Genomic DNA, 57671 nt, shown 5'->3' with positions numbered 1-57671 from the left:
GAGGCCGCCGAGCAGCAGCGGCAAATTATGCACATCCGCTTAACAAAATGGTTGGAGCTATGAGCACAATTACTACGCATGTACTCGACACAGCGCTCGGCAAGCCTGCAATCGGCATCCCTGTCACGCTCGAATCGCTGGCGGACGGCGCATGGACTGCCATTGCGCAATCGGCAACCGACACCGACGGCCGTGTGCGTGACCTTGTTACAGATGCAAAGCCCGGCCACTACCGCCTCACCTTTCATCTGCGCGACTACTTTGCGAAGCAGGGCCGCACGAGCCTCTATCCTGAAGTCATTCTCGCCTTTCATGCCGGCGGCGATGCGCACTACCATCTGCCGCTGCTGCTCAGCGACAACAGCTATACAACCTATCGAGGGAGCTAATGGCCAAACTGGGAACAAACCGCTACGGCAAGTCGCGTGTCCGGTTATCACGCATTACGCGCAAGGGCGATGTGCACGAGTTTGTTGAATGGAACGTGCAGGTTCTGCTGGAAGGCGAGTTTAAGACCGCCTTCACCGAGGCCGACAACAGCAACATTCTGCCTACCGACACGATGAAGAACACCGTGTACTCCGTTGCGCGAGCCTCCAAGGCAGAAAGCATGGAAGAGTTCGCAATCGAGCTTGGCGACTACCTTCTGGCAAACAACGCGCACGTGTCTTCCGTCAGCATTGAAGTCTCGGATAGAGCCTGGGAACGTGTGCTGCTGGACGGTAACGCCGAGCCAACAACCTTCAAGCTTGGCGGGCCGGAGCTTTACACCGCGCACGTTACGCGCATGCAGAACGGGCCGTGGCAGATAACCTCTGGCGTCTCAGGCCTCACCATCCTCAAGACCACCAACTCCGCATTTACCGGTTACATCGTAGACAAGCTGACAACGCTGAAGCCCGCGACAGACCGCATCTTTGGCACCAGTGCTACGGCGACATGGGAATACTCCGCTACCGGCACGCAATTCAACGAAGTGCGCAATCACATCATCAGCGCACTGCTCAAAACCTTTGCCGCGCATGACAGCCAGTCCGTTCAACACACGCTCTATGACATGGCACAAGCCGCGCTCGATGCCGCGCCGGAGATTGCGCGCATCAAGCTCACCATGCCGAACCTTCACCACCTGCTGGCGAATCTTGAACCCTTCGGACAGGACAATCCCAATCACATCTTTGTTCCGATTGACGAGCCGCATGGTTATATTGAAGCGACCGTGGAGCGCTGAGGCTTAGCCCAGCTTTGCAAGGTCTTCCGGGGTGTCCACATCCACTTCCCCACCCGGAAAATCAACCGTAACCAGCGCGCATGTGGGATTCTTCAAGAGAGCACGAGCGCCCTTGTCGCCGCTCAGCTCATATAACTCCGCAAAGACACTGCGCGGAAAAATCGCAGGCACACCGAGGACTCCTGCATATTCCGAAGCGACGATTCCTTCGCGCCGCTCCGCAATAAACACCTCCATCAGCGCATGCAGATGTTCCGTTGTCAGCTTAGGCTGGTCGCAGGTCAAAATCAGCACTCCATCCACGTCGGGAGCACTCTCTTCCACTGCACGTAGCCCCACATGAATCGAGCTTGCAATCCCTTGCGCCCAATCCGCATTCCGCACGGCATGCACGCTGCTGAGATCAATAGAGGCGGCAATCGCATCGGCCTGCGCACCGAGCACTGCCGCTACCGGCGCGGCTCCTGCTTCACGCGCTACGCGGATTGCACGCGCAAGCAGCTTCTCTCCGTGATACTCCACAAGTTGCTTAGCGTGGCCGAGTCTTCGGCTTGCTCCGGCAGCCAATATAATCGCCGCAATCGTCATCGCATTCAGTGTAGAAGATGCGTCTTCATGGCATCCTCATGCGCTGTTGCGTCTAAGCCTTGACCATCCCCGCGCAACGCGCAACACTTGATACAACCGCATCAACGCTGAAGCCTTATTTCCGTTTCCTCAAGGACGATTCGTGCCCGATCCTAATACAGCCGCAAGCAACGCCGCCGTGTATCCCGAACATTCTCCCGCAAAAAACTACGGCCTGCACACCGGCGTTCTCGGCCCTGTGGAAACGCTTGCGCAATCGGTCTCCGCGGTTGCGCCCAGCGCCACTCCCGCGCTCACTATCCCTATCGTCTTTGCGCTTGCTGGAAACGCCACATGGCTCGTCTACGCGCTAGCGACTTCGGCCATTCTGCTTGTGGGCTTTTGTGTAAGCCGCTTTGCGCGCATGTCGGCCTCACCCGGCTCACTCTACACTTACACCTCCGCCACGCTGCGGCCTGTTTATGCAGCCATCTCCGCATGGGCACTGCTGCTTGCATACACAGCAACGGGAGCATCGGTTGCAGGCGGAGCGCTCTACTACGCCGTGCTGCTCTCGCAGCAGTTCTTCCACTTCGCGCCGCCGGCACTGCTGGTTCTTGCGCTCACATGCGGCGTTGCGGGATTCATTGCATGGTGTGATGTAAAGCTCTCTGCGGAAGTGATGCTCTGGATTGAAGCTCTGAGCGTGGCCACCATTCTCATTGTGCTCGGCGCGCTGGCCTTTCACTTCGGCTTGCATATTGACTGGGACCAGTTCCGGCTCAAGGATGTGAAGTTCCCCTCGCTTGGACCTGCGCTCGTGCTCGCCATCTTCAGCTTTGTCGGGTTTGAAAGCGCTACATCACTCGGCACAGAGGCTCGCGACCCGCTGCGCACCATTCCACGTGCTGTAATTCTCTGCGCTCTTTGCATCGGCACGTTTTTCATTCTCAGCTCCTACTCTGAGGTGCTTGGCTTTCACTCCATCAGCGGCAAGTCTAATGACTCAACCAGCCCGCTGCATCTGCTTGCGGGGGTTGCAGGAGTCGGGCCGCTGGGTATTGCGATTGATTTCTTCGCCATGGTCAGCATGTTTGCCTGTGTGCTCGCATGCACCAATGCCGCATCGCGCCTGATGATGAAGATGGCGCATGAAGGCTTGGTACCGCGACTCTTTGAGCACACCAGCAAGCGCCACGGCACGCCCGGCGCATCGGTCGTGCTGGTCGTGGGAGCCATGCTGGTCTCCACTGCAATCCTCAGCATGCTCTCAGTAAGCGCGCTGGATATTTATGACCTGGCCGGGTCGCTCTCCGTCTTCGGCTTCCTTACGGCATACGGCTTGATGGCTGTAGCACTTCCCTTCGCACGGCGCGCCGCCGGGCAGCACTCCACAGGCATTGCAGCGGTGAGCATTGTTACAGTGATTGTGATGTTGCTGATTGCGATTTTCGATTTGCAATCAGCCAGCGATGCCGTGCATGGCCGTGTGATTCCAGAAATCTATCTTGGATACATCGTGGCTGGGCTTGTTGTTTACCTGCTGGGGCACAGGCGGCAAGCTGCTTAAGGCTGGACTTCGCTTTCGGGAATCAGCAGCAAAATCAGTACGATTCCAACTACGGCAAACATACGGAAAGCTGCTTCCTGGCCGTTCCATGTTCTGGATTGCCACATCAAAAACCACTCCGCGCCAACGGAAAGAAACGCGACCAGCCACATCAGCATGGAGAGCGTGAGCCCCGCAATTGCCGTGCGCTTTGCAACATGAAATTCTGTCACAGTCCGCTTCAGCGCATGCAGCAACTTCCATACACCAAGCCACAGCAGCACCATCGTTACAATCTCCCACGCAATGATGCTGAAGTAAAACGCAAGATGCACGGCGGCCAGCGGAATTGCGCGCCACATTCCATGATTGCCGGGAAAGGTAGAGTCCATCATCAGCACGTGGCGCACGAACTGGTAGTTGGAGTCGAAGTCCGTAAGGTTATTGAAGACCACCAGCGTGTAAAAGAGCGCGATTCCACAGAGCAGCAGCAGTTTTGCAATGCGCGTTGTCGCAATGTTTGTAATCACGGATGTGATTTTTCCTTCGCAGCGGATTGTGCTTCCGGCTTTGTGGGGGCGAATGTACGAAAGTATGCCACAAGCGCGTCGAGCGTAGCGCGATCATAGGTTGGCTGCGCGGGCATGCGCGCTCCGAGCCGCAGCGTCTCCGGACTGTGAATGATAGTGCGAAAACGTTCCGGGTCTTTTAGCGCATCTGTACCAAGCAGAGACCACGAACTCTTTCCCATGGTGCCGCCTTCCGGGCCCGAGTTGTGGCAGCGGAAGCAATCCTCGCGGGCAATCCGGTAGCCGTCCATGATCTGCTGATTGCCGCGCCACTGTGCTGCCGGAAGAATCGGCGCATAGATATGCGCGCCGTTGCGAAACTCCAGCCGCGTAATTCCATAGGGAATTTGTTCCTCATCGTCATGCGCCAGCACCTTGAAGCCCGGCTTGAAATTCGGATTCGCAATCATGTAAGGCTGCATATCGTCGCCGGTCGGAGCCTTGGGCCAACCTTCACGCGTCTTGCCGTTGATACGCATGACAAGAAACGGATGATGCGCGGCAAGGTACTCCGGCGAGTAGTTGGCGCGATAGCTGTCATAGCAAATGGCGACAATCATGTTCGCGTGCTCGCCAATGAGCTTTGCCAGCTCTTCCAGCGGAATGCCGCTCACTTCCGCGGGCGCGTGGAAATTGTCATCGTGAATCGTGTAGGTCTGTTCAGGAAGTTTCAGCAGGTCATCGTACCGCAAATAACGGGTTGTGCCGGCAGGCAAACCCGCAAGCTCGCCGCCAATCTCCAGATCACCGGGAGAAGAGCGTTCCGTATGAAGCGCAATGGGGGAAGTTGGCGTAACCGCCGGCACCAGAAGCACCAGCAGCAACGCGAAAAACAAGCGCATGGCTCATCCTAACTTGCATGGGCATAAAAACCCAATAACGATTTCCTGCAACCTGATATTGTCTGAAGACAAGATGACCACATTCTCCCAAGCAGAAGACAAGCTGAAAGAACTGGGGCTGGAACTTCCCTCTTTGCCCGCGCCGGGCGGCAATTACGTCTCCGCCAAACGCGTGAACGATGTTATCTATCTCTCGGGTGTTATCTCCGTTGACCCGAACGGTGTTATCACCGGCCAGGTGGCCGTGGACCGTACCGTGGACGAGGCCTACGCCGCCGCCCGCGTCTGCGTACTTACCCAGCTTGCCGTGCTGAAGCGCGAGCTTGGCTCGCTCGACTCCATTGCAGAGATTCTTACCGTCAACGGATACGTCAATGCGCCGTCCGGGTTTGCGGATTCTCCCGCCGTCATCAATGGAGCTTCTGACTTGCTGGTCGCCGTCTTTGGCGAAGCGGGACGCCATGTTCGCGCTGCCGTTGGCGTCAGCGCCCTGCCCCGCAACGCGCTCGTCGAGCTGCAGATGACTGTCCGCGCAAAATACTGAGGCGACCATGAGCGAACACACACTCAGCGCTGAACCGACACACTCCGTTTGGGACCGCACACTGCCACCGCGCCTGCGCATCGCCTCCGGCGACGAGGTTGGCATTCAATGCGTGGATGCGAGCGGCGCGCAGGTGCATCCCGGCATGACGACAGAGGAGTACCTGCAGATTGACCGCACGCGTATTCACGCGCTCACCGGTCCCATCTGGGTAGAGGATGCAGAGCCCGGCGACGTTCTGCAAATCGATATTCTCAATACGCGCCACCACGGTTGGGGATGGTCCAGCGTGATTGAAGGCCTTGGCTTTTTGAAGGAACGCTTTCGCACGCCATACCTCTTTCACTGGCAGTTGGATGGCGGCCACAGCACATCGCTTTTCCCCGCCACGGTTCCTGTTCGCCCGTTTCTTGGTGTGATGGGAGTAGCCCGCGCCGATGACGGCAGCTTCCGCACACGTCCGCCCGGCCCGTTTGGTGGCAATCTGGACGTGCGCGAACTCTGTGCCGGCTCGACGCTCTATCTCCCAGTCTTTGTTCCCGGCGCGCTCTTCAGTTGCGGAGACGGCCACGCGGCACAGGGCGATGGCGAGGTCTGCATCAACGGCATCGAGTGCCCGCTCGACGTGACGCTCCGCTTCCATCTGCACAAGCAGCAGCCGCTTTCTGCGCCTATTGTGGAATCAAGCACGAAGGCCGCGCCAGACGCCATTGCCGACTCGTGGATAGTTCTCGAAACAGGCTCAGACCTTGCCGAAACTGCCCGCAACGCCACCAGCCGCATGGTGGATTTGCTCGTCTCGCGCTGGGGGTTCTCCGAGATTCACGCCTACATTCTCTGCAGTGTCGCCATGCACCTGCGGCTGAGCCAGGTTGTCAACGAGCCCATCCACACCATCAGCGCCGCAATCAGCAAACAGATTCTTCCGCCGCGACAACTCTTTCCCATAACGTGACACCCATGACCATCCACAATCCTGAAATCAACATTCCGGAAGTTGTTGCCGAGCTGGAAGCGCTCTATCCGCAGTACGAGCAGGCGCTTGTCACTAACGATGTAGACACGCTGCTCGCCATGTTCTGGGACGGCGAGCAGGTCATGCGTTTTGGCGCGACGGAGAACCTGCACGGACGCGAGGAAATCGAGTCCTTCCGCAAATCCCGCCCTGCGGCCAACCTTGCCCGCACCATTGACCGCCTCGACATTGTTTCCTTTGGCCGCGACTTCGGCAGCATCACGCTTGAGTTCACTCGCGGAACAATTCGCGGACGCCAATCGCAGACATGGGTGCGTTTTCCACAGGGCTGGCGGATCGTTGCGGCACACGTTTCTTTATTGCCATAAAGAAACACGTAAGGAATCCATGTAAACCCGAAACATCCCTGCCTTCTACCTAGTTTGCAGTTGAATCTTTACGGCGCTCACGTCATCCTATTTCTATTCCACGGTGCAATTCATCGAACCGAACTGATCTAAAAACACACAGCGATTCATTCGCGGCAGTTCAGCATTTCTCTCTTCCTTTGGGAAACGAACAATTGAATTGAGCAGCACGACGCCTTCAGAGACGCATGGCAACCAAGCCGGCGCCTGGAGCGATTTCCATTTCGAGGCTTGTGACTTTGAGAAATTCCATACGGCTTGCTACCTTCCTGCTTCCCCGGCTGCTCTTGCTTCTGGCAGCCATTGCGCTCTCCTGCACCTTTGCATCCGCACAGCAGACACTCGGCGGCATCACCGGCAGCGTATCGGACGCATCCGGCGGAGTGATTCCCGGCGCCAATGTCACGGCTGTTAATGAGCAGACCTCGCTCACCCGCTCCGCCAGGACCAATGCCAGCGGCGAGTACAGCTTCGTCAACCTGCCCATCGGCACCTACACGCTGACCTTTGAAGCAAACGGCTTCGACGTGCAGAAGACGGCGCACATCACCGTGCAGGCCGACCGCACCATGTCCCTCAGCGCCGCGCTCAAGGTTGCCGCGGCCAAGGCTGAGACGGTGGAAGTCGATGCCTCGCCGCTCATGAACTCCGTAGACACAACCGTCGGCTACGTGATGGATTCCGCGCAGATCAGCGCCATACCGCTGCCAACAGGCTCTTTCACCGGCGCAGCCATCCTTTCGCCCGGCGTCAACGCCGAGCTCTCCGGCGGAACCGGCGTCAACAGTGGCCTCGGCAACGCGCCCATCTGGTCCAACGGCCAGCGCGACACCTCGAACAGCTTCTCGCTCAACGGCGTGGACATCTCGAACCTCTTTAACGGCAAGTCCACCAGCCAGGTTCCTTCCGCCCGCGTCATCAACTCCACCGGCGTCTCTTCCAGCAGCGGAGCCGGCGGCGTGATTCCGAGCGTCGCTTCCGTTTACCTCTCCATCGGCAACGCCATCCCAACGCCCGCTCCGGAAACCCTCGAAGAGCTCCGCGTAAATGCCTCCATGTATGACGCGCAGCAGGGTTCTACTTCCGGCGCGCACGTGGATATGAACACCAAGTCGGGCACGAACGACCTCCACGGAAGCGCCTACTTCCGCCGCGCCACCGACTGGCTCAACGCCGCTCCCTTCTTCTTTAACCAGGACCCCGACATTGACCCCGGCGTCAACGTCCGTTCCAAAGTTCCTGAGCTTCACCGCTGGCAGGTTGGCGGAGAAGCCGGCGGCCCCATCATCAAGAACAAGCTCTTCGGCTACCTCGCCTATCAGCACCTGCATGTCTCCGACCAGGAAATCGGCGACACGCTGCTGAACGTTCCTGTTGGCCTCTCCGATGACCGCTCGGCAGGCACGCTTGCCAGCCTCGTGAATCCCGTCTTCGGAACCAATCTCACTTCCGCCAGCATCAACCGCGTTGCGCTCGCACTCTTCAACTCACCCGCGGTCCCCGGCGAACCCGGCAAGTGGCTCATCCCGAACGACCAGTACGGCTGGCCGACTGTCAGCCACACCACCAACGCCTTCCTCCCCGGCACCGCCTACCTCAAGAACGACCAGGTAGCCGCCAGCCTTGACTACAACGCGTCCAACAAGGACACTCTTGCCGCCAAGTACTACTTCCAGCACGACCCGATTCTTTCGCCATACTCTTACTCCAGCGTTCCCGGCTTTACACAGCACCTCGACTCCGGCGCGCAGGTCTTCTCGCTCATCAACACGCTTATCCTCAAGTCGAACCTGAGCACCACGCAGACCATCGGCTTCCTGCGCGAAAAGATTTACGGCACCAACGAGCAGCCGTTTGGACCCGACGCCATCCCCGGAGGCTCCGCCGGAACCGTCTCCATCAACATGTTCGGCTCGAAGTACTTCCCCGGCGTCTCCATCTACAACTCCACCGGCTACAACCCGAACGGCGACTACACGCCCACCGGCATCCTGAACATCGGCCCCAACGCCGAAGCGCAGGCACCGAACACCGGCGTCTTCCAGAACCGCATTGCGCCCTCGGCCAACGCCATCTGGATGCTCGGCAAACACACGCTCGCCTTTGGAGCCAACTACACCTACACGCAGCTCAACACCATCGACCGCCGCACCGGCACTGGCACCATCGCCACGGACGACCTGAGCCAGATGCTGCAGGGTTATGTCACTCCGGGCAGCTCCGGCACCGGCTTCTACGTCAGCTCCTTCCTGCAGGGCGACGCCAACCGCTACTATCGCGCCAACCAGCTCGGCGTCTACTTCCAGGACAAATTCCAGGCCACGCCAAGCCTTTCTCTTACCGCCGGCCTGCGCTTCGACTGGGATGGCGGCCTCACCGAAAAATATGGCCGTCTCTTCAACTTCGACTCCACGGCCTACAAATATGACGTAGGCAGCGACACCATTGAGAACCCCGGCATCATCATCGCTGGCAACAACACCAACGGCACGCGCGGCGTAAGCAACACCACGCTCACGGGCCGCCAGTGGGGCATCGCTCCCCGCCTCGGCATCGCCTATCAGCCCGAGTACTTCCACAACAAGATCGTCATCCGCAGCGGCGTCGGTATGTACTATGACCGCGGCGAACTCTTCACCTACTTCTCGCCCGGCTACGCCATCGGCACCGTCACCGGCGGCCCCTTCGGCGTCAACCAGCAGCTCCCCTTCGTCAATGCCTCCACCTGCCCCGTTGCCTACTACTATCAGGGCTACATTCCCACCTGCGACGGCACAGACTCCGGCGGCAACCTTGCCAACCCCTACGGCGGCAGCCTTCTTCCGCCGCCCAACAATCCCAAGGCATCAGATTTGGCCAACTACCTTCCGAACGCCGAGAAGATTATGAACGGCGGCGGCCAGCCCATCTCGCTCGGTGTCTATGACCGCGCCAACAAGCTGCCTTACACCATCAACTACACACTCGACCTGCAGTGGCAGCCTCGCCCGGACCTCGCTGTTGAAGTTGGATACGTTGGCAACGTAGGCCGTCACCAGGTCGTTCCGGTTCCCATGAACCAGGCGCAGATTGCCTCACCCAGCAATCCGACGCTCGCCGGCGGTGCCTATGAGCAGAAGTACTCTTACGGATACACGCTGGAGGATTCCCTGCCCGACGGCTCGCCTTACCTCTACAACTACGAGGGCGGCAACGTCGATCTGCGCGTTCCCTATATCGGTTACGCGGCAGAGTCCATCAAGTACGTCGCAGCGGGTGTCGATGCGTACAACGCACTGCAGGCTCACGTGGAAAAGCGCATGAGCAAGGGCGTGCAGGTTGGCTTCTCTTACACCTACTCCCACGCCACCGACGAACATAGCGGCCTTGGCCTCTTCTACAACGGCAACAACGCGCTCGACCTTCGCAGCGGCTACGGCCTTTCGGACTTCGACCGCACGCACGTCTTCAACTTCAACTACGCCTTCTCAATTCCTGACACCGCACCGAAGAAATCGCTGCTCGGCAAGCTCGTCGATGGCTGGACACTTCAGGGCCTCACCGTTCTTCAGAGCGGCCAGCCCTACTCCGTCATCGACTTCTCCGGCGCCATCGGCTCGGTCTACTACTCCACCGCCGACGGCATCACCAACCCCATCGTTCCCCTGGCCCCCGGTTGCACCGCCAAGAGCGCCATGACCAAGGCCTCCGGCGCATGGACCATCGGCAGCGGCAAGCCTGCTCTTGACCCGTCCTGCTTCACGCTTCCGCTGCTTCCTGCCGGCGGACTCAACGGTGCCATTCCCTCGAATGACCCATATGAAACCGGCTTCACCACCGGACAGCGCAACATCTTCCGCCAGTCCTTCCAGAAGCGCGCCGACGCCTCGCTGGTCAAGACCTTCAACATTCACGACCGCTACAACTTCAAGTACACCTTCGACGTCTTCAACCTCACCAACACCACTTCGCTCGACATTCCCGGCAACGAGGTCTCGCAGAACGAGGAGTACAACCAGTTCCCCAGCGCCGGGCAAACCGTTCTCCCCGGCAAGTGCAATGCGGACGGCACCGGCAGCGTGTCAGGCAGCTTCTACAACTGCCCCGGCGGCCTCGGCATCGTCACCCACACCATCGGCGCACCGCGGCAGATCCAGATGTCGCTTAGCCTGACCTTCTAACCACAAACCATCCCAACAAACGGGGCGGCTCCAGTTGGAGCCGCCCCGTTTCTTTCAACCAAACCCCCTCCCCTAAAAATAAATTCCAAATCTGTGGAAAACTGTTGCGTGCAATTAACCCCATCTATGCCATACTCAAAATCAGCAGGCAGAACGGCCCGATTCCATATGGAATCGGGCCGTTGTTCTTTCCCTGCTCTCGCGAAAAAAAATTGAGAAAGTAACCACCTATTAACTCAATGGTAAACACATAAAATCTCCCGCAAACAACAGATTCCATTGTGGAATTACCCGGAAACAATCCACTCCAAAAAACAATATCTCCAGCAGCAATCAAGCAAACTGGACCAGCGTAACGGAAATCTCCTCCACTTCAGCCGCACCAAATGCCGCATCCAGCTCCTCGGAAGCCGCAAACAGCTTCCCCTGCACCCGCCGCGCCGGAAACCGGAAGCTCAGCTCCGCCTCCGCAAACGGCCAGGGCTCCAACCGAAAAACACGCGCAGCCAACGGAGTAACCGTCACCTCAGCCGCGCCGCCATCCACCAGCGGCAGCGGATGCAGCAGATGCGCAGGCTTGTCATAAGCCACGCAAGTAAGCAAAGAGAGATTGTCGCAAGCCTGCAGCAGCCGGAAGTGTTCCAGGATCGTCTGCTCGTCCTTCTCTTCCGCTTGCAACGTACCGTCAGCAGCAATCGCAGACTTCAGCTCCGCCTGGAAATCCCTCTGCCGGGCGAGAAAATCATCCAGCAGCACCAGCCCCTCCGGAGCAATCGTCGAACGGTCTGCATGCTCCGTCAACAGGTTGTAGGTATGCATCGCCACCAGCAACCCAGCATAAGGGTCTTCCGCAGCAATCAACCGCACCGCCCGGTCACGAACCGCAAGATAATCCGCAATATCAATCTCTTCAAACGCCGAGTACTTCCCCACCAGCTCAATCGAAAAGGCCGAAGGCTTCCCCTGCCGCGTAATCGAAGGATGCGCATCCCGCGCCGCCCAGCCATCATCATGCGAAGCAATCCCAAGCAGCACGCGCTCCCGCGGCTCCGGCCTGCGAAAACGCTCATTCCCCCACGCCGCTGCAAACGCCCCAGCCAGCCGCGCATGGTCAGGATGCGTAATCAGTTGCCACCCGTTCTCCGTCTCCATCCTCAACATTGATGCAATCTCCTACTCACTAACCGCCTGCCGCTTCGACTCATGCCAGTTGTGCAGCGCCAGCCACTCAAAAAACATCACCAAAAAGAAGAACGCAAACCCCAGCACCGTAGCCGCGGCCACCAGCGCAAACATGTACGCCGTCTCCAACTGGCTGTTGGCATACATAATCGCGTACCCCAGCCCGCCCTCACCAACGCGCATCGACCCGGCAAAGAGCTCGCCGGTAATCGCACCAATCACCGCAATACCAGCGGCAATGCGAATCCCGGTAAAGATATTCGGCAGCGCATGTGGCAGCCGCAACTTGAACAAAACCTGCGCGGACGTAGCCTTGTGCATCAGGAACAGGTCCTGCAAATTGCGGTCCACACTGATAAGCCCCTGCGTAGTATTCGCAATAATCGGTGCAAGGCAAATGATGAACGTAACCACCATCACCGCCATAATCCCCGGCCCAACCCAATTGATAATGAGCGGCGCAATCGCCACAATCGGCACCGTCTGCAACAGAATCGTATACGGATAAACCAACTGCCGCAGCCATCGCCACTGCGCAAACACCAGCGCCACGCCAACCCCAGCAGCAACGCTGACAATCAGCCCGCCTGCCGCTTCTTCGGTTGAAATCCAAAGCGAGTTAAGCAGCGAAGCATGCTTTTGAACAAGAGCCGCAAGCACCACTCCCGGCCCCGGCAGCATATAGACAGGCAGATGCTTCCAGGTAACCAGCGCCTGCCACAGACCAAGCAAACAGGCCAGCACAATCACGCTGTTGACTATGAGCCAGAGCCGCTTGGTCATGCGTTCTGCACTCCTCTCAGCAGCCTCGATGCCCGCGTAACAGCCTCTTCAAACGCAGCGGACTCGCGAGTTTCAGCTGTCCGCGGCCATGGCAAATCAATCGAAATATCATGCGCCACCCGCCCTGGATGCGGAGCAAGAATCACAATCCGCGTAGAAAGAAACACCGCCTCCGCAACCGAATGCGTAACAAAAAGAACAGTCCACTTCTGCTCTGTGTAGAGACGAAGGAGCTCCTCATTCATCCGGTCACGCGTCATCTCATCCAGTGCGGCAAAAGGCTCATCCAACAGCAGAATCCGCGGCCTGTTCACCAGCGCCCGCGCAATCGAAACCCGCATCTTCATGCCACCGGAAAGCTCGCGAGGATAGCTGCGGGCAACATGCCCAAGCTGCACCAGCTCAAGCATCTGTGAGACACGTTCTCTACGAGCCGGACGAGCCGCATGTTCCAGCTCAAGCCCAAGCCCGACGTTCTGCTCAACCGTGCGCCACGGCAACAGCGTTGCGTCCTGAAAGATAAAGCTCATCAACTGGCGTGCATTGTCAGGAGTCATGCCATTCACAGAAACCGCGCCTTCGCTCGCGGGACTAAGCCCGGAGACAAGCCGCAGCAGCGTAGACTTTCCGCACCCTGAAGGACCAAGAAGCGTGACAAACTCCCCGCGCTCCATATTGAGCGAAATGTCCTGCAGAATAGCGGGCCCGTTGCGAAAACGCTTGCCTACTTTATCGAGAGCAATTTCCGGAACAGTGACTTCGGCTACCATTCAGGCTCTCCTTTCACCGGAAGATAAAGCGCAGATGGATGCTCTGCCGTATGCAACACCTGCTGCGTGGAGCGCGCCCAGTTCCAGTTGTCTGCCAGTTGCGGCAGCGTTGAAGTCGATGGATTGCGGTCGTAGAGCGGAAAAGCAGAACTGGCAATTTCAAGCCGCAGCCGCTCACCAGGAAAGAGAACAAAAGCGGTTGGCTCCAGCGTGAACTCCCACGCGTGGACCTCATCCGCAACATACTCTCCTTCACGAAAGAGAAAGCTGCTGCGCGCAATGCCGATACAGAGGAACTCCGCGCGTCCAGTCGCCGTAACGCGCACCAGCTTGGCAGTAAAGTCAGCATGCGGCGCAGAGGTTGCAGCAAACAGTCGAATGCGCGGCTGACCAAAAACTTCCGTTGCACGTGTAACAGGCGCAGAAGTGTAAACAAGCAGGTTGTTACCGAGTTCCGCGGCAGATTGGTCCTGTGGACCGCTTAACGCCTGAGGGCCGCCGGGCGCGTAAACAGGAACTTCAGGGTCATAAACAAATACGTCGCGAGGTTCTTCTGCCTGCGGAGCTTGTGTTGTAAGTGTTCCATCGCCTTTGCGAGAGTTGGCATTGCCGCCGCCATGAAGATAGACAGGCGTAGACGTAGAGGGCCATTGCTCCGCAGAGAACCACTCGTTTGCACCAAGAGAGAAGTAGCGAATGCGCGGCTGAATGTGCCAGGCCGGTTCGTCTTTGAGCCAATGATTGAACCAGCGAAGAAGAATTGCGTCAGTGTCGCAGTTGGCGGCTTCGCCAAGGTTGGCATCGCCAACACGATCACCCCACGGAATATGAACCCACGGCCCAGCAAGCAAATATTGGTTATCGCGAGCATGTTGTGTGCCCGCATGATTGCGCAGAGCAAGATATCCCGCAATCGAACCTTCGAGATACATGTCATACCAGCCGGAGATGTGCAGAGCCGGTACGGTAATGCGATCAAGCCGCTGGCTTATGTCTTGATTAGTCCAGTAGTCGCTAGGCTCGTTGTGACTCATCCAGTCGCGGACATAGCTGGGAAGCGCAGCATCAGCAATCGCAGGATGCGAAGCATAAGGAACATGCGCAGCCTGCGCACGGATATTCGCCCACGCTCCTTCAAGCTTGTCGCTAGCTTCACGCCGGCCGCGACGGCGAGCGTCTTCGCGAAGCATCTGGATTCCCCATCCCAGTGTGGATGCGAGACGAAGCGCGCCCTGATGGTAAAACCAGCCGTGGTACAAATCGACAGCGGTCATGTGCGGCGCGATACAAAGAAGCCCCTCAGGCTGTTCAGCAGCCGCGAGAAGCTGCGTCGCACCCTGATAAGAAAACCCGTACATGCCTATTTTGCCGTTGCAGGCCGGATGCTTGCGCAGCCATGCGATAGATTCAGCTCCGTCGCCTGCTTCATGACGGAAGGGATAAAACTCTCCCATTGAGCCGCCGCGGCCGCGCACATCCTGGATGACAACGTGGTAGCCATGACGAGCAAACCAGACGGGATGCGCGTATACAACGGTGGAGGCGATATCGCGGCCGTAGGGCTGGCGCATGAAGAGCGTGGGCCATCCTTCCGATTTCGTCCCTTTGCCACTTGGATAGTAGTGGTCGGAGACAAGGACAGTTCCGTCGCTCAGCGTGCACTCGACGCCGCGTTCGAGCCTCACTCCGTTGCCGCAGTCTATAAGGGCCATGGTTCAAGCTCCGTGCTTGGGAACGAAGTTGTACATGGCGGTAAGGATTTCGGCGAGGCGCTGTGCGGCTTCGGCGGTCCACTTTGCTCCGTTTTCGGCGGTAGCTGCCGAGGGGTCGCCGAGAACGCCGCTAGGAGCGATGTCGCGAGTGAGCCAGGCAAAGTTGGCAGAAGAGCCTTCAGGTTTTAGCAGCTCGGGAGTATCCACACGGGCGATGTAGTTGGTGGTGTACTCCTCTTTGCGCACCAACTCAGGCGTAGCGTGCAGCAGATAGGCGGTTTCAATTTCTCCGGCGTGAAAGCCGTAAGTACGCTCCTGCTGGGAGACTCCTTCAAAGCTCGCTCCGGGAGAGCCGAACAGCGAGAAGGTTCGCAGGTCAAATTCAGCACGAAGGTCACGGGCCAGAACATCAACGAGCGAGGTGTTGCCGCCGTGGGTGTTATAGAGAACGACCTTCTGGAAGCCGGCAGCAGCGATGCTTGCACCCAGGTCGCGAACTACAGCAAGAAATGTGGACGCGCTAACAGACAGCGTACCGGGAAAGCCCAGGTGCTCATTGCTTTTGCCATAGCAGACAGGTGGAAGCGCGTAGATGGGCACGTCGGCAGGAATAAGTTCGAGAGCCTTGCCCAGCAGCAGATTGTTGATAAGCGTATCTGTGGCGAGCGGAAGATGGTGACCGTGCTGTTCGATGGCGGCGGTGGGCAGAACGAGCAAGGTGCTTTCGCGCGGAAGCGCGGCGACCTGCTTCCAGGTGAGATAGGCGAAGTTGCGGGAATCGGGTATCCAGGTTTTCATTTGCTAACTGTCTCGCGATGAAAGCTCATCATCTTGCCGGGGTTGAGAAGGCCGCGTGGATCGTACTTCTGCTTGGCGCGGAGCTGGATGTTGTCAGGGCGGAAGCGGCCGCCATCTTCGAGGTAGTTTACGTGCGGGTTGGCGACGAAGACGCCAATGCTGCGGCAGTAGTCGATCATCTCCTGCAGGCGCTCGGGCGTGGTGAAGCGGACGATGGGGATGGCGCCGGGGATGATGGCGCCTTCGCCGTTTTTCATGAATTCGATGTGGAAGAGGATGTCTTCGCCAAACTTTGCGCGGAGCTTCTGAAACTGGCTGCGGCAGTCCGTTGGCGAAAACCCGCATTGGAGATAGGTGTACTCGGGGTTGGACTTCATGGCCCAGAGAGTGGTGTGGTTCCAGGTGTAGTCGCTCAGGAGCGGCTGCGTGCGCGGGCCTTCGTAGAAGCCTGTAAAGGTGACTTCCCCGCTGACGGATTCAGCGGCTCCGCGGAGCTTGTCGAGTTGGTTGGTAGCCAGCATCAACAGGACCAGCGATTTACCTTCGCGGGTGACTTGCTTGATGGGCGCGAAGTAAGACGGTATGGGCCACTCGAAGACGGTGACTAGGCGCTTGGTCCATTCTGGGCCGGTCGCAATGGATTCAGCGAAGGTGAAGGCCGCTTCATACGCATCGAAGGCGATGGTGGCTTGGGCCCATTCGACGGCCTGTGTGAGCGCGAACCAGATGCGGGTAATAATCCCGTTGGTCCCCCAGGCATGGAGGATTTCATGGACGGCTGGGCCTTCATGCAGCACGACGCGGGGCTCGTCTTCCATAGTTACCACTTCAAAAGCGCGGACGGTATCGAAGTCGCGGAGGCCGCCGTGGGCAACGGAGCCAATCCCGCCGGAACCACCGCCGAGGAAGCCGCCGATGGATGCTTTGACGAGCGTGCTTGGGTACATGCGGAGTTCCCACCCCTTGGCGCGGGCTTCTGTTTCAAGCACGCCTAGCCGAAGACCGGGTTGGCAAATAGCTACTCCGTCTGGCGTGATGGATTCAAGCTTGTCCATAAGCGACAAATCGAGAAGGATGCCACCATGGAGCGGGACACACTGGCCGTAGTTGCCGGTTCCGGCGCCGCGGGTGGTCACGGGGATTCCATGCTGTCCTGCGTAACGAAGAATGGCCAGGATTTCTTCCACGCTTATTGGCTGAACAGCTATGTCGGCATGCTTGTCCGCAAGCTGCGGGCGAAGGATGGGCGAGTACCAATAGAAGTCGTGCGAGAGGCGGTCGAGGACTGGCGGCGCGGTGAGGACGCGTACGGGGTCGATGATTTTTTGCAGGCTGGGGATGAGTTGCTCGTTCATGGCTTTCTCTTCCTGCGGTGCTTGGCCCATTCTTTGAAGGCGCGGAGCATGTTGGGGTGCGTGAAGAGAGCGTAGCAAGCCTCATGCGCGACGGGGCCATCAACGGGAATGGGCATATCGCTGCGGCGGGCCACTTCTTCGGCGGAGATGTGAATCTGGTTGACGTGACGCGCGGCGTCTTCGATTGTCGCTCCAAAAACGACGCGGTCAAGGTCGGCCCAGAGGGCGCAGCTCATGCACATGGGGCAGGGCTCGCAGGTGGTATAGAGCGTGTAGCCGGCAAGCGAGAGCGATTTGAGGCGGCGGGCGGCGAGACGGATGGCTCGGACTTCGGCGTGGAGCGAGGGGTCGGACTGGCGGTGCGCGTCGTTGAGAGCACGAAGCAGGAGCTTGCCGGTTTTGGTGTGAACGATGGCGGCTCCAAAGGGGCGCGGCGAGAGCGTTTCCAGCGAACGGGCGGTGAAGGCGGCGAGCGCGGTCATGTGCTCGCTATCGTGCTGGCGGCTGGGAGGGATTGCCATATCTGAGCTTTGCATCCGGCGCGAGGGTTGGGCAATGAAAACGGCGTGAGGAATTTGTGGTGCATTTTTGAGGGCCATCTTTATGAGCCGCGTGATAGGTTGCAAGCAAGAACATTCGTGAGGTTGGCTTTGCGGATTCGTCTCTTCCCTTCTCTTTTGGTATTGGCGGTTGCGGTGGTGATTGCGGGTTGCCGTGGCGGAGCAAATTCCGCAAACGAGGCTGCGGGCGGGCTTACGCCAGTGCGATTGCAGTTGGATTGGTATCCGCAGCCGGAGCATGGCGGGTTTTATGAAGCTCTGCTGAACGGGTATTACAAGGCCGAGGGGCTGGACGTGACGATTGCGCCGCTTCCGCAGTATGGCAATACGGGACAGATTGTGGCGATGGGCAAGGCGGACATTGGGCTGGGAACGAGCGCGGAGATTCTTTCGTGGAACTCGAATGGGCTGCCGCTGGTAGCAATTGCGGCGACGATGCAGCATGACCCGCAGGCGATTATGGTGCATACCAGTTCGCCTATTCATGATTTCAAAGACCTGGAAGGTCACACGATTGCCGCGCAGACGGGCTCGACGTGGCTAAAGTACGTGACGATGAAGTATGGGCTGAAGAATGTGAAGCAAATTCCTTCCACGCGGTCCGTGGCCAATTTTTTGAACGACCCAAACTACGTGCAGCAGATTTTTGTGACCAGCGAGCCGTATCTGACGAAGCAGGCTGGCGTAGATGTGCGAACGATTCTTATCAGCACGTCGGGGTTTGATCCTTACCGGGTGCAGTTTGCGACGCGGGATTTTGCGGCGGCGCATCCCGATGTGGTCGCCAAGTTTGTAAAGGCTTCAATCCGCGGCTGGCAGGATTATCTAAAGAATCCGGATGCGGTGAATCAGCAGTTTTTGAAGCTGAATCCAGCGCTGAACACGGCGCAGGAGGCGTTTACTACAGCGGCACTGCGAGACGGCGGGTTTATTGGCTCGGGAACAGAGATTGGGTCCATGACGGCGGCACGTTGGCAGGCTGGCTATGACCAACTCAAAGCACTGGGAATTTTACAAAATTCGTTTGATGTTAGCTCGGCTTATTCGTTGAAGTTCAACGGTCAATGAGAGAGAGGCAGGATGCGGAAAGACACAGACGGGAACCTTCCCTCATAACTCCGCGTAGTGACAAGGGTGATGACAAACCCGCCGACAAAGCGATTCTGCGCTGCCCTGCTCCTTCTGCTTCCGCTTATCGATGCCTCGTTCCTTCTCTCCGCTCAATCCCCGATGGCATCACAACCCGGCGCAGAGGCACCCCTGCGGTTTGAAGTCGCCTCCATCCGTGCGCGGCAGTCGGATAGCAATGAGCCTTCGAACCGCAAGATGCTTCCGGGCGGACGCTTTGTAGCCACTGCCACCACTGCCCGTACACTGATCCGCATCGCATTCGGCGCCGACGACAACCTCATCTCCGGCGTACCCAACTGGGCCGGCAACGAAACCTTCGATATCAATGCCGTCACCGCCGACCACACGGAAGTGACTACTCCGCAGCAATTCCAGCAGCTCATTCTTTCGCTGCTTGAAGACCGTTTTCAGCTCAAGTTTCATCGCGCGCGGATAGAAACTCCTGTCTATTGGCTCGAACTTGTGAAGCCAGGAAAGCCCGGCCCCGGTCTCAAGCCCAGCACTCCCGACTCACAGCCCAACATGAGCACCAACTCCAACGGCTCAAGGACCGAGATGAAGGCCTCGCAGATGTCTATGGGCGACGTTGCCGCTGCACTTCGCAGGCAGGCTGGGCGTCCTGTGGAAGACCACACTGGCCTGCAAGGCAACTTCAACTTCCAGATTCAATGGGCCCCCGAAGAAACTCCCGATTCCGCCGATCCTTCCCTTTTCACGGTGCTCAAGGAACAGCTTGGCCTTAAGCTCCGGCCTGCCAGAGGCACTGCGGAAAGCATCGTCATTGACCAGATTACTCAGCCTACTGCCAACTAAACCGCTGCTGCTCTCGTCCCTGCCAATCTAGATTTGCGAAGAGGAGAGCGGGCTTAGATACAAGTTGGTGATGTTACTGACGGTGGGCTCGTAGGCATATTTGGGGTCCGCCGATAGCTTCTTCCAGTCAGGGTTGTTGCGGAAGTTCTCCCACTGGGCTTCCAGGGTGGCTTGGCTTTCGGAGGCCAGCATGTAGGTCAGATTGGGCTGGCGGGGACCGATGAGGCTGTCGCCGAAGAAGACGGGGTGGAAGCCGGCAGCCTTGAAGATTTCAAATTCGCCGGCGTGGAACATTTTCACCTTTACTTCATGGGCGTGGTGGCTGGGGCTCTCGTAGGTGCGGAGCTGGAAGATTCGCTTGGCTGACTTCGCGGGCGGGGTGATTTTGGGCCAACCTTCAAAGGAGATGAGAAGCAGCGAGTCAGTGCGGAGAAAGGCTGGAGCCGTGGCCGGGGCTGACAGAAATGACTCGGCGGTTTTGGCGTAGTCGGCATCGGTGACCAAGTCCTGGTCGAGCAGGGCAGCCTGGCCGGTGGTTCTTGTGGGAATGAGAAGGTAGAAGGCCGGGGTTTCGGGGCCAACTTCAAGGCGGAAGGCTCCGACAGGGCCAATGTTGCGGCGGGTCAGTGCGGGAATCAGGGCTTCCGAGATGTACTTTTCTACGAGCGCAGTCTGCGGACCGGTTTGCATGGTGTAGCGGCGAAGGAGATAGAAATCGCGAGCGGTGGCCATGTGGTCCTGGCTCTGCTGCGCGGTTGCCAGCGTGGCGGCGGATGCGGCAAGGGAGGTAGCTAAGAATTGGCGGCGATGCATTGGGTCTCTCTTCTGCGGCAGTTTGGAGTTCGCAGAAAAGCATACCTCAGGGGCTGAAGCCCCTTCTTTACGCTGTCCCATTTTTGCCGGGGGTAAATCCCCGGCCTACCTGAGCGGCTATGGTCTGTCCCTAATCTTCGCCGATATCTTCGTTCCAAATTTTGGGTTTAGCAGTGATGAAGCTCTGCATCAGGGCGTGGCACTCTTCGTTGTCGAGATCTATGATCCGGACCCCGTTTTCGCGAAGCCAGTCTACGCCGCCGGAAAACGTTCGGCTTTCGCCTACGACCACTGTGCCGATGTTGAACTGGCGGATGAGCCCGGAGCAATACCAACAGGGAGCGAGGGTGGTCACCATGATCTTGTCGCGGTAGGTGCGCTGGCGGCCGGCGGAACGGAAGGCATCGGTTTCGCCATGAACGCTGGGGTCGCCCTGCTGGACGCGGCGGTTGCGGCCTCTGCCCAGGACTTCGCCTGCTGGAGTGAAAAGAGCGGCTCCTACGGGAACGCCCCCCTCAGAAAAACCCTGTTTTGCCTCTTCAAGTGCTACTTGAAGCATTGCTGCATAATCCGGCTGTGTCATACGGTCCTTTTCGTGGCCAGAATACAGATAAATTCTTTATTTTTCAATTGATTGAAAGAAATTCTCCATGTGAATTCCACCTTGGATCCAACGATTATGGACGCATTTTCCACAGGAAAGGGGCCAAGGAGAGCAGAGACTACTGTAATTGCAAATAATCTGCCCTTTATAGTGCGCCAACGTCTCCAACGTTAGAGAGAATCGGGCTCCGGCGGCTTGTAATTTACAAAGTCAAGAGAATCTTAAGAAATGTAAAGCGGGTGAGGAAAGACTTTGGTTTTTTCTGCTAGCTGGTTGATAAAGATAGGTTTTGATGAAATCGAAATTCATTCAGCAAGGAAATGAGTGCTGTTGACTTGGAGCGCGCTATAAGGAGTACGGTGAAGATATGCGGAACTCTGGTTATACCATTCGGACCATGGCGGAACGTTGCGGCATGACGACGCACACGCTCCGGTACTACGAACGCGTGGGATTGATTCAGCCGGTGGGGCGTGCCCGGAATGGGCATCGGCGCTACTCCGAATCTGATGCTGCCTGGTTGAACTTTTTGCACTGTATGCGGGCAACGAATATTCCGATTCGCGACCTGCAGCGGTATGCCGCTCTGCGGGAACAGGGCGAAGGCACATCGCTGGAGAGGCGGAAGATTCTGGAAGATCACCAGGCGGTAATTGCAGACCAGATTCAGGCGCTTGAAAAAGCGCATGCGATTCTGGTTCACAAGATTGCGAACTACAAGAAGATTGAAGAGAAGCTTGGGCTGCGGTCGGCGGAACCGGAGACAGTAGTAGAACGCGTGTCGGGCGCTAAGCAGGTGGCGGTGGTTGCTTAGTGACCAGTCACTAGTGAAAGACCAAACTACTGCTTTTGTTTGTGTAAGAAAAAGCAGGACGGATGTTGTGGCAGGATGTTTTGAGAGGGGAGCACGATTTCGTGCTTCCCTTTGCTGGTTTTAGCGCGCGAAAAATGATCGAAACAGTATGAATGAATACGTTTTTCAGGATACGGAAGAACGGATTGATCTGGTGAGGCGATTGCGCGTGGGTTCCTTGCGATTTCAACGATAACCATTTTTGTTTTTAGCAATTTTTATTGTCTCCATTTACGAACGAAATGGCTTGCGGGGGCTGTGCTGAATCTGGGTTAGGATGATTGGCACAGCGGTTTGTTACCCTGCGAAATCTCTTTCCCATTTTGCCTTTCGTCTTGCTTGTGCTCCCGTTTGGAGGGAGTGGATTGTCTCTCATCAGGAGGTCTCCTGTGGCTGATTTACCGAAGATTCGCTTTGAACATTTGAAGCCGCGTAATGTGGCTCCTTCGCCTGTGCCTTCTGCTGAAGATGCGGAGCGGCAGTCGATTGACCTGGAGCCTGTAACAGCTGAGTCCGGTTCGGGACGGTTTTCGCGGCGGTTGTTTTTATCGGGGCTTGGCGCGGCAGGTGTTGTGGCTGGCACGGCTCCGGTTGCCAAAGCTGTGCCGGTGGTTGAGCCGGAGGTTAAGGCCCCCGAGGCGGACAACGTTGCCGACGTTACGCTGCGTGTGAACGGGAAAGAGTACGTGCTTAAGGGGATTGATACGCGGGCGACGCTGCTCGACACGCTGCGCGAGCGGATTCACCTGACGGGCACGAAGAAGGGCTGCGACCACGGACAGTGCGGGGCTTGCACGGTGCATGTGAATGGGCGGCGGGTGAATAGCTGCCTTTCGTTTGCGGTGATGCACGAGGGCGATGAGGTCACGACGATTGAAGGCGTTGGGACTCCGGAGAACCTGCACCCAATGCAGGCGGCGTTTGTGGAGCATGACGGCTACCAGTGCGGATATTGCACGAGCGGACAGATTATGAGCGCTGTTGCGCTGTTGAAGGAGCCGATCCCGAATACGGACGAGGACATTAAGCATGCGATGGCGGGGAATATCTGCCGGTGCGGGGCTTATACGAATATCGTGGCGGCGGTGAAGTCGGTAAAGGCTTTGCGCGCATAAGCAGGGATTTGTTCTTCCAGGTCTCCAAAAGAAGGAAACCTGAAGCGCTTACACAAATGCAGCAAGTTAGCGCGCTTTGCGCATAGCAAGTTAGCAAGTCAGCAGAAGGATAGCTGGAGGCTGAGATGCAGAGTTTTGGGTATGTGAAGGCTACGGGGACGGAGAAGGCGCTGGCTTCGGTGTCGGGTGGGGCGAAGTTTATTGCAGGCGGGACGACGCTGGTGGACCTGATGAAGCTGAATGTCGAGAAGCCGTCAGGGCTGGTCGATATTAATTTGCTGCCGCTCGACAAGATTGAACCTACGCCTGCGGGCGGGTTGAAGGTTGGGGCGCTGGTGAGGAATAGCGACCTGGCTTGGAATTCAGCGGTGAAGCGGGATTATGCGGTGTTGTCGCAGGCGCTTCTTTCGGGGGCGAGTCCGCAGTTGCGGAATATGGCTACGACGGGCGGGAATCTGTTGCAGCGGACACGATGTGCGTATTTTCGCGAGCCGAGCGCGGGCGAGCCGGGCAGCTATGGATGCAATAAGCGCGTGCCGGGGACGGGATGCGCAGCACTGGATGGGTTTCATCGCATGCATGCGGTGCTGGGGACGAGCGAGCATTGCATTGCTACGCATCCGAGCGATATGGCTGTGGCTATGGTGGCGCTGGAGGCTGTGGTGCATATTGAGGGGCCGAAGGGAAGGCGCACGATTCCGGTGGGCGAGTTTCATAAGCTGCCGGGGGATACTCCGCATATTGAGAATGCGCTGGAGCCGGGGGAGCTGGTGACGTATGTTGAGCTGCCTAAGCCGGTAACGGGTGCGAAGAGCGTTTATTTGAAGCTGCGGGATCGCGCGAGCTATGAGTTCGCGCTGGCTTCGGCTGCCGTTGTGGCGCGGGTTGAGGGCGGGAAGATTGCTTATGTTCGCGTGGCAATGGGCGGCGTGGGGACGAAACCCTGGCGGAGTCATGAGGCTGAGGCTGTGCTGAAGGGAAAGGCTCCGACTGAGGAGAATTTTCGCGAGGCGGCTAAGGCGGCGCTTAAGGATGCGAAGCCGAGGACGGATAACGGGTTCAAGGTGGAGTTGGCAAAGCGGTGCGTGGTGCGGGCGCTGAAGGTTGCTACGACGAAGGGCGCGGAGATTGAAGGGCAATATCCGCGGTCGGTTTAGGGACGAGTGACGAAAGACGAGAAAAGGCGAATTCGTGGTGAGTTTGCGGGAATGCTATCCCACCCATGCGCAAAGAGCGCGCATGAGTGGGGCACCCAAGAGTTTGTGGGAGAGCTGGCAAAGGCAACCGCAGATCCTTCACTCCGCTGAAAAACGCTTCGTTCAGGATGACACGGCACTTTTTGCTGAGGGAGTTTGGTTATGGCGACGGTTACTGTTCCTACCGGGGAAGCGATTATTGGCGCGGCGGTGCCGCGGATTGATGGGCCGCTGAAGACTACAGGCGTGGCGCGGTATGCGGTGGATCATGACTTGCCGGGGCTGGTGTATGGCGTGCCGGTGACGAGCACGGTTGCCAAGGGGCGGATTGCTTCGCTGGATACTTCGGCCGCGGAGAAGATGGCGGGGGTGGTGGCTGTCTATCATCACGATAACTTTGATTCGAGCTACAAGGGGCCGGGGTTTTCGGATGGGGCGATTACTTCCTGGGGACAGTATGTGGCGCTGGTTGTGGCGGAAACGCTGGAGCAGGCGACGAATGCTGCGGATGCGGTTCGCGTGAAGTATGACGCGGAGACGCCTGATGTTCGAACGGAGCTTTGGAAAGACTACTCCGGGGCTTGGAAAAGTGCGTGGAAAAGGGGAGATCCTGATGCGGCGCTGAAGACGGCGCCGGTGGTGATTGATGAGATGTATGTGACTCCGCCGGAGACGCATAACCCGATGGAGATGCATGCGCTGGTGGCGGCGTGGGAGGGCGATCATGTGACGCTGTATGACAGCTCGCAGGGCGTGGTGGGGCATAAGAATACGCTGGCGAACTGGCTGGGAATTCCGAAGGACAATGTGCGCGTGATCTCGCGGTTCATTGGGTCGGGGTTTGGGTCGAAGCTGTTTGCGTGGCCGCACTCGGGGCTGGCGGCTGTGGCTGCCAGGAAGCTTGGGAAGCCGGTAAAAGTGAGTATGGACCGGCGGCTGATGTTTGCGAATGTGGGGCACAGGCCAAGGACGCAGCAGCGGATTCAACTGGGAGCTACGCCGGATGGGAAGCTGCTGGCGATTCGGCATGATTTTCTGAATCACACTTCGATTGCGGATGATGTTGTCGAACGGTGCGGGGAGCAGACGCCGTTTTTGTATAGCTGCGCGAATCTTGAAACTTCGAGCGGGTTGGCGAAGAGGAACATTGGGCGTCCTGCTCCGATGCGCGGGCCTGGTGCGGTGCCGGGGATTTTTGCGCTGGAGTCCGCGATGGACGAACTGGCCTGGAAGCTGAAGATCAATCCGGTGGAACTGCGGATTCAGAATGACGCGAAGATGGACGAGGGGACGAACCTGCCGTTTTCTTCGCGGTATTTGAAGGAATGCATCCAGACGGGCGCGAAGAAAATTGGATGGGAGCGTTGGAGGCCTGAGGTTGGGTCGATCCGGCGCAATGGGAAGATTGTTGGGCTGGGAATGGCTGTGGCTAGCTGGAGCTCCTCGCGGGAGCGGTGCAATGCGATTGTGGAGATGACGGCGAATGGGCGGATTGCGATTAAATCTGCCACGCAGGATATTGGGACGGGCACGTATACGATTTTTGCGCAGGTGGTGAGCGAGAAGACGGGCGTGCCGCTGGATCGCATTGATGTTTTTCTGGGGGACACTTCCCTTCCCGATGGGCCTACTTCGGGTGGTTCGCGGGCGACGAGTGCGCTGCTGCCGGCGGCGCTGTATGCGGTGAATCATGCGGTGGACAATCTGCTGGCGGTTGCTTCACAGACGGAGGGGTCGCCGTTTCATGGCATGGAGGCAAGCGCGCTGATAGTTGCGGGCGGGCGTGTGCATGCAAAGGAGACGCAGACGGCTCACCTGGTTGGTGCTTCTTATAGCAAGGGCGCTGTACCGCCTCCGGCTGGCGTGCCGTTTGCGGAGATTTTGAAGGTAGCGAATATGGAAGGCGTTTCGGGAACAGGGACGACGGTGCCTTCCAGCCAGACCGCGAAGGATAAGGGGTACTCGCAGCACTCGTTTGGCGCGCAGTTTGCCGAGGTGGAGTGGGAGCCGGAGATTGCGCGGCTGCGCATCTCGAAGATTGTTTCGGTGTATGACGTGGGCAGGATTATCAACATGAAGGCGGCGCTGAACCAGATGCAGGGCGCGACGATGATGGGCGTGGGAATGAGCATGATGGAAGAGACGATTTACGACCATCGGACGGGACAGCCTATCAATGGAAGCTTTGCGGATTATCTTGTGCCGGTTTGTGCGGACTTGCCGGAGATTGATGTGACGTTCCTTGATAAGCCGGACCCGATTGTGAATGAGTATGGCGCGCGCGGAATTGGCGAGATTGGGCTGGCAGGGATTGCTCCGGCGGTGACTTCGGCGGTGTATCACGCTACGGGGATTCGGATGCGGGAAGTGCCGGTCCGAATTGAGGATTTGTTGCAGGCTTAGGGACGAGAAAACAGATGGATATTACGACGACAACTTCGGCCTCGATTGTTGGGAAGGCTACGCCTCGGATTGATGGGCCGCTGAAGACTAGCGGCTCGGCACAGTATGCTGCGGATTTTCACTTTGACCGTATGGCCCATGCTGTTCCGGTGACGGCGACCGTGCCCAACGCAAAAATCGTGCGGATTGACGCGGCTACCGCTGAGAAGATGCCGGGAGTGCTGCTTGTACTTGACCACGGTAATATCGGCAAGCTGTACCGCACCGTTCCTGGCGATAGCAATGCGACAAACTCAGAGGTTCGCGCAGCGCTTGAGGATGAGATTGTCCGGCACTGGGGGCAGTATGTGGCCGTGGTAGTTGCCGAGACGCTGGAACAGGCTACTGCCGCCGCGCATGCGGTAAAGGTGGAATATGCCAAAGAGCCTGCCGATTTGCGAATCAAGCTAAGTGACTATGACGGCAAGAGGAAATCCAACTCGAAGCGCGGCGATCCGGATAAAACGTTTGATATGGCTCCGGTGAAGATTGACCAGACTTATATCACTCCGGTTGAAACGCACAATCCGATTGAATTGCATGCTTCGGTTGCGATGTGGGATGGCGACCGCGTAACGCTGTTTGAGACTTCGCAGGGCGTGGTGAATCATCGCGTGGTGATGGCGCAGATTCTTGGATTGCCGGTGGAGAATGTGCGCGTGGTTACCCGCTTCCTTGGGTCGGGGTTTGGCGGGAAGTTGTTTCCGTGGCCGCATACGGCGTTGGCGGCTGTGGCTGCGAAGAAACTGGACAGACCAGTGAAGCTGAGTTTGACGCGGCGGATGATGTTTTCTTCCGTAGGCTATAGGCCACGCACAGAACAGCGCGTGAAGCTCGGCGCTACGAAGGAAGGCAAGCTGCTGGCGCTGCGGCATGACTCGCTGAATAACACTTCGATTCTGGATGACTTTGATGAGAACTGCGGCGAGGCTACGCCTTATCTCTACTCGGTTGCGAACCTGGAGGTGACGAGCGGGCTGGTGCGGCGGAATATGGGCGCGCCGATGTATATGCGCGGGCCGGGCGCGGTGCCGGGGTTGTACGCGACGGAAGCGGCGATGAATGAGCTGGCTGAAGCCTTGCAGATGGACCCGGTGAAACTGCGGCTGCTGAATGACACCGACAAAGACGAGAGCATGGGCGGGATTCCCTTCTCTTCGCGACATTTTCGTGAGTGTTTGGAAGTTGGCGCGAAGAAGTTTGGTTGGGAGAAATACAACCCGGCTGTTGGGTCGATGACGCGCGATGGGAAGATTCTGGGCTGGGGGATGGCGGGCGCGAGCTGGATAGCGATGCGGCTGGCTTGTACTGTGGCCGTTGAATTTTGCGATACAGGCAGGCTTTGCGTACGGTGCGCTACGCAGGATATTGGGACGGGCACTTACACCGTGTTTGCGCAGGTGGCGCATGAGAAAACGGGGGTGCCGCTCGAAAATATCGACATTTTTATGGGCGACAGCGCGCTGCCGGAAGGCCCCATGTCGGGCGGGTCTATGGTGACCGGATCTGTGCTGGCGGCGATTGCGAATGGCGCGGATGAGGCTATTAAAAAACTGCAGGCACTGGCAGCAGAGACGCAGGGAGTGAAAGCAGAGACAGTTGCTTACTCCGCGGGGCGCGTGCATACGAAGGATGGTTCGGCGGCTGGCGGCAGCTCGTTTGCTGAGTTGTTGAAGGCAGCAAAGCTGGCGCGGATTAGTGCAGAAGGCAAGACTATTGCGCAATGGGAGGACCCGAAGATGAAGGGGTTCTCGATGCACTCGTACGGCGCGCAGTTTTTGGAAGTCGAGTGGGAGCCGGAGATTGCCCGGCTGCGTGTGAGCCGCGTGGTGAGCGTGATGGATGGCGGGAAGATTATCAATCCCAAGGCGGCGGCGAACCAGATTGCTGGGGCTGTTGTTATGGGCGTGGGCATGGGGTTGATGGAAGAGACTGTCTACGACCATCGGACGGGGCAGCCTATCAATGGCAGCATGGCCGACTACCTTGTGGCGACTTGTGCAGATGTGCCGGAGATTGATGTTACGTTTCTTGACTATCCCGACCCGGTGATGGGCGGGTATGGCGCTCGCGGAGTTGGCGAAATTGGGCTGGCGGGAATTGCGCCGGCAATTACAGCCGCGGCTTATCACGCAACCGGTGTGCGAGTGCGAGAACTCCCTGTACGCATTGAAGATTTGTTGCAAGCGAAGATTGAAACAGCATGACAGACCTTGAGCACATTTTGCCGCTATGGAGGGAGTTGGAAACCTCCGGGGCGGAGTATGTGCTGGCTACGATTGTTGCCGTTGAAGGATCGAGTTATCGCAAGCCGGGGGCGAGGATGCTGCTGGCAAGCGATGGGAGGCGAGCGGGGACGGTTAGTGGTGGATGCCTGGAGGCCACTGTTGCCCAAAAGGCCTGGTGGCTTACGGAAGATGGGCCCGTGGTTCGGGCTTACTCGACGAAGGAAGATGATGGCGAGCTGCCATATGGGTCGGGATGCGGAGGGGTGGTCTGGATTCTGCTGGAACGGAAAAAGACTGCGCGGGTGTTGATGCTGGCGCTAAGCGCAGCGTTTGAGGCGCGGGTTCCGCTGGCAATTGCTACGGTGCTGGATGGGCCGGAGACTGGTCGGCGGTCGTTTGCGTCTACGACAGATGAGGCTCGGGCGGAGCTTGGGGATACGGATGCGCGGGTCTGGTTGGATGTGCGTGCGGCGCGGCCAGGGCTTTGGGTATTTGGCGCGGGCGATGACGCGAAGCCACTTGTAAAATTTGCGCGCACGATGGGGTGGTTTGTCGCGGTGGCCGATGGGAGATCGCATCTGGCTACGGCTGCCCGGTTTAACGATGCAGACCGCGTGTTTGTGACGCCTTGTGAGTTGGACGTGCATACGGGCGATGCGGTGGTGATTATGACGCATAGCTTTGAGCAGGATTCGCGGGCGCTTTCCTTGGTCTTGGATGGAGCTTTGCGGCCTGCGTATGTTGGCGTACTGGGGCCGCAGAGACGGACTCGCGAGATGCTGGAGGACGCGGCACAGAGGATAGGGTTAAAGGCTTCGGAACGGCTGATCGATAAGTGGCTGGATGAGCTACATGCCCCGGTAGGGCTCGACCTTGGCGCAGAGAATCCGGCTACGATTGCGCTTTCGATTCTTTCGGAGATTCAGAAGGAGTTGGGCAATGGAACTGGCTTAGCATTGAAGCAGGTGCGAGGAATTCGGACGGCCGTGAGAGTTTAGAAAAACAGAAATAGGAAATAGAAAGCAACTGCAGATCCTTCCCTCCTTCTCTTCGTAAGATCCTCGAGACCGAAAGGCTACTAAATTCGGGGTGATACCGCTACTTTTGTAGGAGAACTGAAAAAGATTAAAGCGGCGCTCGATTGATTTTGAGCGCCGCTTTTGTTTTTGTTCTTCGTTTGTGCTTCCCTGCTCTACTTGATGCTAGAAGGTGAAGTGCGTTCCAAACTGAAGTTGGCGGGGCTGGTTGACTGTGCCGTAGATATGGCCGAAGTCCTCCTTGGCACTGCAGTTGCTGTTGGGGTCGCCGGGATTGCATAGGTTTACGTCGTGCACACTGTAAACGTTCGGCGCGCCGTACTGTGGCTTATTGGCGAGATTGTAGGCAGAGAACTCCACACGCCACTTGAACCGGTCAGTGAAGGCAAAGACCTTGTAGATGGACATGTCGAGGTCGTTCGCGCCTTGGGTGCGGACCATGTCGAGATAGGCCGGAGCGTTACCCGCGACATAGGGCGAGCTCGGCAAGGTGAAGCAGTCCGGGCTGAACCACGTGGTAACCGTGTGCGGCGCACCAACGCCAGGATTGCAGCTCAGGTTGGGCCGCTGGGCGAAGGGCGCAAGTGGATCGCCGGTTCCGGGTGTGGCCAGCGGGATGCCGGTAGAGCGATAGTAGATGCCGTTCAACGTCCAACCACCGAGGAGTGTGTTTCCGAGACCCGAGAGGGCGACGAGGCGGCCCTTGCCAATAGGAAGATCGTAAGAGGCTTCGCCGGTGAACTGGTACTTTACGTCCTGTGGGCTGACGGAATGCTCAAACTCCATATTCTTGGAATCCTGCGGCCCACCGGCATGGGAGCCGACAAAACCGAGGGGCGGATTGCCATCGTTGGTCATAAGCTTAGCCCAGGTAAAGCTGGCAAGCATGGTGAAGTGGCTGGTGAGCCGCTTATTGATCTTGGTCTGAAGTGAGTGGTAGTTGGAGAAACCACCGGGATCGCCGTTAACGGTGACGCCATCGCCATAGTTGCCGTCGCCGTATTGCGGGTACTGTTCGAGAGAAACAAAGAGAGGCACGGTGTCTGAGCCGTAATTGGCATTGGTGGGATCTTGGATGGCCTTCCACTGGTTAGGAACAAAGACGCTCTGAAGTTCGGGCCCGTACTTCCCAATGGTGGCCAGATCAAGTGTATTGAGATCGACCGCTCCGAGCGGGATGTAAATGCCGCGGCTGCCCACATAAGCCGCCGAGAGAACAAAGGAGTGGGGCAGTTCGATCTGGTAGCCCAGGTTGAAATTGTAGGTAGTGGGCGTGGGAGTGTGGTGCAGCACGGTGGAAAGAGCGGTGCCGAGATTGTGCCCGTAGCCACTGGTATTCGAGAGTGGCTGCAGTACGCCGTTCGGGAAGGGATTGGAAAGCGGGTTCAGGAGCACAGTGTTGCCGAAACCGCCGCGGTCGTAGGCGATGGTATTGGGATCATAGTTCCACTGGGTAGCGTTCCAGGTGGTGTTGGTAGTAAATCCATCGGAGTCGAGACCAGCGGAGCCTACCTGCTGTGTGGAGGGGCCATAGTAGATGCCACCTCCGCCGTTAAAGACGACGTGAGGCGTGGGCTGCCAGGAGAAGCCGATACGCGGGCCCAGATCGTGCATGTTGGTCTCGTAGGGCGAACGCGAGTGACCATTGCCGACATAGACCTCGGCTCCGGTGAAGTTGACGCCATTGACCGAAGTGCTGACGGAGGGATCGAAGTATTCGAGGCGATTGTGGCGCTCGGTGCGTCCACCGAAGATGTCCCAGCGCAAGCCGAGTGTGAGGGTAAACCTCGGCGTGACGTGCCAAGTGTCTTCGACGAAGGCCGCGTAGTAAGGATTAGATTCGGCAGCGAAAAGATCCTTGGAGAAACTGGGGTAACCGGCGGACTCGTTGCCCGGCGTCATGCCGATGCCCAACTCGAAGCTGGCGAAGTCGCTGCCGCCGACATAGGAGTTAGCTGTCTGGTCGGTAGCAGTAACGTCAAAGCCATAGGCTCCGGAGGGAGCCGGCGGCTGGCCGACATTGAGGAAGCGCTTCATATATTCAAAACCCGCTGAAAGCGAGTGCTTACCGATGGATTTGGTCAGCGAGACGTTGGCGTCGTGGTGCTGCGAGGCATAAAGGAATGTATTCCAGTTGGCTGTGCCTCCAACCCAGGAGCCGTTGTCGCCAAAGAGAATCAGTGGGAGGATTTTAAGGTTCTCCTGTGCGGCAAGGTCAGAGGGAAAGCCAACAGAGGTAATGTCGAAGCCGTCCTGACGTGGGTCGCCGCCCTGGTTTTCGTAGTGGCGGGTAAAGGAGTAGCGGAGGCTTAGCGCGGTGGTTGCGTTGAGTGCAATGTCGTCGGCGAGAAGGAAGTTCTGCGCATGGGTAACATTCTGCGCGTAGTTGGGATCCCACTCGTTGCCGAATGCGTTGACAGTGGCTTGCGTGTGATGATCCCACGAATAACGTCCGAAGATGCGCTGTTTGTCGCTTTGCGCCCAATCAATGCGGACATCGAATTTCTTGAAGTCGGTGGGATCGGTGCCAGGATAGTAATAGTTCGGGGTCAGATCATCGGAGGCTGACTCGCAGTCCACGCCGGGAATATTCGAACGGTTGCACTTAGGCATGTGGGAGAAGAAGGTCTGAGAGATGGCAAGCGGGCTTGCAACGACGTTGCCGGAGAGAGGCTGGCGTGTGCCATCGCCAAGATCTGGCTTGGTAGGGTCATAAACGGTGATGGGATTACCGTCCACATCGGAGAGGGCGGAGAAGTTACCATTGCGCTCTGCGGCGGTGGGAACGACAAGGGATTCGCCTGCGAAGAGCTGCTGCTGGGTAGCTTCAAAATCTCCGAAGAAGAAGAGCTTCTTCTTGTAGATGGGACCGCCGATGGAGCCGCCTTCCTGATAGCGATGAAACTCGGGTGGCGTGTTCGCAATCCCCTGCTCAACCTGATTCTGCTTATTGAAGTAGTCATTGGCGGCACCGATGTTGGGGCGGAAGACGCCGAAGGCTGAGCCGTGGAACTTGTCTGTGCCGGATTTGGAGGCGACGCTGATGACACCTGCTCCGCCTGACTGGAAGCTGGCCGGGGTGTTCTGCGTCTCTACGCGAACTTCATCGACGGCTTCCTCAGGCAGGTCGAGCGCGGGCATGATGGCGCCAGCGTTGTTCTCCGCGATGCCGAGCGGGCTGCCATCCACCATGTAGTAGACCGATCCGACGATGGCGCCGTTGATGGTATAGGAGGAGACATCGACATTGGGACGGCCTGCGCTGATGCTCTGAATGGACTGTGAGCTGGATGAGTTGGGCGTGCCGTTGGCGGGCGTGACGCCGGAGCTGAGCTGGACGAGATCGTAGACATTGCGCGTAAGCAAGGGCACACGGTCGATGGTTTCCGCGTTGATGAGCTGGCCTACGGTGGTGTTGCTGGTATCTACAAGTTCCGTGGTCTCCGTGACGGTGACGACCTGCGAGACAGAGCCAACCTTGAGCTTGAGATTAAGAGTAGTGGTCTGGTCAAGGGTGACACTAACATTCTTTTGAACGAGCGTATCAAAGCCCTGTGCCGATACGCTGATTTCATAGCTGCCAGGTGCAAGCGAGATGAAGGAATAGAGGCCAGACGATGTGGCTTTGGTGGTGAGCTGAGTACCGGTGGCGGTGTTCGTTGCGGTTACGGCAGCCCCGGGAATGATGGCTCCGGTCGTGTCTGCGACGATGCCGCTGATACCGCCGCGGCCAGCTTGCGCGAGGAGCAGGTGGATAGAAACGAAGATCAGGAGCAAACAGCAGAACTGCCTCACAAAAAAGCTTGCACAGGATTTTCCGGTTCTCATCTCGTGCCTCCGGGATTATATTGATTGAAACGTTTGAATCAGTGTTTAGCGCAATATATGTTTTGAGCCATGAAGTGTCAATGAAGAAATTTATGCGCGTGGAACATGGGTAGAATCCCTAGCCTGCCGCGACAAATTGAATTTTCTAAAAAATGCTGAATCAGGAGGCTGACGAGTGGGACAACGCAAGTCCGGCCACGTGACGTTGCTTGATATTGCTCGTGAGAGCGGCTTCTCTGTGTCTACGGTTTCGATTGTGTTGAGCGATGCTCCACTTTCAAAGAATGTTGCGGAGAGAACGCGGGAACATATTCGCACAATTGCGCAGCAGCTTGGGTATCATCCTGACGCTTATGCACGCAGCCTGCGGCGGCGCAGCACAATGACGATTGGCGTGCTGGCGTTTGACCTGTCTGACCCGTTTTGCGTACCGGTGATACGAGGGATTCAGGACGGTGCACATAAGGCAGGTTATATGCCGCTAGTTATGGATGCGCAGACACAACGAAAATTGTTTGACAGCTATCTGCATACGATGCTGGAGCGGCGTACCGAAGGCGTAATTGTAATTGCGAGTTGGGTATTTGAAGAGGCGAACCTGCTTGGAGATATTCGCAAGAACAATGTGCCAATCGTGATTGTGGGACGTGATTTGACGCAACAGGATATCAGCTCGATTCTTGTGGACAATGAAGCAGGCGGAGCGATGGCTGCGTGGCATCTGTATGAGTTGGGACACAGGCAGATTGCGGTGATTCGCGGTCCAGAAGAGTTGTGCGACAGTGAGCCGCGTTGGGCAGGAATTCAGCGCATTGCCCGGGAAACAGGCATGAAGCTGGATGAGCGGCTTGTGTTTCAACTGCGTGGCGTGGCTGGCCCCGAATCCGGTTTTGAGGGCGGCGTGCAGTTTGCGAAGAAGATGCTGGCTTCACGAAAATCGTTCAGCGCGGTTCTGGCGTTTGATGACCTGACAGCGCTCGGCGTGGTGCGCGGATTGAGTGAGAGAGGAGTGCGCGTACCGCAGGACTGCTCTGTGATGGGTTTTGATGATGTTCTGCCAGCAGAGGTGGCTACACCCGCGATGACTACGATTCGGCAGCCACTACGTGAGATGGGCATGGAAGCTACAGAGAGCGTATTGCATGCGATTAAGTCTGGAGCGAATGTCAGCAAAACAAAGCTGCATAAGACACAGCCTGAGCTGGTGGTGAGGATGTCTACAGCGAAAGCAGGAAGTAAAGAGTAGGCTCTTTGCTCCTCTTGAAATATGGCTGTGCGCAGGATGATACTTCAAAATTTGGTGGAGAAGATGATGATGAAGGCAGGTTGGGGTTTAGTGTTGCTGACCGTAGTGGCTATGCCTGCGGCAGCGAAGAGTTCAATACCTCTGCATGAGGGATGGCGCTTACAGTCTGCTTGTTCGCTCCATGCGGGAGGCGAGACTATTTCAACGGAGAACTTTGCGGTAGCGGATTGGCAGAAGGTTAGCGTGCCGGGCACGGTGCTTGCATCGCAGGTGGCTAACAAACAAGTACCTGATCCGTTTTATGCGATGAACCTGCGGTCGATTCCCGGAACTACTTATCCGATTGGCCATAACTTTGCGAATTTGCCGATGCCGGAAGATAGTCCTTATCGATGCGGGTGGTGGTATCGCACAGAGTTTGCCACACCTGCTGCTGAGCGCGATGGACGCGTATGGATTCACTTTGGCGGAATCAACTATCGCGGCGAGGTATGGGTAAATGGCCATCTTGTTGCCGATGGGAAGACGGTTGCAGGGGCTTATCGCACTTACGACTTTGATGTGACTGAGTTTGTAAAGCCACGCGCAAAAAACGTTCTCGCTGTGGAGACGTTTGCGCCCACAGAAAAAGATTTGGGCATTAACTGGGTAGACTGGAGCCCCTGTCCGCCGGATAAGGACATGGGGCTTTGGGGTGATGTGACGCTTAGCTCAACTGGGCCTGTGACGCTTAAGTCACCGCTGGCAGTAACACATTTTGAAGATGACTCGCTAAAGGTTGCAAATGTGACTGTGTACGCGGATCTGCATAATGCGGCGGACCATGCAGTAAAGGGCGTGGTAAGCGGAACGGTGGCGGGCGTAAGAATTGAACAGGCTGTAGAACTGTCGGCCCATGAGGACAAGGAAATTGCATTCTCGCCGGAGAGACTTGCGCAGTTGCGCATGCGGAATGTAACTCCGTGGTGGCCAAAGCAAATGGGCGAGCCACATCTAGAGCAACTTTCGTTGAGCTTTGCGATTGGCGGCGTGAAGAGCGATGAACAGAGCGTGGAGTTTGGGTTTCGTGAGATTACGAGCGAACTGACTGCGAATGGGGCACGGCTGTTTCGCGTAAATGGGAAGCCGATTTTGATCCGCGGCGCAGGGTGGAGCCAGGACATGCTGTTGCGCACGGATTCGCATAGGCTGCAGGAACAGTTCCGGCTGGTGCGAGAGATGCATCTGAATACGATTCGCCTTGAGGGAAAGCTGGAGACAGAAGAGTTTTTCCATCTTGCGGATGAGCAAGGGATTCTTGTACTGCTGGGATGGTGCTGCTGTGACCACTGGGAACGGTGGAACACATGGACGCCTGAGGATTTGACGATTGCTACAGAGTCACTGAAATCGCAGATGCTGCGGCTGCGGCATCATGCAAGCTTGCTGGTATGGCTGAATGGAAGTGACAACGCTCCGCCGGCGAATGTAGAGACGGCGTATTTGAATGTTGAAAAGGAGACGCATTGGCCGAATCCTACGTTGTCTGCTGCGTCGAGCGCGAATACAACTGTAGGACTGAACGGCGTGAAGATGACGGGGCCTTATGACTATGTTGCTCCGAGCTACTGGTATGTGGATAAGCAAAATGGCGGTGCTTATGGATTCAATACGGAGACGAGTCCGGGGCCTGCAATTCCCTCATTGGCGAGCAGGAAGAAGTTTCTTACAGACGCAGAAGCCTGGCCTCCGAACGATGAGTGGAGCTTTCATAATGGCGGCGGCAAGTTTGCGACGCTGAAGGTTTTCAATGAGGCAATGGCAGCGGTGTATTCCGAGCCGAAGAGTGCGGCCGATTATGAGCGCGTGGGGCAAACGATGGCGTATGACTCGGAACGCGCAATGTTTGAGGCCTACACAAAGAACAAGTACAATTCGGCGGGCGTGGTGCAGTGGATGTTGAACAATGCGTGGCCTTCAATGATCTGGCATTTGTATGATTACTATCTCGATGCGGATGCGGGCTACTTTGCGGTACGGAAGGCTTGTGAACCACTGCATATTCAGTATGCGTACGACGATGCAACTGTTGAGGTAGTGAATAGCACATATGCGGCAGTCAACGGACTGCATGCGAGCTTGAGTGTTCATGGGCTGAAGTGGAATGAGTTATATTCTGCGCAGGTGGATTTGAATACGGCTGCAGATAGTGTGCAAAGAGTGTTTGGGATTCCGGCTAAGACGATTACCGGCGAGAAGATTGTGTTTATTGACCTGATGCTGAAGGATGCGGGCGGGCGCGTGGTTAGCAGGAATTTTTACTGGATTCCGGGGACACTAACGAGCTTTGATTGGGCGAAGTCAGACTACACACATACGCCGGCATTGAAGCATGAAGACTTGAGTGCATTAATAAGCTTGCCTGCGGCTGAAGTTACGGCTTCTGCAGAGATGGAGAAGACAGCGAAGGAGCGCGTGGTACGTGTGCGGCTGAAAAATTCGCAGACGGCGCTGGCGTTTCAACTGCATGCTGCTGTGAGGACAGAGAGCGGTGGATTGATTGCTCCTGCCTACTGGAACGACAACTGGGTGGAGCTTGCACCAGGTGAGACTATAGTATTGACGGCACAGTTGCCAGAAGATGTGCCGGAGAATGTAAAGGTGCAGGTAGAGGGATGGAATGTGGCTCCGGTGGAACTGACACCGCACGCGACCCTGGCTGTGAATCAAGGCGGCAAATAGGTACGGCCTTGCTGAAAGCGGTTGGCGGAGAGTATTGCTTGTGCCCCATCCTGGCAGCTTTTCTTGCTGCCAGGATGGGGCACAAGCAATAGGTTAGCCGGCGGCGGTTAGCTCTGGTGTGTTAGCTGCCAGGTGAGCTTCTAGAACTTCGAGGAACTTTGCGAGCCACGCCGGATGTGCCGTCCATGCGGGGCCAGTAACCAGCTTGCCGTCTACCACGGCGTCAGAGAAGTCTACTTTTACAAATGTGCCACCGGCCAGTTCTACTTCCGGAGCACAGGCAGGATACGAGTTGAGCTTTTTGCCTTTCAGAATCCCGGCGGCTGCGAGGAGCTGCGGGCCATGGCATAGAGCGGCGATAGGCTTATCGACTTCGGCGAAGTAGCGAACGATATCGAGGACCTTGTCGTTGAGGCGAAGATACTCTGGCGCGCGGCCACCGGGGACAACGAGCGCATCGTAGTCTTCCGGCTTGATTTCATCGAAGGTTGCATTGAGGGTAAAGTTATGGCCACGCTTTTCGGAGTAGGTCTGATCGCCTTCAAAGTCGTGAATAGCGGTGCGAACCTGATCACCTGCTTTCTTGCCGGGACAAACAGCATCCACGGTGTGACCGACCATTTGCAGCGCTTGGAATGGGACCATGATTTCGTAGTCTTCTACGAAATCTCCGGCGAGGAGAAGAAGCTTGGCGGATTTCATTGCAGGATTCTCCATGAAGGATGAAATTGCAGTACTCACGATGTAATTTTCGCGCTTACAGTTTGACGGTGCAAGTTTGGGTTGGAGTGGGAGTGCGGTTTGAGTGAAGAAACCACCTACAATTAATGTATGGTTCGAACAACTCCTACTTCCCTTTCCTCGCTTGCGGAATTGAATGCTGAGATTGTGAAATGTATACGCTGCGTCCGGCTGCGGGAGCATTGTCTGCAGGTGGCGGAGACGAAACGCCGCGCTTACATGGATTGGGAATATTGGGGGAAGCCAGTGCCTTCTTTTGGCGATGCGAAGGCACGCGTACTTGCGCTGGGGTTAGCGCCGGGGGCGCATGGATCGAATCGTACAGGGCGACCATTTACTGGAGATGGATCTGGGGATTTTCTTTATCCGGTATTGTATGAGGCGGGATTTGCTTCGCAGTCAGAAGCAGTTTCTCGTGAAGACGGGATGAAGCTCACGGATTTATTCATCACCTCCGTAGGGCGATGTGCTCCGCCGGGGAATAAGCCTACACCGGAAGAGTTGCGTAACTGCCAGCCATGGCTGGATGAGGAGATGCGGCTATTAAAGCGCCTTCGTGTGGTGGTTTGCCTGGGGAAAATTGCCTTTGATGGTCTGATGAGTTGGGCTATGCGGACAGGGGTGATGAAAGCGAGAAGCGGGTATGTGTTTGCGCATGGCACAGAGTACACGCTGCCTAATGGATTAGCAGTAATTGCCAGTTATCATCCTTCGCTACAGAATACGAATACAGGTAAGCTGACGCGCGCGATGTTTCTGAAAATTTTTCAGCGGGCGAAAGAACTGGCTGAAATCGAAGGATGATATTCCTTTCTTCGATGTAGCTGCGACTCATTCTGCCTCTTCCCTTCCCTCTTGATTAAGACGAAGCCTGCCCGCACGAAGATCTCGGCGCTTCATCAGCAGGAAGAATACGGGAACAAGAATAAGCACGTGGATGGTGGAAGTAATCATGCCGCCGACGATAGGCGCAGCAATGGGCTTCATCACATCGGAGCCGATGCCAGACTCCCACAGTATGGGAGCGAGACTGAGAATGACTGCAGTAACGGTCATTAGCTTGGGTCGCAGACGCTGAACGGCGCCTGCGATGGTGGCTTGCATAAGATCAGTCTCCGTGAACGGTCCGCCCTGCTGTATGCGTTCCTGTAAGGCTTCATGGAGATAAACAACCATGACCACCCCAGTTTCGACGGCAATGCCGAAGAGCGCGATGTAGCCCACCCACACAGCCACGCTGAAGTTGTATCCGAGCAGCCACTGCAGCAGCAGGCCACCTGACATGGCATAGAAGGTCGGGAAGATCAGCACTGCTGCTTCTTCTATAGATTTGAAGACAAGATAGAGAAGCAAGAAAATTACAAAGAAGACAATGGGGAGAATAATCATAAGCCGTTGTTTGGCACGCATTTCGAACTCGTACTCACCGGCCCAGCGCCATGTGTAACCTGCAGGCAGCGTAAGCTGATGCTGGAGCACTGCATTGGCGCGCTTAACGAAGCCACCATAGTCGCCTGTCTTCAGGTTGAGATAGACATAGCCGGTGAGTGAACCGTCTTCATCACGGATCATGGCCGGACCGCGTGAGTAGTAGACACGAGCGACTTCGCTAATGGGAATCTGTTCACCAGAGGGAGCTGGGATCAACGCTTGTGAAAGGGTTGTCGATGAGTCGCGAAAGTCTCGTTGGTAGCGAACTGCGATGGGATAGCGCTCGCGGCCTTCAATGTTTTCAGTAATGTTCATGCCGCCGATATCCGATGAGACAACACGTTGCACATCGGAGACGGTGAGGCCATAGCGTGCTGCGACTGGACGGTTTACATCCACATTCAGATAAAAGCCTTGCGAGATGCGCTCGGCGTAAACGGAACTTGCCTCGGACATGCCTGAGAGCGCTTGCTGTATCTGTGCACCTATATCTTGAATGCGCGCGACATCGGGGCCTTGAATCTTGATGCCAATGGCGGTTTTAATGCCGGTAAGTTCCATATCAAGACGGTTTTCGACAGGCATGGTCCAGGTATTTGTCAGGCCTGGGAACTGCAGCTTTTCATCCATCTGGCGGATGAGCTTGTCGTAGGTCATGCCGGTCCGCCATTGTTCACGCGGCTTAAGCATGATGGTGGTGTCGTACATGTCGAGCGGCGCATTGTCCGTAGCGCTGTCTGAGCGGCCGACTGTTCCGAAGACAGTTGACACCTCTGGAAAGCCGCGAATGATGCGGTCCTGCTGCTGCATGAGCGAGACAGCCTGAGTGATGGAAATGCCGGGCAAAGAGCTGGGCATATATAAAGAAGACCCTTCGTATAGCGCAGGCATGAACTGGCTTCCTACGCGCCAGCAGAGAGGAATTGTCACTGCGAGAAAGATGAGGTTGAGTGCAATTACAAGCTTCCAGCGATGCAGACACCAGCGAAGTACAGGGAGATAAATGGCTTGACTGATACGGGCTGCGGGGTTCTTTGACTCGGGAAGCAGATTGCCGTTTAAGAAAAATGGCATAAGTGCTGGGACCAGCGTGATGGATAGCAACGACGAAAATATCAGCGCCAGTGTCTTTGTCCACGCGAGAGGGCGGAACATGCGGCCCTCCTGTGCTTCAAGCAGAAAGACCGGAAGAAACGAAACGACAATGATGATGAGCGAATAGAAAAGTGCTGGGCCAACCTGCTGTGCTGCTCCAATCAGTATGCTGCGGCGCTCCGGCATGGTTAACTGCCCTGCGTTGTCGTGCTCGGCGATATGCCGGTAGCCATTTTCCACCATCACGATGGCCGCATCGATGAGCACGCCAATCGCCAACGCGAGGCCGCCGAGCGACATGATGTTCGAGCTGACCTTTAGATAATACATGGGGATGAAAGCTGCCAGGACCGCGATGGGCAAGGTTAGTATGGGAACCAATGCGGAGCGGAAGTGGAAGAGAAAAAAGATGCTGACGAAGCTGACAATGATGGCTTCGAGAATGAGGTCGCGCTTGAGTGTATGAATGGATTGGTTGATGAGCCAGGAGCGATCGTATCCGGTGACAATCTCAACGCCCGGAGGCAGGGATGGGCCAATCGTTTTGAGCTTGGCTTTGACGCCATCGATGACATTGAGTGCATTTGTGCCGTAGCGCATGACTACGATGCCGCCAACAGTTTCGCCCTCGCCTTGCCATTCTGCTGCACCACGGCGCACATCGGGGCCTAGTGTTACGGTACCCAAGTCTCGCACAAAAATCGGCGTGCCATTCTTGTTTGCTACTGGAACATTTTCGAGGTCCGCGACATTGCGTAGATAGCCAAGACCACGGATCATGTATTCGGCTCCACCGGCTTCAATTACGTCTCCACCAACTTCGTTTGTGCTTTGCCGTACGCGTTCTATGACTGTTGATGCAGGAATGCCGTAGGAGAAGAGCTTTTGCGGGTCCAGGTTGACCTGATACTGGCGCACGAATCCGCCGATGGTTGCTACTTCTGCTACGCCGGGAACTGTTTCGAGTTGATAACGCAGGAACCAATCCTGAAGGGAACGCAAATCAGCGAGGCTGTGTGCGTGGGAGCGGTCTACAATTGCGTATTCGTATACCCAACCCGCTCCGGTTGCGTCTGGCCCGATGGATGGATGGACGTCAGACGGTAGTCGTCCGGAGAGTTGCTGCATGTACTCTGTCACTCGCGAACGTGCCCAATAGAGATCGGTGAGATCGTCAAAGACAACAAACACACATGAGTCACCGAACATGGTCTGAGCGCGAACGCTTTTGACGTGAGGAGCGGAAAGGAGCGCCGTGACGATGGGATACGTAACCTGATCTTCCACCACCCCGGGAGGCTCTGCAGACCAAGTCGTGTGAATCACTACCTGGACGTCGCTGATATCGGGCAGAGCATCAAGCGGCACGCGTTGCAGAGACCACACGCCTGCGATTGTGAGCAGAATGGCGCCTGTGAAAACGAGGAATGGGTTGCGTGCACACCATGCAATTATTCGCAAGATCATTACATGCCTCCCGTGGCGTCAATGCTGAGCTTTGCTGTTGTGATGGTGGCTCCATTGCGTTGAACTGTAATGGTGACCTGCCACGTGCCACCAGAAGTTAACTCAAACGGCCCTTCATATGTCCCCTGCCCTTTTGCACTGATCGTTGCTATTGCATGCTGCGCTGCCATTCCCATTGCCGGCATGGCTGGCATAACAAACGTGGCCGTGACGTGAACTCCGTCTACTGGCTTTCCGTCTGCGCCGGTGAGCTGAATTCGGATAGTGTTCTTGCCCTTCTGCGGAGCTGACGGGCTGGTTGTCATGCTGATTTTGATTTGTTCGGGCTGTGGAGCAGAACTATTCGATTGCGTGTTTGCTGTGCTTGCGCTTTGCTGCAGAAGGTTGAATGCTCCCAGTGCTGCCTGGAGTTGGGCTTCCGAGTCCAGCAAGAAGTTGGCCGAGCTTACGATACGGTCACCGGCTTGCAGACCTTTGAGCACAACAACGGAACCTTCAACCTGCGGGCCGGTTTGAATTTCGCGCGGCTCAAGGTTGCCGTTTCCGTGATCGAGGAAGGCAATGGTCCGTGTGCCGGACTGAAGAACTCCTGAGGCTGGGATCATGAGTTGTTTGCCAAGCGATACGTTGATATCTACGTTCACATACATGCCCGGTTTGAGGACTACGCCGGGATTACGAAAAACAAGACGCACACGTACCGTACGTGTTGCTGGATCAACCTGGGGAAGAATCTGATCTATGCGACCGTTAAACTCTCGCCCGGGATACGAATCGACTGTGACTTGCGCTGGATCACCAGACTTCAAGCGTCCCACTGCGTTCTGAAAGACGTTAGCGTAAACCCATACAGTTGATAGATTTGCAATAGTGTAGAGTTTGCTGTCAGGCTGCACGTAGGCATTGGGGAGTGCGTTGCGCTCGGTAATAAAACCCGATGCGGGCGATTCAATCGTGATTTCACGCTGTGCTTTGCCGCTTTGTTCGAGAGAGGTGATTACGGACGTCGATACTCCGAACTGTCTCAGGCGCTCTTCGGCGGCATCGAGCAACCATCCGCCTTCCTGCGCTGCCATTCCATGTGGATCGTGAGTAAGAGCTTTCTGGTTTTGTTTTGCCAACAAATACTCTTGTTGCGTGCTGACCAGGTCTGGGCTGTAAATGGTGAATAGCGGCTGGCCTTTTCGCACGTACTGGTAAGTTGCATTCGCATATACGCGCTGTATCCATCCCGGGAAACGCGTTTGAACATAAGAGAGGCTTTGCTCATCGAGATCGACGTTGCCGGGAACGCTTAGCTTATCGCTAACGTTCTTCATCTCCACTACTGCCGTGGTAACACCTATCTGTTGCAGACGCTGAGGAGGTATCTGTATAAGGCCGAGGTGAGGCTCTGTGTTGGATGTAACTGTACTTGTCTGTGGAGAGGGTGTGCTGGTGGCTTCAGGGCCTCGCGCTACAACTGGATCGCTGGTTTGTGAGACTGACACCGCACGACTGTGCTGCAGGAGAAGATAGCCAACTCCCGCAGCGAGTGCTGCGCATGCAGCAAGAGCTACAAAGAATGCTTGTCGATATACACGGTCGCTCATTGCTTCTCCTCCGGTGTTGCTGGCAGCGGTTGTTGGGGCTTTAAGTCGATGGGTGCGCCAACGGCTAATTCCAGATCAGATATGCTCGTCGCAAAATCTCCCATTGACTGGAACCACGCGAGGTTTACATCGATTACGGCCATCTGGCTATCGAGTAGATCGAGAAGATCAGCCTGGTTATTCTCATAAGCGATGACTGCGGCGTGTAAAGTTGCTTCCGCTTGCGGCTCAAGTGAGTCGTGATAGACGCGGGCCAGTCGCTGTGAGGAGCGAGCTTCGGCTAACGCTTCTTCTACCTGGCCAAAGGCTGCATTGCGTAGTGCAGCCAACTCGGCTTCCTGTTCGGTAACTTTTACATTCGATTCGGTAATCTCTGCGTTGTGCTTTTTGCGGTTAAGCCAAGGCAGCGTCATGGAGCCTTCAAACATGTAGTTATTGCGCGGATCAGAGCCGGAGGACATGAGCATATAGCCGCCTGCGATATTGAAGTCCGGCATGTAGACCTTGCCCGCCAACTCTGCTTCTTTGCGGCTCTTATCTATGGCCGCCTGGGCCTGTTGCAAATCGGGGCGTGAGTCGATTGAGAGTTGCTGTAATTGCTTTGCAGCGGGAAGTTGGGAGTCGATTCCGAAGCCACCTTCCACGCGAATGGGAATTGCAGTGTCTCGGCCTAACAGTGTGTTCATGCGTGCGCGAGCTACTTCGGCATCACGCTCAAAACGGATGATATGTTCTTCGAGACGCGTCATTGCGAGTTGCGCTTTCAGCACGTCCTGCTGCGGAACCTTGCCAACCGTGTACTTAATGCGCGCAGCTTCGATAGCTTGTTTTGCAATGTCCACATGCTGGTCATGGATGCGCATTTCTTCTTGCGCCAACAACAGATTGAAGAAGGCTTTGCGTACCTCAACACGTACGCGCAACCGTGTGGACTCCAGTTCATCCTTTGTGAGAGCCACGTCTGACTGCGCGATGCTTGTTTGCAAAGGGCGCTTGCCACGCCCTGGCAGCAACTGACTCAGCATCAGCATGTTCTGCGCTGAGTTGAAGTCCCAGGGTTTGTTTAACGGAACCTGCCAGTTGCGGAGCATGAATTGAGGATCATCAAGCCTGCCAGTGGCGGGAACGTGCGCCTCTGCCAGTGCAACTTTGCGCGCGGCTACGTGAATCTCCGGGTTTTCCGCGAGAGCGATACGTTCTATCTCCTCCAGCGTTCGCGGCAGTGCAGTTTCGTCCGGTGATTTTTTTGCATCTACGATTAAGCGAAAGCTGGCGAATTGGTTGGTCGCGTCCTGCTGCTGAGCGGAGCAGATATCTGCAGACGCAGGAATGGCAAGGATGCAAAGTGATGCAAGTAGAAATTTCATTCATCCCCCGAATCGATGGGCGGTTAGTCGCGCCATACGCGCCGGCAGCACGCAAAAGCGCACTGAGGCACACGAATCCCTGAACGGGAATCGAGGGAGAAATCAGATTCGAAGAATGGTGGTTGTGCCTAGCAGAGATCGAGGAGGGGATGCGTGCGTTTGAATCGAGCTGTGGCCAGCTGGGTTGATGGTAAGCGGAAGGACAGCGGAAGTTGCCGCCAGAGCAAAGCTATTGTGAAACTCCGGCGAGACCGAGTTTGCTGCAGGCTCGGCGGTATTGGGGCTGTGTACTTCACAGCAAAAGTTGACAGCGCTCAATGTCTGTGCGCCGTCATCCATCTTCATTGCGGCGCAGCATTGATGGCATGGGGCAACTGCAAAGCAGAGAAGCGCGGGAACGGCGGCCCAGAGGGCCACGATCACCAGCATGAAAATCGCGCTTTTTCTGCTCATAAACACAGTCTACACTCGCTTTCTCATACAAGCATCAACTGGACTGGTGATTGCCGGCTGTGATTAAGATCACGCAGATGTTTGGCTTTGTTCTATTTAGCGAATTTGTTTCGACTACTGGACCGCGAACTCGTCATCAACAGGAATCTGCATGGCATTCGCGAGCGCGTTGGTCTCCGCCGCCATTCCTATGATTGCCAGGAACTCCGCATGCTGCTCGGCCGTTAAGCCTTTGGCTCTTGCCGCTGCCGTGTGCGAGTGTATGCAATAGCTGCAGCTATTTACTGTTGAGACGGCAATATAGATCAGCTCTTTCGTCAGAGGGTCCAACGTGCCCGGCGTAACCATCACCTGCTTGATGCTTGTCCATGTGCGCTCCAGCAGTTCCGGCTGGTTTGCAAGGGCTCGCCAGAAGTTATTTACGAAATCTGACTTGCGCGTTGCACGGATATCGTCAAAAACTACTTTTACGCGTGGGCTTCCTTCCACTTCCTCGTCCGTCCAAAGCTTTATTGTTGCCATGTCCTCATTGCCTCTCTTTGCGCCATCAATAGCATTTTGCATCATCCCAATGAGGTAATGCAGGCCAGGACACATCTCTTGGCAACTATGCTGCAGACCTGGTGTTCGCCGTTCGCAAATGCTTCCCTGCCCGCAGCATTGGGGTGCTAGACGCCGCGCTTGGCGTAATACTCCGCTACCTGCGTTGCATTGAACTCAAAAGGGACATGCTCAACGCCCGGCATTGTAAGTATGAGACCATGTTCCCTGTTTTCAGGGTTTTCGAACTTGAGGTAAGAAGGCAGGTCGAGCCGCGGGCTGGCCAGCGAGCTTTGAATAGCCGCCATCTGCTTTGCGTAATCCGTGAGATGAACACGCTCACCAATGCGAAGAACCATGGAACCGATGGTCTGGCGTCGACCGTCCGCCAGGATATGTCCGTGCGAAACGAGCTGACGCGCTGCAGCGATGCTGCGTGCAAAACCAAGGCGGAAGACTACGTTATCGAGACGCATTTCGAGCAGGCTTATCAGGCCTTCAATCCAGTTGGTAGCATTGAGGCTCTTGGCCTTGCGGACAAAGCGGCGGAGCTGTTCTTCGCGTAGTCCGTAATGAAAAAGCAGCTTCTGCTTTTCACGCAGTTGCGTGCCGAACTGCGTGGTCTTGCGCTTAAGCAGCTTGCCATGCTGGCCCGGAGGGTAATTTCTCTTTTCAAGTGCGCCGGGCTTACCGAGGCCTGGCAGTTCGATTCCCAGCGAACGCTGGATGCGGAATTTCTTCCGTTCGCTCATGCAACCATCTCCCGTAGAGGCAGGATTGCGGCGTTTCCGGAACGGAATGCGCCAGCCTTCCTGTCGATCTCCGCATTGCAGCAGCGCTTCGCCAAAAGACTCTGCGGCAATGCTTTTCTTGATATAGGACTAAATTAGTCCCTGTTAAGCTTAACAATAACTGCCTCAGCAAAATTGTGCAAGAGGAACCTGATATTTTCTGCTTCAGCATTTATTGGGTGTCCCTGTTTTGGCAGCTGCCAGTTTCCATGCAATTACGGCCAGTGGAATTGCGAGGACGAGCCATGAAAGCTGATCCCAGATGCCGTCACCTAGCAGTGCGGAGAGCAGACCGTAGATTGTGACAGCCGCGAGGACGCAAGCCGCGCCATAGACTTTGCGAAAAGAATAAGGCTGGCTCATTGGGCGTGTGCTTCCGATCCTACGAGATTGGGCTGCGCTGCTTCCATGGCGACCAACTTGTCGAGTTCTTCTTCGATTGCGGTCTTTCGCTTGGATAGCCAGAGATACAGGCCGGTGATGAGCACGATTATCAGTACCAGGTCGAACAGGCCCCAGAGGATTTTAAGTGGAAGGCCGCCGTAGTCTCCGAAGTGCAGCGGACGGGACAACTCCAGAATGCGTAGATACCACGGGAGGCCGCCGGAAAGCGTAACGGCTCCTGTTTCTACATCGACAAGTGTGGGCGTGAACATTCTAGCAGTGAGTGGCGTTTTGCCCCTGGCCCAAACGAGGTAATGACGTGGGCTGCTGAATACAGGATTGGGGAAGATGACTGCTGAGACTTCCATGCCAGGGAGCGCAGCAGCGACCTGCTTTACTGATTCATTTACGGAACGAAAGTGGGTTGGCACTGGCTTGCCGTGATAGGGCGACAGAATCTTTGGAAGCGTTTGCGCTCTCCACAATCCGAAGAGCGGTGTGGAAAGCGCATTCATCACGCCGGTTGCACCTACTACCAGAGCCCAGGTGAGAGTGACTATGCCGAGGAGGTTGTGCAGGTCGAACCACTGAGTTCGCCTTGACCCGTTGCGGCGGTAGGTTCCAAAATCCAACCGCCGCATGAATGGGCCATAGACCATAGTGCCGGAGACGAGCGAGATGACAAAGGTTAGCGCCATGACGCCCATGATTAACTCGCCGGGGAGTCCGAGAAAGATTTCCATGTGCAGCCGCAGCAGAAAACCCATCAAATCGAATCCGTCTTTTGCATTCTCCAACAGACTGCCGGTGTGTGCGTCAAAAATCATCGTGCGAATCTCGCCATCTTTGGGCTTGTCGGAGGCACTCATGTTGACGAAGATGCGTGGTTCATCATCATCCCAGCCGAGAGAGAAGGGGTGCAGCGATGGAAAACGCGACTGCGCCTGTGCAACCATCTGATCGAGATTGGCCTGTGGAGTGTCTGCCGCAACCTTGGCAGGTGCAACATGCGGTTCGAGCAGCGCATCGAGCTCGTCATGAAAAACCAGAGGCAAACCTGTGATACAGGCCATCAGCAATAATGCCGTGCAGATAAGGCTGGTCCACTTGTGAATTCTGTACCAGCCCCTTACAGTTCTCGCGTTCACGTTTTTTGAACCTTGATGAGCCATGCAATTCTCCGTTCCCTACCAGCGGTAGCGCAGGGTTCCGTAGACAGTAAGTTTTGCGCCGTAATAGCATCCATCCGTTGCGTAGCAGGAAGCTACATAGGTGCGATTGCCGATGTTGGCGGTGTTGACCTGCAAGCGGGATCCATGCAGCAAGCGGGAGTCCGCAGCGAAGTCATAGTGCAGTGCGCCATCGAACAGCGTTGCGCCGGGGACTTTGAAGGAGTTCACGTTGTCTCCCCAGCTTGCGCCGACGAAGCGACTGCCTGCGCTTACCCCAACGCCATTCAGAGAAGCATAAGGAAGGTTGTAATCCACCCAGAAAGATGCAATATTAAGCGGCACACCGTACTGATACTTGTCTTGCGTTGGTTCTTCGCTACCATCAAGAGCAATGCCGGTGGCATTCGACTTGGTGTATTTGGAATCTGTGTAGGCATAAGACGCGACCATGCTAATGCGATGGCCAAGGCTTGAGTGTCCTTGCAGCTCAAAGCCCTTCGAGGTGATTTCACCAACCGCAATCGTGAAGTTGGGATTTTGCGGGTCAGGCGTGCCTACGTTCTGCTGCGCCAGATTATAGACGGCAGCCGTAATGAGCATGTTGGTGTGACCCGGCTGATATTTGATGCCCCCTTCATACTGCCTTCCGGTCGTAGGTGGAAGCTCTGTACCATCTTCAGAAAGAGCAATATCCGGCTGGAATGAGGTTGCGTAGCTGAAGTAAGGTGCGAAACCCCGGCCCGCCAGATATACGGCTCCCGTGCGGAAAGTGAACCGACTGTTTTCCCCTTTCAGATTTATCCCACTTTCTATGATGTGAATGGGAGCCCAGTCCTGCCGTCGGGCAAAAGAGAGACGAAGGCGACTGATGGCAGCCTGATCCTGAAAGTAAATACCAGTCTGGTGCGTAAGCAAGGTCTCCTGCCCTGTGATTTCTGGCGCTACAATCTGCTGCTGGCCATAGACCGGATGGAAGACATTGATGGGCGCAATGTCGCCATCGCCCCAGTTCCATCCCTCGCTATAGCGCGTATAGTTCACCCCTGCCAGTAATGTCTGCCGAATTTTGCCTGTCTGGAGCGTCTTTACGATGCGCTGGTCAGACAGAATCGAATCAAAGGAGACATGACGAATAAACGTATAACGGTCCAGCGTAACGTTATCCGCTTCAAGATCTTCAGGCCAGATCATCTTGGCGTAGTCCCGGTTACCCGCAAAACGGAAATTCTGCTCCAAACGCCAGTCATCACCCAAGGTTCGGGTAAACACATCCCCGGCCTGAATGAAGGACTGCTTGGTCATGTTGAAGTTTGGGTCACCGGGAAAGAAGCCGGGAGCAATTTTTCCGTTGGGATTGAAAAGTGCGCTGCCAAGCGCTGGTACATTACCGTATGCGCCAACTTCAGGGTTATAGGTATAGTTGCTCAGAAGCGTCAGACTGGTCTTCGAATCCGGAATCCATGTCAGAGCAGGAGCAATTGCATAGCGCTCAGGGTGCACAAACCATGTCTGCGACCCCTCAGAAAAGCCTACTCCAGTAATTCGGTAGAGCCAATGCGGTGCTGACAGCGGGCCGCTGAAATCGAAGTTCCCTTCATATCGCCCGTATGTGCCGGAACCAAACTGAATCTCGCGCAGGGTTGAGACTGTTGGGCGCTTGCTTTCTACGTTGACAATGCCGGCGGGGTTGCCCTGTCCATAAAGAACCGACGAAGGGCCTTCGAGAACTTCAACCCGCTGATAAAAGTAAGCATCAAGCAGAGTGTTCCCTGTTGCGTCATCCGTCAGGCCATCCTGATAGATGTCGGGAATGAAGCCACGCAGTTGCAGACTGCTGGAGTTCCAGAACGATGAGGTGGTCCCCTGTGACTCCGGCACAATGCCGGGCGCATAACGCAGTGTTTCGTTGGTGCTTTGTGGAGCCTGCGCATCCATCTCGTCACGCGTAATTACTGAAATGGACTGTGGCGTTTCAAGCAGAGGAGTATCCGTCTTCGTGGCCAGCATGCTGTCGCTGGCCACATAACCCGCCTCCGCTTGAACCGTAACCGAATTTGCCGCATTCTGCACGGCAAGCGTCACATCGGTATTCAGAGAAGTGGCATTGATATTCAGGCCTTTTGCGTAAGCAGCAAAGCCCGATGCCTCCACCTGCAAACGGTAGTTGCCTTCGGGAATTGCCAGTGTGAAATGCCCTGCACTGTCTGTCCGCGCCTGCCGCACCTGATTGCCGCACAACAATTGCACAGTGGCAGAAGTAATGCGAGCTCCGGTCGTATCTGCAACTGTTCCACTTACCGTTGCCGGAGAGGACACCTCGGTTGAAATACAAGCTGGTATCTGCGATGACTGCGTATGGCCCATTCCGGCAAATAAAAACGCCGGACCCAAGATGAAAGCACAAAAGCGATAAAGCATTGGTACGCACCTTTCGTTTTCCCCGAAGGCACGCACCTGCTCTACACTAGAAGCAGTCGCCAGCCTTCGGGTTGTCGATCTCCTGGTCCCTGCGGTGCTTCGCCAAAAGACTGCCGCGGGGACCTTACCATATACGACTAATTGAGTCCGAGTTACACTATAACCAATTCTTTTTAAGCATGCTCCGCGTGAAGCGTCATGCACTACGACAATCTGGTCATGGCGAAGCGACCAAGAGATTTTGAATATTTGCAATCCGTTGCCCGCCCTGTGTCGGCGCTGGCTAAGAGCTATCCCGCAGGCTATGTGGGGTACATGCACAGTCATCCGCGCGGGCAATTCCTCTATGCCGCCAGCGGCTCGATGAAACTGAAATTTGATTCTGGGCAATGGATTATTCCACCCAAACGGGCGGTGTGGCTACCAACTGGCTATCGTCATCAGACGGGCAGCATGGGTGCGCTGGAGATGCGTACGCTCTATCTACGCGACGATGCATGCATAGAGACAGTGCTCACTATGCCGCGCATGCTGGCAGTTTCTCCGCTACTGCATGAACTCATTATGCGCGTAGTAGAGATGCCGGTTGAGTACGACGAGGCAGGACAGGACGCTCGCATTGTCGAAGCGCTACTGGGAGAGATTGACTGGACACCGATTCATCCGGTGAACCTGCCTTTGCTGCAAGATGAAAGGCTCCGACGCATGGAAACATCGCTAACCAATCGGCCGGATGATACGAGCACTCTGGAACAATGGGCTGCACGGCTTGCGATCTCTCCGCGTACGCTGACGCGCCTGCTGCATAAAGAGACGAGCTTATCCTTCCAGACATGGCGAGACCATGTACGTGCGTTTATAGCGATTCCCATGCTAGCTGAAGGAAGGCTTCTGGCTGAGATTGCGGATGCGCTTGGCTATGAAACTGCTTGGAGCTTCACCGCAATGTTCAAAAGAGTCACAGGCAAGACACCAAGTCAGTACACGAGTCCTGTCTGATTTTGAACAGATGCAGGCCTGCAAAAATAAGGAATGCCGTGATGACAAAAAGCCGGCTATATGGAATGCAACCACCTAGACAGGTTGGAGTCTATCTGTAGAATTTGCCCCATACAATTTCACAACGCACTCGTGCACAGAACGATGGATGAAGTGCAGGCTCTGACAAGGATTTACAAAATCGTTGATTCTTTGGAGCGGGAGACCGGGATCGAACCGGCGACATTCAGCTTGGGAAGCTGACGTTCTACCACTGAACTACTCCCGCTTTTGAAAACAATCACATACTGATCCATATTTAGCTAACTGCCTGCTATTGAGTCGATTTAGGCAGGTAGGAAACAACTCTTAGAGTATCGCTGACGAGGTAGCGCCTGGTCAATGGACATAAAATCCATTTCGGGGCATTTAAAGGACGCTCATTACGCTAATCCTACAATGTAAGCCACATAAAATTGCTCATAAAATAGCCCAACGATTGCTCTAAAAATGTCGAGTCATCTTCCGAGTTGCTTCCGGAGAACACGCGGGGCAAATGAAATAATTCGCGCACGTACCATCGACGTGATATATCAGAAAAGAACCCGGTAAAACGCACTGCAGGTAATATCCCGAAAGCCGCTGTTCAGAGACACATAATACCTATGGCAATAGCCCGAAAATCAGCTAACAAGCGCAATCACAACAGAACTACAGGTGTAGCATCGGTATCTCTTGCCGACCGTGCATACGAACGCATCCGCTATGAAATCCTTCAAGGAAGTTTCGGAGTGGGCGATATTCTCTCCCGGCGCAGGCTAGCGGATCAGCTGCATATGAGCTTTCTCCCCATCACTGAAGCATTGCAGCGTCTTGAGTCGGATGGCCTCGTTGAGAGCCGTCCTCGCATCGGAACCCGTGTCCGCATCCCCACCCGGCAGGATATCCTCGACAGCTACGTCCTTCGCGAAGCGCTTGAAACACAAGCTGCCCGCTTATGCTGCGCCAAGATGACCGACGCAGAACGGAAACAGTTAATCTCCAGCGCCCAACATTTAGATGATCTTTACAAGGATAGTGCGACAAACAAAAAGCCGTCTCGGTTCCATTTTTTCGTGCACACACATCACACGCAGTTCCATACACGTATTGCAGAGCTATCGCAATCTCCTGGCTTACTAAAGGCTATTGAAAAAGAACAGGTTCTGGTCTTCAACTGGCTCTACGACATCGCAGTAGGCCAGGAGACTCTCCCCCCGGACTTCCATTACGAACTGGCAACAGCAATCTGCTCCGGCAATATAAAAAACGCAGATGCCGCCATGCGCAAGCATATTCAGCATGGAATGGGACGTGTAGTACAGAACATGGGCACACTTGAGGTTGCAAGAATGTGGCGGCACAAACGCAGCGCCTGATAATTTGCACTCTTGTCTCGTTCAATACTTGGTTGACCGTACATATCCAACATTGATATATCAGTGAATATCGCTTCAATATCCATTGCTGCTAGATTCTCTCTATGCTGACCTTTGCACGAATATTTGCATGGGGAGAATCCATAAATCGAAGGAGATTTCTGACATCTGATGCCGTGCTGGCGGCTATGTCTGCATATTCCAGACCAGCTTTTCCATCCACTAATTTTGACAAAAGGCAGCATGCCCCAGCCCCCACTCGTGGATTCCCCGCACCGATTCTCACCCCGACTCGTACATCGAAAGCGCCCCAATCACCGAGTACCATAGCGCCTCAGCGGGATCGTACGAAGCATTCCAGGACATGAAGTTTGGCATACGAATCCACTGGGGTATTTATTCTATCTGGCATCGTGGCCCTTTCTCGGGATGTTGATGGCAGAGAGGCAGAACTATAACAACCCTCTACAAGACATGGAACCCAGTCGGCTTTGATGCGGAAACGTGGATGAGCCTCTTTGAAGAAGGCGGATTGAAGATGCTTGCCTTCACCAGCAAACATCATGAAGACTTTTCCATGTTCGATACTAAAACGCGTATCACGAAGCGCATCAACTGGATGGCTCCCGGATGGCCTGCAATCGAAGATTGCAATCTTGCTTACTCCATCATGGAAGCTCCCTTCAAACGTGACATCGTAAAAGAACTGTGCGACGCCGCGCACAGGCGAAACATTAAGATCGATTTGTACTTCTCACATCCCGACTAGCATGAGCCAACTTTGGCCATTCGGCGCGCATCCTCTATGAACAATCGCTGTCGTAAAGCAGGATGCTCAGCAGGACTTTGTTGCAGCAGAAGCGAAATGGGGCAATCCCTGGTCGTCGTTCCCGAAACAACCGATGCGTAAATGCTGCGGATGATGGCCCGTCATCGTCAGCAGTTAATCGAACTACTGACGAACTATGGAAAGATCGATATGGTCTGCCTGGACCTTGATCTAAGCCCACGCACATGGCCAAAGCTACCCAAAACGCTCTTGAAGATTCACGAAATACAACCAGACGCATGGTGACACTTCCTCAACGGCAACAGCGCGGATGCTTGCTGTACGCATCCTGAAAGAAGTTGGCTACCACGACCTTGCCAGCACGCACGACTTTGTGCCGAATGAATTTCTTAACAGAGAATCAGGCAAAAACGAAGGCGAAGCACCTCAGGGATGGGATGCAGATTTCTTCTCCGCCATTTATTTCGGCGCATTCGGCCTCAGCCGCACAAGTGCTAATCAACTCAACATCCACATCAACCTTCCAGCAAGCAACAACTTCACTACTGCCATTCGCTTGCCGGAAGGCGATCTACTGCTCACTCGCGAACAGGGCACCGCACATCACGAAATAGCTCACCAATCCACTTACGATCAACGAGAACCAATAAGAATCTCTTCCCTACTTTCACGCACCTGCGGAATGGGAAGCGTCATGCAGCGCTTCCCCGTAACCTCGCACTGCAGCATATCCAGCCCCAGCATATTCCATCCCACAAAACCAGCGAACTTGTGATTCGACGACTCTTCCGGCGTAGGCGCAAGCCCCTTGCCTGTCTCCGCATCATAGTTCTCGTGCATGGAGCCCCAGGCATCAATATCGCGATCAAGCGCTCCAGCAAGGCTTATAGCAATTTCGTGTGCTTCCTTGGGAAACCTATACTCCTTCAGCCCAATCCAATTCATGTAATTCGCGCCCCCCAGATCGGCCCCTGCCAGTTGGAATATGGATCAATCTCCGCGGCGTTGTTATACGAGGCATCTTGCTTCGATAAACTACGGAATCCATACGACGACCGCATCACATCCGGATTCAGAAGATACCGCTCAATCATCTTTCTTCCCTTCGCAAGCACCTACGCACAACGCTCGTTGTTGCAAAAAACGCTTAAGTGCGCATTGAAATGCAAAAAGCAATCCCTATACCTACCAGCGCCCAAGTGCTTCCAAGCTTCCTTACCTTACTTAGTAAAGCGAGCTACATCCGTAGTCTCATCCAGAAAGAGCCTAATCGTCTGCGCAACCAGTCGCTCAGCGAAAACTGGATCGCCAGTCTTCAGAGCCTCGATAATCCGCTTATGCTGCTCCAAACTGTGAGCCCACTGCGTCGGATCGGTACGCGCGTCCTGCACTCGCATCACCACAAAAGCAAACAGCGGAAAAATAATCCGCTTAATCGCCCGCACCAGCATGTAGTTCCCGGTCTTCTCCGCCAGCACTAGGTGGAACTGGATATCGCGCTCATAAAACGCACGAACATTATTGCAATCAATCGCCGAGCCCATATCCGCCAACAACTGGTCCAACTCTGAAAGATCCGGTTTCTTTTGCGCCACAACTCGCGCCGCGTAGCTCTCCAGAACCGCCCTCAACTCATAGCTGTGCCGAATATCTTCCTCGCTCAATTGCGTCACGCGCGCCGTGCGCCCCGACCCCTTCTGCACAAACCCTTCCGCTGAAAGAATATTCAGCGCCTCGCGCACAGAAGTCTGCGAAATCTTCAAGGTCTTCGCCCAGCGAACCTCAACAATCTTCTCGCCTGGAGCCATACGCCCACTAATGATCTCTTCGCGGAAATATGCCGCAAGATTATCCTTCACCAGAAGGATGTCTTCTGGCCGCTGCCCAGTCCCTAATCCAAGCGCTGCAGTGCTCATGCTCAAAGCTTATCCAACTCCTTTATTGAAATTGAGTATGCACTTCCAGTTACATTCATCCCCGAGCCTCTGGCGTAAGATTCTTAGCAGTATAGGACTCGCGACTAATGAGTTGGCTAGTCATTCCGCCATCCGCAAACATATTTGCCCCCGTAATACACGCGCTCCTATCACTCAACAGAAACGCCGCCAGTTCCACCGCAATGCTCTTGCTCAATCCCACCACGCCCCACTTCGCCGCGTCATACGGCCCAGATCCCAGCAGCACAGCGTAGCTATGAACACTGGAGACATTCGCAATCTCCGGCACCGGGCAGGCCGAACAATAAGCCAGCCACTCACCCGTCATCGCCGTGCGATCCATCAGCTTATTGAATGCCTCATGATCAATCGCCTCCGTCGGTTGTAAATTCAGCACCAGCGCCGGCACACCAGCCCGCTGCACCAGCGGCAACACCGTACTTGAAAGCGCATACGTTGTCACATACAACACCAGCAAACCGACATCCGCCTTGCGGCACTCGCTTGCAGCAGCACGAGCCTTCGTCGTGTCATCCACAAGCCCCAAATTCGTGACGTCAACGCCAAGTCCTTCAAGCCTCCGCGACACCTCGCCGACATATCCCTCAAGCCGTGCACGAAGCCCCTCAAACTGTGACCAATACGCATCCAGACCAATCCCGCATAGGCCAACACGAAGTTGCGCAGTTCCCATTCTCATTCTCAAAATCTGCTATTGCACCGTCAGCACAGCTACTGCAAATGGAGCCATCGTGAACCGTGCGGCATCAACTCTGCCAGCGCGTGGCGCATCATCGCCCGTCGCATCATCCACGGTAAGAGACGAAGCATTTGCCAACTCACTGCTCAGCGCAAACGCTTTTTCCGTATTCGTCTTGTTCACCAGCAGCACCTTGCGCCCCTGTGGCGTAACAAATCCCTGCACATCCACATCATCCAGCCAGTGAATGTTGTCCACCATCTTGTCGCCTGGATGAAAGTTGTCCTTCAAGAGCTTTAGCACCCAGTAGCGAGCATTCGGCTTGCCGGTGTTGAAGTTGATCATCGACACACTCGGATACTGCG

At 55.9% G+C, this 57671-nt stretch carries 48 protein-coding genes, 1 tRNA gene and 2 pseudogenes (1 of these 51 running past the window's edge); 22 read left to right on the top strand and 29 right to left on the bottom strand.

All coding sequences use genetic code 11. The annotated features are described in order from the left end of the window. The 3 genes in view from uraD to pucL are tightly spaced (each overlapping or abutting the next) and all read left to right on the top strand, a layout consistent with a single transcriptional unit that may run on beyond the window. Positions 1-63, top strand: the final stretch of a protein-coding gene (uraD, locus tag AC5S3R_RS15670) for a 2-oxo-4-hydroxy-4-carboxy-5-ureidoimidazoline decarboxylase (protein ID WP_494268079.1). 447 nt of this gene lie to the left of the window's left edge; 63 of the gene's 510 nt are visible here — the last part of the coding sequence; its start codon lies beyond the left edge, outside the window; the stop codon is at positions 61-63. Next, the gene (gene uraH / locus AC5S3R_RS15665) at positions 60-389 is read left to right on the top strand and encodes a hydroxyisourate hydrolase (RefSeq protein ID WP_494268077.1); all 330 of its coding nucleotides are present in this window, start codon (positions 60-62) and stop codon (positions 387-389) included. Before uraD ends, uraH begins: the two co-directional genes overlap by 4 nt. After that, positions 389-1231: a factor-independent urate hydroxylase gene (gene pucL / locus AC5S3R_RS15660; RefSeq protein WP_494268075.1), complete on the top strand. Its 843-nt coding sequence runs from the start codon at positions 389-391 to the stop codon at positions 1229-1231. Before uraH ends, pucL begins: the two co-directional genes overlap by 1 nt. 3 nt (positions 1232-1234) lie before the next feature. On the opposite strand, the gene AC5S3R_RS15655 is transcribed toward pucL, so the two are convergent. Beyond that, positions 1235-1819: a nucleotidyltransferase family protein gene (locus tag AC5S3R_RS15655; protein WP_494268073.1), complete on the bottom strand. Its 585-nt coding sequence runs from the start codon at positions 1817-1819 to the stop codon at positions 1235-1237. Positions 1820-1961: 142 nt separating this feature from the next. On the opposite strand from AC5S3R_RS15655, the gene AC5S3R_RS15650 reads away from it, so the two are divergent. Further along, a complete protein-coding gene (locus tag AC5S3R_RS15650; protein WP_494268071.1) occupies positions 1962-3368 on the top strand; it encodes an APC family permease in 1407 nt (468 codons plus the stop codon). Here the strand turns inward: AC5S3R_RS15650 and AC5S3R_RS15645 are convergent. Beyond that, on the bottom strand, positions 3365-3877 hold the full coding sequence (locus AC5S3R_RS15645) for a DUF2165 family protein (RefSeq protein ID WP_494268069.1): 513 nt from the start codon (positions 3875-3877) through the stop codon (positions 3365-3367). The genes AC5S3R_RS15650 and AC5S3R_RS15645 overlap by 4 nt on opposite strands. Next, entirely contained in the window at positions 3874-4758 is an 885-nt protein-coding gene (locus AC5S3R_RS15640) for a c-type cytochrome (RefSeq protein ID WP_494268066.1), read from the bottom strand. Before AC5S3R_RS15640 ends, AC5S3R_RS15645 begins: the two co-directional genes overlap by 4 nt. Before the next feature lie 73 nt (positions 4759-4831). On the opposite strand from AC5S3R_RS15640, the gene AC5S3R_RS15635 reads away from it, so the two are divergent. From AC5S3R_RS15635 to AC5S3R_RS15620, 4 genes are all read left to right on the top strand, one after another. Next, positions 4832-5302: a RidA family protein gene (locus AC5S3R_RS15635; protein WP_494268064.1), complete on the top strand. Its 471-nt coding sequence runs from the start codon at positions 4832-4834 to the stop codon at positions 5300-5302. 7 nt (positions 5303-5309) lie between these two features. Continuing rightward, a complete protein-coding gene (locus AC5S3R_RS15630; RefSeq protein ID WP_494268062.1) occupies positions 5310-6257 on the top strand; it encodes an acetamidase/formamidase family protein in 948 nt (315 codons plus the stop codon). Positions 6258-6262: 5 nt separating this feature from the next. After that, a complete protein-coding gene (hpxZ, locus tag AC5S3R_RS15625) occupies positions 6263-6646 on the top strand; it encodes an oxalurate catabolism protein HpxZ (RefSeq protein ID WP_494268060.1) in 384 nt (127 codons plus the stop codon). A 227-nt stretch (positions 6647-6873) separates the two neighbouring features. Then, positions 6874-10845, top strand: coding sequence for a carboxypeptidase-like regulatory domain-containing protein (locus tag AC5S3R_RS15620; RefSeq protein ID WP_494268058.1), 3972 nt, complete (start codon positions 6874-6876; stop codon positions 10843-10845). Between the two features lie 333 nt (positions 10846-11178). Here the strand turns inward: AC5S3R_RS15620 and AC5S3R_RS15615 are convergent, their stop codons facing one another. Genes AC5S3R_RS15615 through AC5S3R_RS15585 form a run of 7 tightly spaced genes read right to left on the bottom strand, consistent with a single transcriptional unit; the run spans position 11179 to position 17966 of the window. After that, positions 11179-12006, bottom strand: coding sequence for a DUF3891 family protein (locus AC5S3R_RS15615; RefSeq protein ID WP_494268055.1), 828 nt, complete (start codon positions 12004-12006; stop codon positions 11179-11181). 12 nt (positions 12007-12018) lie between these two features. Further along, a complete protein-coding gene (locus AC5S3R_RS15610; protein WP_494268053.1) occupies positions 12019-12810 on the bottom strand; it encodes an ABC transporter permease in 792 nt (263 codons plus the stop codon). Further along, positions 12807-13580 carry an ABC transporter ATP-binding protein gene (locus AC5S3R_RS15605; protein ID WP_494268051.1) on the bottom strand — a complete coding sequence of 258 codons (774 nt, stop codon included), beginning with the start codon at positions 13578-13580 and terminating at the stop codon, positions 12807-12809. The genes AC5S3R_RS15610 and AC5S3R_RS15605 overlap by 4 nt, the downstream gene beginning before the upstream one ends. Then, positions 13574-15292 (bottom strand): CocE/NonD family hydrolase, encoded by a 1719-nt coding sequence (locus AC5S3R_RS15600; protein ID WP_494268049.1) that lies wholly within the window; start codon positions 15290-15292, stop codon positions 13574-13576. Before AC5S3R_RS15600 ends, AC5S3R_RS15605 begins: the two co-directional genes overlap by 7 nt. A gap of 3 nt (positions 15293-15295) precedes the next feature. Next, positions 15296-16090 (bottom strand): creatininase family protein, encoded by a 795-nt coding sequence (locus AC5S3R_RS15595; RefSeq protein WP_494268047.1) that lies wholly within the window; start codon positions 16088-16090, stop codon positions 15296-15298. Next, a complete protein-coding gene (locus AC5S3R_RS15590; protein ID WP_494268045.1) occupies positions 16087-17445 on the bottom strand; it encodes an FAD-binding oxidoreductase in 1359 nt (452 codons plus the stop codon). Before AC5S3R_RS15590 ends, AC5S3R_RS15595 begins: the two co-directional genes overlap by 4 nt. Next, complete coding sequence (locus tag AC5S3R_RS15585; RefSeq protein ID WP_494268043.1) at positions 17442-17966, bottom strand: nucleoside deaminase; 525 nt, start codon at positions 17964-17966, stop codon at positions 17442-17444. Before AC5S3R_RS15585 ends, AC5S3R_RS15590 begins: the two co-directional genes overlap by 4 nt. 117 nt (positions 17967-18083) lie before the next feature. Here AC5S3R_RS15585 and AC5S3R_RS15580 point away from each other — a divergent pair, with 117 nt between their 5' ends. Both AC5S3R_RS15580 and AC5S3R_RS15575 read left to right on the top strand, forming a co-directional pair. Then, positions 18084-19073, top strand: a complete 990-nt coding sequence (locus tag AC5S3R_RS15580) for an ABC transporter substrate-binding protein (RefSeq protein WP_494268041.1) — start codon at positions 18084-18086, stop codon at positions 19071-19073. A 162-nt stretch (positions 19074-19235) separates the two neighbouring features. After that, on the top strand, positions 19236-19949 hold the full coding sequence (locus AC5S3R_RS15575; RefSeq protein ID WP_494268039.1) for a TIGR03435 family protein: 714 nt from the start codon (positions 19236-19238) through the stop codon (positions 19947-19949). A 27-nt stretch (positions 19950-19976) separates the two neighbouring features. Here AC5S3R_RS15575 and AC5S3R_RS15570 read toward each other — a convergent pair whose 3' ends face one another. Both AC5S3R_RS15570 and AC5S3R_RS15565 read right to left on the bottom strand, forming a co-directional pair. After that, positions 19977-20762, bottom strand: coding sequence for an NIPSNAP family protein (locus tag AC5S3R_RS15570; protein WP_494268037.1), 786 nt, complete (start codon positions 20760-20762; stop codon positions 19977-19979). A 130-nt stretch (positions 20763-20892) separates the two neighbouring features. Next, positions 20893-21345, bottom strand: a complete 453-nt coding sequence (locus AC5S3R_RS15565) for a nucleoside deaminase (RefSeq protein ID WP_494268035.1) — start codon at positions 21343-21345, stop codon at positions 20893-20895. A 388-nt stretch (positions 21346-21733) separates the two neighbouring features. Between AC5S3R_RS15565 and AC5S3R_RS15560 the strand changes: the two genes are divergently transcribed. The 6 genes from AC5S3R_RS15560 (at position 21734) to AC5S3R_RS15535 (ending at position 30198) form a co-directional block, all read left to right on the top strand. After that, positions 21734-22180 (top strand): MerR family transcriptional regulator, encoded by a 447-nt coding sequence (locus tag AC5S3R_RS15560; RefSeq protein ID WP_494268033.1) that lies wholly within the window; start codon positions 21734-21736, stop codon positions 22178-22180. 428 nt (positions 22181-22608) lie between these two features. After that, a complete protein-coding gene (locus tag AC5S3R_RS15555; RefSeq protein ID WP_494268031.1) occupies positions 22609-23334 on the top strand; it encodes a (2Fe-2S)-binding protein in 726 nt (241 codons plus the stop codon). 125 nt (positions 23335-23459) lie between these two features. After that, the gene (locus AC5S3R_RS15550) at positions 23460-24491 is read left to right on the top strand and encodes an FAD binding domain-containing protein (RefSeq protein ID WP_494268029.1); all 1032 of its coding nucleotides are present in this window, start codon (positions 23460-23462) and stop codon (positions 24489-24491) included. Between the two features lie 201 nt (positions 24492-24692). Then, complete coding sequence (locus tag AC5S3R_RS15545; RefSeq protein WP_494268027.1) at positions 24693-26933, top strand: xanthine dehydrogenase family protein molybdopterin-binding subunit; 2241 nt, start codon at positions 24693-24695, stop codon at positions 26931-26933. Positions 26934-26947: 14 nt separating this feature from the next. Further along, the gene (locus AC5S3R_RS15540) at positions 26948-29179 is read left to right on the top strand and encodes a xanthine dehydrogenase family protein molybdopterin-binding subunit (protein WP_494268026.1); all 2232 of its coding nucleotides are present in this window, start codon (positions 26948-26950) and stop codon (positions 29177-29179) included. Continuing rightward, complete coding sequence (locus AC5S3R_RS15535) at positions 29176-30198, top strand: XdhC family protein (RefSeq protein WP_494268025.1); 1023 nt, start codon at positions 29176-29178, stop codon at positions 30196-30198. The genes AC5S3R_RS15540 and AC5S3R_RS15535 overlap by 4 nt, the downstream gene beginning before the upstream one ends. 204 nt (positions 30199-30402) lie before the next feature. Here the strand turns inward: AC5S3R_RS15535 and AC5S3R_RS15530 are convergent, their stop codons facing one another. Beyond that, positions 30403-34014, bottom strand: a complete 3612-nt coding sequence (locus AC5S3R_RS15530) for a TonB-dependent receptor (RefSeq protein WP_494268024.1) — start codon at positions 34012-34014, stop codon at positions 30403-30405. A 226-nt stretch (positions 34015-34240) separates the two neighbouring features. On the opposite strand from AC5S3R_RS15530, the gene AC5S3R_RS15525 reads away from it, so the two are divergent. Together AC5S3R_RS15525 and AC5S3R_RS15520 are read left to right on the top strand one after the other, a co-directional pair. Then, positions 34241-35311: a LacI family DNA-binding transcriptional regulator gene (locus AC5S3R_RS15525; protein WP_494268023.1), complete on the top strand. Its 1071-nt coding sequence runs from the start codon at positions 34241-34243 to the stop codon at positions 35309-35311. A gap of 63 nt (positions 35312-35374) precedes the next feature. Then, positions 35375-38032 (top strand): glycoside hydrolase family 2 protein, encoded by a 2658-nt coding sequence (locus tag AC5S3R_RS15520; RefSeq protein ID WP_494268022.1) that lies wholly within the window; start codon positions 35375-35377, stop codon positions 38030-38032. A gap of 93 nt (positions 38033-38125) precedes the next feature. On the opposite strand, the gene AC5S3R_RS15515 is transcribed toward AC5S3R_RS15520, so the two are convergent. After that, positions 38126-38734 (bottom strand): DJ-1/PfpI family protein, encoded by a 609-nt coding sequence (locus tag AC5S3R_RS15515; protein WP_494268021.1) that lies wholly within the window; start codon positions 38732-38734, stop codon positions 38126-38128. A gap of 231 nt (positions 38735-38965) precedes the next feature. Here AC5S3R_RS15515 and AC5S3R_RS15510 point away from each other — a divergent pair, with 231 nt between their 5' ends. Next, positions 38966-39577: a uracil-DNA glycosylase gene (locus AC5S3R_RS15510; protein ID WP_494268020.1), complete on the top strand. Its 612-nt coding sequence runs from the start codon at positions 38966-38968 to the stop codon at positions 39575-39577. Positions 39578-39604: 27 nt separating this feature from the next. Here AC5S3R_RS15510 and AC5S3R_RS15505 read toward each other — a convergent pair whose 3' ends face one another. The 9 genes from AC5S3R_RS15505 to AC5S3R_RS15465 all read right to left on the bottom strand — a co-directional run bounded on the left by AC5S3R_RS15505 (position 39605) and on the right by AC5S3R_RS15465 (position 51381). After that, positions 39605-42766, bottom strand: a complete 3162-nt coding sequence (locus AC5S3R_RS15505) for an efflux RND transporter permease subunit (RefSeq protein WP_494268019.1) — start codon at positions 42764-42766, stop codon at positions 39605-39607. Next, on the bottom strand, positions 42766-44358 hold the full coding sequence (locus AC5S3R_RS15500) for a FixH family protein (RefSeq protein ID WP_494268018.1): 1593 nt from the start codon (positions 44356-44358) through the stop codon (positions 42766-42768). The genes AC5S3R_RS15505 and AC5S3R_RS15500 overlap by 1 nt, the downstream gene beginning before the upstream one ends. After that, positions 44355-45725: a TolC family protein gene (locus AC5S3R_RS15495; protein WP_494268017.1), complete on the bottom strand. Its 1371-nt coding sequence runs from the start codon at positions 45723-45725 to the stop codon at positions 44355-44357. Before AC5S3R_RS15495 ends, AC5S3R_RS15500 begins: the two co-directional genes overlap by 4 nt. Before the next feature lie 102 nt (positions 45726-45827). Next, positions 45828-46178, bottom strand: coding sequence for a hypothetical protein (locus tag AC5S3R_RS15490; RefSeq protein ID WP_494268016.1), 351 nt, complete (start codon positions 46176-46178; stop codon positions 45828-45830). A gap of 114 nt (positions 46179-46292) precedes the next feature. Continuing rightward, on the bottom strand, positions 46293-46700 hold the full coding sequence (locus tag AC5S3R_RS15485) for a carboxymuconolactone decarboxylase family protein (protein ID WP_494268015.1): 408 nt from the start codon (positions 46698-46700) through the stop codon (positions 46293-46295). 146 nt (positions 46701-46846) lie between these two features. After that, the gene (gene rpsD, locus AC5S3R_RS15480) at positions 46847-47470 is read right to left on the bottom strand and encodes a 30S ribosomal protein S4 (protein ID WP_494268014.1); all 624 of its coding nucleotides are present in this window, start codon (positions 47468-47470) and stop codon (positions 46847-46849) included. 204 nt (positions 47471-47674) lie between these two features. Further along, positions 47675-47872 carry a hypothetical protein gene (locus AC5S3R_RS15475; protein WP_494268013.1) on the bottom strand — a complete coding sequence of 66 codons (198 nt, stop codon included), beginning with the start codon at positions 47870-47872 and terminating at the stop codon, positions 47675-47677. Continuing rightward, positions 47869-49065, bottom strand: coding sequence for a PepSY-associated TM helix domain-containing protein (locus tag AC5S3R_RS15470; RefSeq protein ID WP_494268012.1), 1197 nt, complete (start codon positions 49063-49065; stop codon positions 47869-47871). The genes AC5S3R_RS15475 and AC5S3R_RS15470 overlap by 4 nt, the downstream gene beginning before the upstream one ends. 15 nt (positions 49066-49080) lie before the next feature. Next, positions 49081-51381: a TonB-dependent siderophore receptor gene (locus tag AC5S3R_RS15465; RefSeq protein WP_494268011.1), complete on the bottom strand. Its 2301-nt coding sequence runs from the start codon at positions 51379-51381 to the stop codon at positions 49081-49083. A 300-nt stretch (positions 51382-51681) separates the two neighbouring features. On the opposite strand from AC5S3R_RS15465, the gene AC5S3R_RS15460 reads away from it, so the two are divergent. Next, the gene (locus AC5S3R_RS15460; protein WP_494268010.1) at positions 51682-52482 is read left to right on the top strand and encodes an AraC family transcriptional regulator; all 801 of its coding nucleotides are present in this window, start codon (positions 51682-51684) and stop codon (positions 52480-52482) included. 193 nt (positions 52483-52675) lie between these two features. Here AC5S3R_RS15460 and AC5S3R_RS15455 read toward each other — a convergent pair. Beyond that, positions 52676-52750, bottom strand: a tRNA-Gly gene (locus tag AC5S3R_RS15455). Between the two features lie 376 nt (positions 52751-53126). Between AC5S3R_RS15455 and AC5S3R_RS15450 the strand changes: the two genes are divergently transcribed. Both AC5S3R_RS15450 and AC5S3R_RS15445 read left to right on the top strand, forming a co-directional pair. After that, positions 53127-53879: a GntR family transcriptional regulator gene (locus AC5S3R_RS15450; protein ID WP_494268009.1), complete on the top strand. Its 753-nt coding sequence runs from the start codon at positions 53127-53129 to the stop codon at positions 53877-53879. 265 nt (positions 53880-54144) lie between these two features. After that, positions 54145-54648, top strand: a pseudogene (locus AC5S3R_RS15445) (alpha-L-fucosidase). Between the two features lie 654 nt (positions 54649-55302). On the opposite strand, the gene AC5S3R_RS15440 reads toward AC5S3R_RS15445, so the two are convergent. The 5 genes and pseudogenes from AC5S3R_RS15440 to AC5S3R_RS15420 form a co-directional block, all read right to left on the bottom strand. Then, positions 55303-55614 (bottom strand): hypothetical protein, encoded by a 312-nt coding sequence (locus tag AC5S3R_RS15440; RefSeq protein ID WP_494268008.1) that lies wholly within the window; start codon positions 55612-55614, stop codon positions 55303-55305. Further along, a complete protein-coding gene (locus AC5S3R_RS15435; protein ID WP_494268007.1) occupies positions 55611-55763 on the bottom strand; it encodes a hypothetical protein in 153 nt (50 codons plus the stop codon). Before AC5S3R_RS15435 ends, AC5S3R_RS15440 begins: the two co-directional genes overlap by 4 nt. 126 nt (positions 55764-55889) lie before the next feature. After that, the gene (locus AC5S3R_RS15430; RefSeq protein WP_494268005.1) at positions 55890-56585 is read right to left on the bottom strand and encodes a GntR family transcriptional regulator; all 696 of its coding nucleotides are present in this window, start codon (positions 56583-56585) and stop codon (positions 55890-55892) included. Between the two features lie 55 nt (positions 56586-56640). Continuing rightward, complete coding sequence (locus AC5S3R_RS15425) at positions 56641-57306, bottom strand: hypothetical protein (RefSeq protein WP_494268004.1); 666 nt, start codon at positions 57304-57306, stop codon at positions 56641-56643. 12 nt (positions 57307-57318) lie between these two features. Beyond that, positions 57319-57671, bottom strand: a pseudogene (locus AC5S3R_RS15420) (glycosyl hydrolase family 39); the annotation flags it as partial.

It is taken from the genome of Occallatibacter sp. FHG110214_02 (genome assembly GCF_059115385.1).
The sequence above is the reverse complement of the archived record's forward strand: the minus strand, read 5'-3'. Positions and strand labels throughout refer to the sequence as shown.

Coding starts and splice junctions, on each gene's coding strand:
- uraH (WP_494268077.1), top strand. CDS start 60: ATGAGCACAATTACTACGCATGTACTCGACACAGCGCTCGGCAAGCCT.
- pucL (WP_494268075.1), top strand. CDS start 389: ATGGCCAAACTGGGAACAAACCGCTACGGCAAGTCGCGTGTCCGGTTA.
- AC5S3R_RS15655 (WP_494268073.1), bottom strand. CDS start 1,819: ATGACGATTGCGGCGATTATATTGGCTGCCGGAGCAAGCCGAAGACTC.
- AC5S3R_RS15640 (WP_494268066.1), bottom strand. CDS start 4,758: ATGCGCTTGTTTTTCGCGTTGCTGCTGGTGCTTCTGGTGCCGGCGGTT.
- AC5S3R_RS15635 (WP_494268064.1), top strand. CDS start 4,832: ATGACCACATTCTCCCAAGCAGAAGACAAGCTGAAAGAACTGGGGCTG.
- AC5S3R_RS15630 (WP_494268062.1), top strand. CDS start 5,310: ATGAGCGAACACACACTCAGCGCTGAACCGACACACTCCGTTTGGGAC.
- hpxZ (WP_494268060.1), top strand. CDS start 6,263: ATGACCATCCACAATCCTGAAATCAACATTCCGGAAGTTGTTGCCGAG.
- AC5S3R_RS15620 (WP_494268058.1), top strand. CDS start 6,874: ATGGCAACCAAGCCGGCGCCTGGAGCGATTTCCATTTCGAGGCTTGTG.
- AC5S3R_RS15615 (WP_494268055.1), bottom strand. CDS start 12,006: ATGTTGAGGATGGAGACGGAGAACGGGTGGCAACTGATTACGCATCCT.
- AC5S3R_RS15610 (WP_494268053.1), bottom strand. CDS start 12,810: ATGACCAAGCGGCTCTGGCTCATAGTCAACAGCGTGATTGTGCTGGCC.
- AC5S3R_RS15605 (WP_494268051.1), bottom strand. CDS start 13,580: ATGGTAGCCGAAGTCACTGTTCCGGAAATTGCTCTCGATAAAGTAGGC.
- AC5S3R_RS15600 (WP_494268049.1), bottom strand. CDS start 15,292: ATGGCCCTTATAGACTGCGGCAACGGAGTGAGGCTCGAACGCGGCGTC.
- AC5S3R_RS15595 (WP_494268047.1), bottom strand. CDS start 16,090: ATGAAAACCTGGATACCCGATTCCCGCAACTTCGCCTATCTCACCTGG.
- AC5S3R_RS15590 (WP_494268045.1), bottom strand. CDS start 17,445: ATGAACGAGCAACTCATCCCCAGCCTGCAAAAAATCATCGACCCCGTA.
- AC5S3R_RS15585 (WP_494268043.1), bottom strand. CDS start 17,966: ATGGCAATCCCTCCCAGCCGCCAGCACGATAGCGAGCACATGACCGCG.
- AC5S3R_RS15575 (WP_494268039.1), top strand. CDS start 19,236: ATGGCATCACAACCCGGCGCAGAGGCACCCCTGCGGTTTGAAGTCGCC.
- AC5S3R_RS15570 (WP_494268037.1), bottom strand. CDS start 20,762: ATGCATCGCCGCCAATTCTTAGCTACCTCCCTTGCCGCATCCGCCGCC.
- AC5S3R_RS15565 (WP_494268035.1), bottom strand. CDS start 21,345: ATGACACAGCCGGATTATGCAGCAATGCTTCAAGTAGCACTTGAAGAG.
- AC5S3R_RS15560 (WP_494268033.1), top strand. CDS start 21,734: ATGCGGAACTCTGGTTATACCATTCGGACCATGGCGGAACGTTGCGGC.
- AC5S3R_RS15550 (WP_494268029.1), top strand. CDS start 23,460: ATGCAGAGTTTTGGGTATGTGAAGGCTACGGGGACGGAGAAGGCGCTG.
- AC5S3R_RS15545 (WP_494268027.1), top strand. CDS start 24,693: ATGGCGACGGTTACTGTTCCTACCGGGGAAGCGATTATTGGCGCGGCG.
- AC5S3R_RS15540 (WP_494268026.1), top strand. CDS start 26,948: ATGGATATTACGACGACAACTTCGGCCTCGATTGTTGGGAAGGCTACG.
- AC5S3R_RS15535 (WP_494268025.1), top strand. CDS start 29,176: ATGACAGACCTTGAGCACATTTTGCCGCTATGGAGGGAGTTGGAAACC.
- AC5S3R_RS15520 (WP_494268022.1), top strand. CDS start 35,375: ATGATGATGAAGGCAGGTTGGGGTTTAGTGTTGCTGACCGTAGTGGCT.
- AC5S3R_RS15515 (WP_494268021.1), bottom strand. CDS start 38,734: ATGAAATCCGCCAAGCTTCTTCTCCTCGCCGGAGATTTCGTAGAAGAC.
- AC5S3R_RS15505 (WP_494268019.1), bottom strand. CDS start 42,766: ATGATCTTGCGAATAATTGCATGGTGTGCACGCAACCCATTCCTCGTT.
- AC5S3R_RS15500 (WP_494268018.1), bottom strand. CDS start 44,358: ATGAGCGACCGTGTATATCGACAAGCATTCTTTGTAGCTCTTGCTGCA.
- AC5S3R_RS15495 (WP_494268017.1), bottom strand. CDS start 45,725: ATGAAATTTCTACTTGCATCACTTTGCATCCTTGCCATTCCTGCGTCT.
- AC5S3R_RS15490 (WP_494268016.1), bottom strand. CDS start 46,178: ATGAGCAGAAAAAGCGCGATTTTCATGCTGGTGATCGTGGCCCTCTGG.
- AC5S3R_RS15485 (WP_494268015.1), bottom strand. CDS start 46,700: ATGGCAACAATAAAGCTTTGGACGGACGAGGAAGTGGAAGGAAGCCCA.
- rpsD (WP_494268014.1), bottom strand. CDS start 47,470: ATGAGCGAACGGAAGAAATTCCGCATCCAGCGTTCGCTGGGAATCGAA.
- AC5S3R_RS15475 (WP_494268013.1), bottom strand. CDS start 47,872: ATGAGCCAGCCTTATTCTTTTCGCAAAGTCTATGGCGCGGCTTGCGTC.
- AC5S3R_RS15470 (WP_494268012.1), bottom strand. CDS start 49,065: ATGGCTCATCAAGGTTCAAAAAACGTGAACGCGAGAACTGTAAGGGGC.
- AC5S3R_RS15460 (WP_494268010.1), top strand. CDS start 51,682: ATGCACTACGACAATCTGGTCATGGCGAAGCGACCAAGAGATTTTGAA.
- AC5S3R_RS15450 (WP_494268009.1), top strand. CDS start 53,127: ATGGCAATAGCCCGAAAATCAGCTAACAAGCGCAATCACAACAGAACT.
- AC5S3R_RS15440 (WP_494268008.1), bottom strand. CDS start 55,614: ATGAATTGGATTGGGCTGAAGGAGTATAGGTTTCCCAAGGAAGCACAC.
- AC5S3R_RS15435 (WP_494268007.1), bottom strand. CDS start 55,763: ATGATTGAGCGGTATCTTCTGAATCCGGATGTGATGCGGTCGTCGTAT.
- AC5S3R_RS15430 (WP_494268005.1), bottom strand. CDS start 56,585: ATGAGCACTGCAGCGCTTGGATTAGGGACTGGGCAGCGGCCAGAAGAC.
- AC5S3R_RS15425 (WP_494268004.1), bottom strand. CDS start 57,306: ATGAGAATGGGAACTGCGCAACTTCGTGTTGGCCTATGCGGGATTGGT.